Annotated in this window: 43 protein-coding genes, 2 tRNA genes and 2 riboswitches (1 of these 47 running past the window's edge); of the genes, 31 read left to right on the plus strand and 14 right to left on the minus strand. The window is 39.3% G+C overall.

Annotated elements, in window-relative coordinates:
* The 3 genes from AC1EKB_RS05315 to AC1EKB_RS05325 all read right to left on the minus strand — a co-directional run.
* On the minus strand, window positions 1–723 hold a 723-nt coding region (locus tag AC1EKB_RS05315), incomplete at its 3' end, for a leucine-rich repeat domain-containing protein (protein WP_481249029.1).
* 437 nt (window positions 724–1,160) lie between these two features.
* Window positions 1,161–1,886 (minus strand): response regulator, encoded by a 726-nt coding sequence (locus tag AC1EKB_RS05320; RefSeq protein ID WP_481249030.1) that lies wholly within the window; start codon window positions 1,884–1,886, stop codon window positions 1,161–1,163.
* Window positions 1,887–1,904: 18 nt separating this feature from the next.
* Window positions 1,905–4,439, minus strand: coding sequence for a sensor histidine kinase (locus tag AC1EKB_RS05325; RefSeq protein WP_481249031.1), 2,535 nt, complete (start codon window positions 4,437–4,439; stop codon window positions 1,905–1,907).
* Between the two features lie 129 nt (window positions 4,440–4,568).
* On the opposite strand from AC1EKB_RS05325, the gene AC1EKB_RS05330 reads away from it, so the two are divergent.
* From AC1EKB_RS05330 to AC1EKB_RS05345, 4 genes are all read left to right on the plus strand, one after another.
* Window positions 4,569–5,948: an alpha/beta fold hydrolase gene (locus tag AC1EKB_RS05330; protein ID WP_481249032.1), complete on the plus strand. Its 1,380-nt coding sequence runs from the start codon at window positions 4,569–4,571 to the stop codon at window positions 5,946–5,948.
* Window positions 5,949–6,139: 191 nt separating this feature from the next.
* A complete protein-coding gene (gene proC, locus AC1EKB_RS05335; RefSeq protein ID WP_481249033.1) occupies window positions 6,140–6,943 on the plus strand; it encodes a pyrroline-5-carboxylate reductase in 804 nt (267 codons plus the stop codon).
* 56 nt (window positions 6,944–6,999) lie between these two features.
* Window positions 7,000–8,088: a redox-regulated ATPase YchF gene (gene ychF, locus AC1EKB_RS05340; protein WP_415680649.1), complete on the plus strand. Its 1,089-nt coding sequence runs from the start codon at window positions 7,000–7,002 to the stop codon at window positions 8,086–8,088.
* A gap of 99 nt (window positions 8,089–8,187) precedes the next feature.
* Entirely contained in the window at window positions 8,188–9,012 is an 825-nt protein-coding gene (locus AC1EKB_RS05345; RefSeq protein ID WP_481249034.1) for a L,D-transpeptidase, read from the plus strand.
* A 115-nt stretch (window positions 9,013–9,127) separates the two neighbouring features.
* Here AC1EKB_RS05345 and AC1EKB_RS05350 read toward each other — a convergent pair whose 3' ends face one another.
* Complete coding sequence (locus AC1EKB_RS05350) at window positions 9,128–10,189, minus strand: YeiH family protein (RefSeq protein WP_481249035.1); 1,062 nt, start codon at window positions 10,187–10,189, stop codon at window positions 9,128–9,130.
* A gap of 239 nt (window positions 10,190–10,428) precedes the next feature.
* On the opposite strand from AC1EKB_RS05350, the gene AC1EKB_RS05355 reads away from it, so the two are divergent.
* The 3 genes from AC1EKB_RS05355 (at window position 10,429) to AC1EKB_RS05365 (ending at window position 16,166) form a co-directional block, all read left to right on the plus strand.
* Window positions 10,429–10,791: a DUF488 domain-containing protein gene (locus tag AC1EKB_RS05355; RefSeq protein ID WP_481249036.1), complete on the plus strand. Its 363-nt coding sequence runs from the start codon at window positions 10,429–10,431 to the stop codon at window positions 10,789–10,791.
* A gap of 343 nt (window positions 10,792–11,134) precedes the next feature.
* Complete coding sequence (locus AC1EKB_RS05360; protein ID WP_004117966.1) at window positions 11,135–12,424, plus strand: uracil-xanthine permease family protein; 1,290 nt, start codon at window positions 11,135–11,137, stop codon at window positions 12,422–12,424.
* A gap of 130 nt (window positions 12,425–12,554) precedes the next feature.
* Window positions 12,555–16,166, plus strand: a complete 3,612-nt coding sequence (locus AC1EKB_RS05365; RefSeq protein ID WP_481249037.1) for a UPF0182 family membrane protein — start codon at window positions 12,555–12,557, stop codon at window positions 16,164–16,166.
* Window positions 16,167–16,289: 123 nt separating this feature from the next.
* Here the strand turns inward: AC1EKB_RS05365 and AC1EKB_RS05370 are convergent, their stop codons facing one another.
* Complete coding sequence (locus AC1EKB_RS05370; protein WP_481249038.1) at window positions 16,290–17,081, minus strand: ABC transporter permease; 792 nt, start codon at window positions 17,079–17,081, stop codon at window positions 16,290–16,292.
* Between the two features lie 298 nt (window positions 17,082–17,379).
* Here AC1EKB_RS05370 and AC1EKB_RS05375 point away from each other — a divergent pair, with 298 nt between their 5' ends.
* From AC1EKB_RS05375 to mfd, 3 genes are all read left to right on the plus strand, one after another.
* On the plus strand, window positions 17,380–18,432 hold the full coding sequence (locus tag AC1EKB_RS05375) for an ABC transporter substrate-binding protein (protein WP_481249039.1): 1,053 nt from the start codon (window positions 17,380–17,382) through the stop codon (window positions 18,430–18,432).
* A gap of 172 nt (window positions 18,433–18,604) precedes the next feature.
* Window positions 18,605–19,204: an aminoacyl-tRNA hydrolase gene (pth, locus tag AC1EKB_RS05380; RefSeq protein WP_481249040.1), complete on the plus strand. Its 600-nt coding sequence runs from the start codon at window positions 18,605–18,607 to the stop codon at window positions 19,202–19,204.
* The gene (gene mfd / locus AC1EKB_RS05385; RefSeq protein WP_481249041.1) at window positions 19,194–22,829 is read left to right on the plus strand and encodes a transcription-repair coupling factor; all 3,636 of its coding nucleotides are present in this window, start codon (window positions 19,194–19,196) and stop codon (window positions 22,827–22,829) included. Before pth ends, mfd begins: the two co-directional genes overlap by 11 nt.
* A 77-nt stretch (window positions 22,830–22,906) precedes the next feature.
* Here the strand turns inward: mfd and AC1EKB_RS05390 are convergent, their stop codons facing one another.
* The 3 genes from AC1EKB_RS05390 to AC1EKB_RS05400 are packed head-to-tail and all read right to left on the minus strand — an operon-like array spanning window position 22,907 to window position 25,621.
* On the minus strand, window positions 22,907–23,722 hold the full coding sequence (locus AC1EKB_RS05390; RefSeq protein ID WP_481249042.1) for an ABC transporter ATP-binding protein: 816 nt from the start codon (window positions 23,720–23,722) through the stop codon (window positions 22,907–22,909).
* Window positions 23,723–23,770: 48 nt separating this feature from the next.
* The gene (locus AC1EKB_RS05395; RefSeq protein WP_481249043.1) at window positions 23,771–24,802 is read right to left on the minus strand and encodes an ABC transporter substrate-binding protein; all 1,032 of its coding nucleotides are present in this window, start codon (window positions 24,800–24,802) and stop codon (window positions 23,771–23,773) included.
* A 30-nt stretch (window positions 24,803–24,832) separates the two neighbouring features.
* Window positions 24,833–25,621, minus strand: coding sequence for an ABC transporter permease (locus AC1EKB_RS05400; RefSeq protein ID WP_481249079.1), 789 nt, complete (start codon window positions 25,619–25,621; stop codon window positions 24,833–24,835).
* Window positions 25,622–25,631: 10 nt separating this feature from the next.
* A riboswitch (TPP riboswitch) is annotated at window positions 25,632–25,738 on the minus strand.
* A 147-nt stretch (window positions 25,739–25,885) separates the two neighbouring features.
* Between AC1EKB_RS05400 and eno the strand changes: the two genes are divergently transcribed.
* The 8 genes from eno (at window position 25,886) to AC1EKB_RS05440 (ending at window position 35,044) form a co-directional block, all read left to right on the plus strand.
* On the plus strand, window positions 25,886–27,181 hold the full coding sequence (gene eno / locus AC1EKB_RS05405) for a phosphopyruvate hydratase (protein WP_004111823.1): 1,296 nt from the start codon (window positions 25,886–25,888) through the stop codon (window positions 27,179–27,181).
* Window positions 27,182–27,391: 210 nt separating this feature from the next.
* On the plus strand, window positions 27,392–28,306 hold the full coding sequence (locus AC1EKB_RS05410; RefSeq protein WP_353938578.1) for an L-lactate dehydrogenase: 915 nt from the start codon (window positions 27,392–27,394) through the stop codon (window positions 28,304–28,306).
* A 161-nt stretch (window positions 28,307–28,467) separates the two neighbouring features.
* Complete coding sequence (locus AC1EKB_RS05415) at window positions 28,468–29,106, plus strand: FtsB family cell division protein (protein ID WP_415694365.1); 639 nt, start codon at window positions 28,468–28,470, stop codon at window positions 29,104–29,106.
* 74 nt (window positions 29,107–29,180) lie between these two features.
* Window positions 29,181–30,812, plus strand: a complete 1,632-nt coding sequence (locus AC1EKB_RS05420) for a DUF501 domain-containing protein (RefSeq protein WP_481249044.1) — start codon at window positions 29,181–29,183, stop codon at window positions 30,810–30,812.
* Window positions 30,813–30,853: 41 nt separating this feature from the next.
* Window positions 30,854–30,937, plus strand: a tRNA-Leu gene (locus AC1EKB_RS05425).
* Between the two features lie 230 nt (window positions 30,938–31,167).
* Window positions 31,168–32,337, plus strand: a complete 1,170-nt coding sequence (locus AC1EKB_RS05430; protein ID WP_481249045.1) for a branched-chain amino acid aminotransferase — start codon at window positions 31,168–31,170, stop codon at window positions 32,335–32,337.
* Window positions 32,338–32,525: 188 nt separating this feature from the next.
* The gene (locus tag AC1EKB_RS05435; RefSeq protein WP_481249046.1) at window positions 32,526–33,281 is read left to right on the plus strand and encodes a trimeric intracellular cation channel family protein; all 756 of its coding nucleotides are present in this window, start codon (window positions 32,526–32,528) and stop codon (window positions 33,279–33,281) included.
* Window positions 33,282–33,352: 71 nt separating this feature from the next.
* A riboswitch (Lysine riboswitch) is annotated at window positions 33,353–33,544 on the plus strand.
* A gap of 51 nt (window positions 33,545–33,595) precedes the next feature.
* On the plus strand, window positions 33,596–35,044 hold the full coding sequence (locus AC1EKB_RS05440) for an amino acid permease (protein ID WP_481249047.1): 1,449 nt from the start codon (window positions 33,596–33,598) through the stop codon (window positions 35,042–35,044).
* A 64-nt stretch (window positions 35,045–35,108) separates the two neighbouring features.
* On the opposite strand, the gene AC1EKB_RS05445 is transcribed toward AC1EKB_RS05440, so the two are convergent.
* Together AC1EKB_RS05445 and AC1EKB_RS05450 are read right to left on the minus strand one after the other, a co-directional pair.
* Complete coding sequence (locus AC1EKB_RS05445) at window positions 35,109–36,131, minus strand: hypothetical protein (protein ID WP_481249048.1); 1,023 nt, start codon at window positions 36,129–36,131, stop codon at window positions 35,109–35,111.
* A gap of 183 nt (window positions 36,132–36,314) precedes the next feature.
* Window positions 36,315–36,387 (minus strand) — tRNA-Asn (locus AC1EKB_RS05450).
* A 260-nt stretch (window positions 36,388–36,647) separates the two neighbouring features.
* Here AC1EKB_RS05450 and AC1EKB_RS05455 point away from each other — a divergent pair.
* Entirely contained in the window at window positions 36,648–37,388 is a 741-nt protein-coding gene (locus tag AC1EKB_RS05455) for a M23 family metallopeptidase (RefSeq protein WP_481249049.1), read from the plus strand.
* A gap of 89 nt (window positions 37,389–37,477) precedes the next feature.
* A complete protein-coding gene (locus tag AC1EKB_RS05460; RefSeq protein WP_481249050.1) occupies window positions 37,478–39,301 on the plus strand; it encodes an AMP-dependent synthetase/ligase in 1,824 nt (607 codons plus the stop codon).
* Between the two features lie 104 nt (window positions 39,302–39,405).
* On the opposite strand, the gene AC1EKB_RS05465 is transcribed toward AC1EKB_RS05460, so the two are convergent.
* The 4 genes from AC1EKB_RS05465 to AC1EKB_RS05480 form a co-directional block, all read right to left on the minus strand.
* The gene (locus AC1EKB_RS05465) at window positions 39,406–41,124 is read right to left on the minus strand and encodes a type 1 periplasmic-binding domain-containing protein (RefSeq protein ID WP_481249051.1); all 1,719 of its coding nucleotides are present in this window, start codon (window positions 41,122–41,124) and stop codon (window positions 39,406–39,408) included.
* A gap of 73 nt (window positions 41,125–41,197) precedes the next feature.
* Window positions 41,198–42,004, minus strand: a complete 807-nt coding sequence (locus tag AC1EKB_RS05470) for a fructosamine kinase family protein (protein ID WP_481249052.1) — start codon at window positions 42,002–42,004, stop codon at window positions 41,198–41,200.
* An 89-nt stretch (window positions 42,005–42,093) separates the two neighbouring features.
* A complete protein-coding gene (locus tag AC1EKB_RS05475; protein WP_481249053.1) occupies window positions 42,094–42,537 on the minus strand; it encodes a DUF2871 domain-containing protein in 444 nt (147 codons plus the stop codon).
* A gap of 74 nt (window positions 42,538–42,611) precedes the next feature.
* Window positions 42,612–43,052, minus strand: coding sequence for a hypothetical protein (locus AC1EKB_RS05480; RefSeq protein ID WP_020758613.1), 441 nt, complete (start codon window positions 43,050–43,052; stop codon window positions 42,612–42,614).
* Between the two features lie 223 nt (window positions 43,053–43,275).
* On the opposite strand from AC1EKB_RS05480, the gene leuS reads away from it, so the two are divergent.
* The 11 genes from leuS to metE all read left to right on the plus strand — a co-directional run.
* Window positions 43,276–46,260 carry a leucine--tRNA ligase gene (gene leuS, locus AC1EKB_RS05485; RefSeq protein ID WP_481249054.1) on the plus strand — a complete coding sequence of 995 codons (2,985 nt, stop codon included), beginning with the start codon at window positions 43,276–43,278 and terminating at the stop codon, window positions 46,258–46,260.
* Between the two features lie 152 nt (window positions 46,261–46,412).
* On the plus strand, window positions 46,413–47,273 hold the full coding sequence (locus tag AC1EKB_RS05490; RefSeq protein ID WP_481249055.1) for a ComEA family DNA-binding protein: 861 nt from the start codon (window positions 46,413–46,415) through the stop codon (window positions 47,271–47,273).
* A 51-nt stretch (window positions 47,274–47,324) separates the two neighbouring features.
* Window positions 47,325–49,124, plus strand: a complete 1,800-nt coding sequence (locus AC1EKB_RS05495; protein WP_481249056.1) for a ComEC/Rec2 family competence protein — start codon at window positions 47,325–47,327, stop codon at window positions 49,122–49,124.
* A 178-nt stretch (window positions 49,125–49,302) separates the two neighbouring features.
* Complete coding sequence (gene holA, locus AC1EKB_RS05500) at window positions 49,303–50,286, plus strand: DNA polymerase III subunit delta (protein ID WP_415694066.1); 984 nt, start codon at window positions 49,303–49,305, stop codon at window positions 50,284–50,286.
* Between the two features lie 52 nt (window positions 50,287–50,338).
* Window positions 50,339–50,902, plus strand: coding sequence for a tRNA (adenosine(37)-N6)-threonylcarbamoyltransferase complex ATPase subunit type 1 TsaE (gene tsaE, locus AC1EKB_RS05505; RefSeq protein ID WP_032839262.1), 564 nt, complete (start codon window positions 50,339–50,341; stop codon window positions 50,900–50,902).
* Between the two features lie 38 nt (window positions 50,903–50,940).
* Complete coding sequence (tsaB, locus tag AC1EKB_RS05510; protein WP_415694068.1) at window positions 50,941–51,735, plus strand: tRNA (adenosine(37)-N6)-threonylcarbamoyltransferase complex dimerization subunit type 1 TsaB; 795 nt, start codon at window positions 50,941–50,943, stop codon at window positions 51,733–51,735.
* A 20-nt stretch (window positions 51,736–51,755) separates the two neighbouring features.
* Complete coding sequence (gene rimI, locus AC1EKB_RS05515; RefSeq protein ID WP_481249057.1) at window positions 51,756–52,373, plus strand: ribosomal protein S18-alanine N-acetyltransferase; 618 nt, start codon at window positions 51,756–51,758, stop codon at window positions 52,371–52,373.
* Entirely contained in the window at window positions 52,366–53,430 is a 1,065-nt protein-coding gene (tsaD, locus tag AC1EKB_RS05520; protein ID WP_481249058.1) for a tRNA (adenosine(37)-N6)-threonylcarbamoyltransferase complex transferase subunit TsaD, read from the plus strand. The genes rimI and tsaD overlap by 8 nt, the downstream gene beginning before the upstream one ends.
* A gap of 37 nt (window positions 53,431–53,467) precedes the next feature.
* Window positions 53,468–54,568: a tRNA (adenine-N1)-methyltransferase gene (locus tag AC1EKB_RS05525; protein WP_415694071.1), complete on the plus strand. Its 1,101-nt coding sequence runs from the start codon at window positions 53,468–53,470 to the stop codon at window positions 54,566–54,568.
* A gap of 21 nt (window positions 54,569–54,589) precedes the next feature.
* Entirely contained in the window at window positions 54,590–55,147 is a 558-nt protein-coding gene (locus tag AC1EKB_RS05530; RefSeq protein ID WP_481249059.1) for a SixA phosphatase family protein, read from the plus strand.
* A 198-nt stretch (window positions 55,148–55,345) separates the two neighbouring features.
* On the plus strand, window positions 55,346–57,671 hold the 5' portion of the coding sequence (gene metE / locus AC1EKB_RS05535; protein ID WP_415694073.1) for a 5-methyltetrahydropteroyltriglutamate--homocysteine S-methyltransferase. The gene runs 11 nt beyond the window's last position; 2,326 of the gene's 2,337 nt are visible here — the first part of the coding sequence; its start codon is at window positions 55,346–55,348; its stop codon lies off the right edge, out of view.

A 57,671-nucleotide genomic window follows, 5' to 3' on the forward strand; every position in this document is an offset into this window, starting at 1 on the left:
GCTCGTCAAACCACGCAACGAACCCAAATCAGAAACCTCATTAACAGCGAAATCAAGGATTTCTAGGCTCGTCAAATCCTTCAACGTATCCAACTTAGAAACCTGATTACTATCAAAATGAAGTTCTTTTAGGCTCGTCAAATTCTTCAACGGACTTAAATCACGAACCTGATTATCATCAAAATGAAGTTCTTTTAGGTTCGTCAAACCACTCAACAGACTTAAATCACGAACCTTATTATCAGAGAACTGAAGTTCGTTTAGGCTCGTCAAATCCTTCAACGGACTCAAATCAGAAACATTATTATAATCAAGTCTAAGTATTGTTAGGTTCTTAAAGCATTCAAGCCCTGTCAAATCACTAATAGTATTACTCTCGTCCATACTATCAGTATTTTCGTTGTATAAGTCTGCCTGATGCAACTTCCCAGCATCAGCAATTGTAATATCTGTCGCATAATCAGAAATAATATGATCTTCTTTCATAGCAGCAAGCAGTTTCTTTTTTAAAACTGGATCTTTGAATGTAATAACTTGATTCTCGTCATAACCGGAACCGCTTCGATCTGCGTACATAGTAGTAGAAGGAGAAGGAGTAGTAGCATTGCTGCTCGCGTACGCTACCTCAGGCGTACTACCTGCAACAACACCCATTGAAGTTGCAATACCAACGCTAACAATAATCGGCAAAACCGAATTACGCTTCTTCTTACTACTCTCCATAATCAACCTCTAATCATCAATCTCTACAATTAGTAAAATCACTGTCAAAAAAAGTAGACTTTAATCTACAGACTTATGAGCAGAATTTCCACCCATTTTTTACTTATTATATTACATATTTCAGCAAAAGTCATCAAGTAAATTAAAGTCTACTTTTATTTACAAAATTTTTCGATATTTCTTACCCGCAGCCACGCATTAAACCTTTTAACAATAACCCTCGCTAATCTCTGCTACACAAAGTCTAAAGTACGTTAGTCTAATCAGCCTTTTACCTTAAGACAACACTTTCCACGTTATTAGTTGAATAGTAAAAGTCCAAACATGCAAAAGCTGTTGGATTTCTCGTATAACAATGTAAAACTTGCTATGATAGGAACTCTGATAATTCACCTCGCGTTCAACAAGAAAATCTTGTAAAACAAGTGTGTAAATGCTTACGGCTTAACTAAGCCATTTTCGTAAGCAAACACAACAGCTTGAACTCTGTCTCTTGCTTTGATTTTTCCCAAAATATGAGCAACATGCGTTTTAACTGTTGGCAAGCTAATAAACAGTTTATTAGCAATTTCTTGGTTAGACAGTCCGTGAGCAATTTCTACAAGAACTTCGCGCTCGCGATCTGTTAAATCATTTAAGCAAGAATCGTACGTGTTTGCGTTTTGCTCGTTTTTAGTCGCAATCTCTTCTTTTGCTTTTTCTTCATCGTTAGGCTTAGAGATCATTGACTCAATCAAACGCTTTGTAGCAGTCGGAGCAATAATTGCGTTTCCTTGATACACAGTTCGTATTGAATTAAGCAATGTTTCTGGCTCTGTATCTTTAAGCAAAAATCCTGATGCGCCCGTATGAATCGCAGCCATAACGTATTCGTCTAAATCAAAAGTTGTTAAAATAATAATGCGCGTATTGCTACTAGCATCTTCTTGCAAGATTTTGCGCGTAGCTTCCAAACCGTCCATTTTAGGCATGCGCACGTCCATCAAAATAACATCTGTATGTTCTTTTGACGCAACTTCTACAATCTCATTTCCATTTGAAGCTTGCGCAACAACTTGCATATCTTTTTGCGAGTTGATTACCATAGAAAATCCTGCGCGCACAAGCTCTTGATCGTCTGCGATTGCGACTCGAATTACTCCATTGTTTTCCATGTTTTCCATGTTTTCTATACTATCAATTTATTCGTGTTTGTTTGCAAGTCTGTGTTGAATTTGTTCATCAAGTGGGGCAGCAGGGCGAACCGCAAGCTTAGCTACATTTGCACTATTATTTGATGAATTAGCACTTGAACCCGTTTCTCGCAAAATTCCGAGTAGTTTTCGCATGTACCTAAGTGATGAGCGACCTTCATCTCCAATGTTCTTAAAAGCTTTACTAATTGCTTCAATTTGTTCTTGTTCTTGTTCTAGTTCTAGTTTTGTTGACTTTAGCTTTTCTGCATTGCTATTTGATTTTTCGTATTCATTTAGCATATCTATTCCACTATTTGCAGCATCAATTACTTTATGCAATGTAACTGCAACTTTTTGCTGAATATTTGCGCTAATACGCTGCCTTTCGGCATTTGCTGCAAGTACTTCTAGCTGTTTTTGCTCTTGCTCTAGTTCTGTTCTGCGCGCTTTTAGAATCAGCAAATTATTGTCATCATTTCTGCGGTAATAAGCAAATGCAATGGCAGCAAAACAAATTAATGCAACTATAAAACCAAAAATTAATCCTACGGATGCCATTTGCATAATGTCATAAAAATTAGTTGTGTACGCATTAGAAGTAAAAAATCGTATTGGAGTTTCATTTTGCGGAATATTTCTTGATGCAACACCAATTTTTACAGCAAAAATAGCAGATTCGGCGAGCACTACAGCACTAACCCACTGCCATGCGTGCTTTTTGCCATAGAGTACAGCAGCATAAACAATGGCTGGTATAAAGAAATTAGCGAATAAAATATTAGGTAAGCATATAAGTTGTATTGCAGAAAATGCTGCTGCAACAATTGCGCACGTAGTCGGAGCTTTTCTACGAAACATGAATGGCACCATGGTTGTAAGAGTAAATACTCTATAAAGTATTTGTACTAAAAGTGAGCTGGAATATTGTGAATGCATTCCATTTCCAACAAGAAAATCGCAAGTTGGCAGAAAAAGCATCATAACAACCCAAGGTGACGCATAAATAATGTCTCCAATAAGCCAATGTTTTTCAAACCATTGTGATACTTTCTCAATCCTATTTCGTGAAGTATTTGCTCCTTGCAACACTTCTGATGATGTTTGATTGCTTGCATTTTCAGGTTTTTCTTGCGCTGCTGATTGATTATTAACTTTTGCATTCTTATAAGTAACGTTAGAAATACTATTTAATAAAGAAGCAGTAGTGTTTGATTGATCCGTGTTGTAAGAATATGGAATAAAAGCAACAACACTAAATGTTCCATCGTTTTGTATTCCATAATCAAGCGTTCCGTGAAGATTTTCAATGCGCTCTTTCATGCCAATTAAGCCATAGCCGTTTTTATGTGGCGCATTGCTATTTTGTGCTTGATTAGCTTCAATCTTGTGTACTTCGTTTGTGATTTTTAGTGTTAAGCCTTTTTCATTCCACTGTTCGTGAATGTTTATTTTAATGCCGTTTCCTGCGTGCTTTCGAATATTAGTAAGAGATTCTTGAACAACGCGGTATGCAACGGTTTGTGCATCTTTGTTGAGTTTATTAGAAGAATTTATGCCATCAACAGTGTGCCAAAAAATGTTATTAGGAGATGCAATTTTTGCTTGCTCAATAAGCGAAGGTATGTGATTAAAATCCAATTGAGCGGATGGAGCGTCTGTTAAAGCTTCTAGCAGTCGACGCATGTCGTGAACGGCGCGCTCTGCTTCGTTTTTAATAATATGCATTGTTTTTTTAGCAAGCGAAATATCTTTGGTTGCTGCATAACGACCACCATCTGCTTGAACAATAATAATAGAAAGCGTGTGAGCAACAATATCGTGCATATCCCTAGCGATTCTTGCACGCTCTGCAGTAATAGCAATATGCTGAGCTTTCTTTCGGTACGCGCGAATAGCGTTATTGTTCTCTTGTAAAAGTTGAATAGTGTGTACGTGAGTGCGCTGCCAGTAGCCAATAATAACCGTAATTGTAGTAATAATAATCGCAAAAATTATATTAGGAATTGCAAAATCAAGTATAATTGAAACGCAGTTTTTAATGTTACTACTATTTATATTTTTTACGCTACAAGAATAACTAGCTTTTAAATGATTGATGCCATATATTGGCCCCATTACAATATTCCACGATATTACTGCGCAAGATAATACGGTTGTTACGTAAGATGCAATAACAAAAGCTTTTGAATGCTCTGGATTTCCGCGTGCAATAGCATTAACAAGTAGCACAAAACCAAAGAAATCAGCAAAAAGTTGGGCTGGACCAAATATTACTTGCACAATGCAAATAACAATAAAAATAACAGCTGTGTGTTCGGGCCATATTCTTCGTACTGAAAGTAATGATGCAACAACAATATTTATAAGCAAGGTTGTAATTAGCGAACTTTGCGTCAAGAATCCGTCAACATTGCTTATAGTATAACGATTGCTTGAAAGCATAAAAAGAATAAGCGGAATAATGCCCCACAATATATCGTTTAGCGTAAGCTCAGTGCGTAAGCGTTGTATAGCTTTGTTAAACGTGTGAGATATTTTCATAACTACTAGGCTAGTACACGGCACTTTATAGAACAATCGAACTTTAGTATGATTTATATAAGAGTGTGTATTTTTGTATGTGATTTGTTATTGCAACGTTGCATGCGAGTGCAGAAAGGAATGTTTACAATGGCACTGCTAGCAAAGTATTACGTACCAGGATTGTATGTAGAAGAGCGCGCAATCGATGTTCCTTTAGATTGGGAGCAAAACACTCCAGGCGATTCTATTAAAGGGGAGACGATTCGCCTATTTTGCAGAGTTATTTGCTCTCCAGAACATGTGCATGACGATTTGCCTTTGCTTGTATTTTTGCAAGGAGGTCCAGGCGGCCAGTGCCCTCGTCCGCTTTCGCCGTCTAGCGATGGTTGGATTCAAGAGGCAATTAAGCATTTTCGTGTTGTTCTTCCAGACCAGCGTGGTGTTGGGCGCTCTTCTAGGGTAGATGCTTCTACGATTAAGCGTATGGCAGACGACGGCGTGAGTGTAGAGCGGCAAGCATGGTACTTAAAGCGATTCTTAGCAGATTCCATTATTCGCGATTTTGAGCATTTGCGCTTAACTGAGTTTAACGCAAAGCCGTGGGTTTCTTTGGGTCAAAGTTATGGTGGATTCTTAACGCTTACGTATTTGTCTCTTTTCCCGCAGGGCTTACTTGCAAGCTTTACAACTGGCGGTATTCCTCATGTTCCTGCTAGTGCGCGTGAAGTTTACGAGCACACGTTCCCGCGTATGGCTAGAAAAACTGAGCAATTCTATGAGCGTTATCCGCAAGATGTTGCGCGCGCTGCAGCTATTGCAGATAGGATTTCTCAAGGAGACGTTTTCTTACCTAATGGCGAAAAGCTAACGGTTGAGCGATTCCAGACTCTTGGTTCGTCTTTTGGCATGAAGCCAAGCTTTGAAAGAGTTCATTGGCTGATTGACTCTGCTTTTTCGGATGGAGATGGCTCTCTTAAAGCGTTTAAGCATGGTGGCGGAACGGCAGATGGCTATTTAAGCGACGAGTTTCTTTATGGTGTTATGGACGCAACGTCTTCTAGTCCGCTATATTGGCCATTACAAGAGTTCATTTATGCAGATGGTGAATTAGATCATCCGATTCGTTGGGCAGCTCAGCAAGTTCGAGAAACAATGCCAGAGTTTGCTGGTAGCGCGCGTCCACTTTTGTTTACTGGAGAAGCTGTGTTCCCGTGGATGTTTGATCAGCAAAAAGCTTTGCAGCCGTTCTTGCCAGCAGTTGATTGCATGATGAACGATATGCAATTTGGCAAGATTTACGACTTAGATCAGCTTGCAAATAACGAAGTGCCTTTGCAAGCAGCGGTTTACTTCGACGACTTGTATGTTGATTCTGGTCTTCAGCTAGACACTTTGTCTCATATTTCTAACTCTCATTATTGGACAACTAACGAGTTTGAGCACGATGGTGTTCATGGCGACTTTGTGTTCCGTCATTTGTTGGAAGAAGCAAGGAATCGTGGAGATTTAGAGTCTATATATAAGTGATATAAGTAATCTAAGTTATATAAGTGATAAGTAACTTTTGATTAAAGTACCTAACAAATGATTAGATATACAAGTTATATATACAAATGATTAGATATACAAGTTATATATACAAATGATTAGATGCTTAATAAAAAGTTAGTGTTTATTTAGTGTTTGTTTTAGTGTTTAGATATTAAGGGGATTGGTTAATGAGTTCTAACTCAATTGGAACCGTTGGATTTATTGGCTTTGGAAACATGGCTCAAGCGATTGCGCAAGGCTTGATTCGCGCTAATGTTTTGCAAGGCAAAGATATGGTTGCAAGCGCGGCACACTTTGAAAAACTTGTTAATAATGCAAGCAAATTTGGAGTAAAAGCGTTAAAAAGCGTGCAGGAAGTTTGCGATTCTAGCAATGTTTTAATTTTGGCTGTAAAACCAAATCAGATTGAAGAAGTTTTGCATCCTATTGCAAAAACTATTGTGGATAGAAAAATAGCAATTATTTCCGTTGCAGCAGGCTGGACTCTTAAGCGTTACCAGAATCTACTTGGAAAAGATGCTAATGTGCAATGCATTATTCCAAACACGCCAATCGCAGTTTGCCAAGGAGTCACTTTAGCAGAAAATGAAAATACGCTAACAGATAGTCAACTAGAATCTTTTAACGCGATTTTTGAGCCTATATCTTTAGTTGAACGAGTAGATAGCGAGCACATGAATATTGCAATGTGTATTTCTAGCTGCGCTCCAGCTTTTACAGCTATGTACATGGAAGCTTTAGCAGATGCTGGCGTAAAGTATGGTCTAAAGCGAGATTGCGCATATCGTTTGGCTGCAAAGATGATTGAAGGAGTAGGCGCGTTGTATATGGATACGCGTGTTCACCCAGGTGCTATGAAAGACGCAGTATGTTCTCCTGGTGGCACTACGATTCGAGGTGTTGCAAAGCTAGAATCATGTGGTTTTAGGGGAGATGTTATTAGCGCGGTTGACGCAATTCAACAAAAATAAAACAGTACGAGTATAGTAGTGTAGTCACTTCCGCTAGCTGGTCTAAAGTAGGTAATATGTCTTTAACAATTGGAATCGTAGGTTTGCCTAACGTTGGTAAATCAACTATGTTTAATGCGCTAACACGAAACAACGTTTTAGCGGAAAATTATCCGTTTGCAACAATCGAGCCAAATACTGGTATTGTTCCTTTGCCAGACAAACGTTTGCCTGTTTTAGCAAAGCTTGTTAAAACCGAGAAAATCGTTCCAGCAACCGTTACATTTGTTGATATTGCAGGAATCGTTAAGGGTGCAAGCGAAGGCGAAGGCTTGGGAAACAAGTTCCTTGCTAATATTCGTGAAGCAGATGCTATTTGCGAAGTTGTTCGCGCGTTTAACGATGATGACATTGTGCACGTTAATGGCAAGGTAGATCCTGCAGATGATATTGACACAATCAACACGGAGCTTATTCTTGCGGATTTGCAAACAATCGAGAATGCTTTGCCAAAGTTAGAAAAAGATTTACGCGGCAAAAAAGTTACTCAAGAATACGTAAATGCTGTAAATAAAGCTAAGGAGATTCTTGAATCTGGTAAGACGATTGATCAGGCTCATAATGAGAAGTTGATTAATAAAGACGACGTTTACGATTTGCACTTGCTTACTGCTAAGCCTTTTATTTACGTGTTTAACGTTGACGATTCAGAGCTTTCGGATGACTCTTTGAAGTCTAAGCTAGCAGAGTCTGTAGCTCCTGCAAAGGCGATTTTTCTTAACGCGCAATTTGAGTCGGAGCTTACTGAGCTTGATGAGGCGGATGCTAGAGAAATGCTTGCAGATGCAGGCTTGCAAGAATCTGGATTGGATCAGCTTGCACGCGTTGGTTTTGACATTCTAGGGCTTCAAACCTATTTGACGGCTGGCGTTAAAGAAGTTCACGCATGGCAGATTCATAAAGGTTGGACAGCTCCTCAAGCTGCAGGCGTTATTCACACTGATTTTGAGCGTGGCTTTATTAAAGCAGAAGTTGTTTCTTACAATGATTTTGTTGAGGCTCAAGGCTCCATGGCAAAAATCAAAGAAGAAGGAAAGCTTCGTCTGGAAGGCCGCGATTACGTTATGCAAGACGGAGATATTGTTGAATTTAAGTTTAATGTGTGATTAGTTAAACAATAATCATATTAATGTGTAACGGCGCTGCTTAGGCACTATAGTATAGTATCGAAGTAGCGCCTTTATTTTGTTTATTATGGAGATTTTATGAAAATATTTTATGCTTTCAAAAGCGTTCTAAAGTCGCTTATTGCGCGATTAGTGAAATATGTTATTAGCTTAAAATCTCCAAAAAATCGCAAAATTTTCTACAAGCGCGTTATTGCTTTTCTAATTGTTTTGGTCTTCTTTAGTTTTGTTGGATTCCAAGTATCGCATGTTGTTCAAGAAGCTAATAAGCGTATTTTAGTAAATCTAAAAGCGCAATATTTTAAGTCAAACAAGCTTGATTCCGCTTTAAGTAATGTAAAAAGTAAAAAAGGCGATAATTTTGACGCAAAGTCGAAAGCAAAAAAGACGCCATTAGAGCGTAAGTCCAAAGATAAGTCCAAAGATAGTTCTAATGCGCAAAATCAAAATGCGAATGCAATTGATTTTTCTAACTTATGGAAAATATCCACAGGCGGTCAATATCCAAATCTTTTTGGGATAGATGCAAATCATTTGCAAATAAATGTAGACCTTAAAAAACAACGTGTTTATATTTATGCGAATAATAATCTTGTTTATACAATGATTGTTAGCTCTGGAATGAATAACTCCACACCTAAGGGCGATTTTAGAATAGGACGTAGGGGATACCACTTTTACAATAGAATCGAAGGAATGGGTGGAGACTATTGGGTTGGTTTTATAGGAGCAAAGTATTTGTTCCACTCTGTTCCAACTCGTACTAATTTTGGCGATTATATTGTAGAAGAAGCGCAAAAACTTGGGTCTCCTGCATCGCACGGATGTGTGCGATTAAGTGTTCCAGATGCTAATTGGTTTTATACGAATATTCCAGACGGAACAGCAGTGCATATAGAATAATCTGTTTTGGAGTTATCTAGAAGCATTTGTGTAAGCAATAGATATAAAAAATCAGGAGATTTCAAAATGGAATCCCCTGATTTTTGTTTGTGTTTGTTTTATCTTCTCTTGTTTATTAGAAGAACAAAATACTTGCACCACAAGCTAACGCAACTAAAACAATAGAAGCTAAGAAGCTTGCTAAGAATGCTGCTTTTCCTTGCTTGAATATAACTCTAAAGTTTACGTTGATTCCAAGAGCAGCCATTGCCATTCCAAGGAAAACGTATCCTGCGTCAACAAGTAGGGATGCGTAAGATGAAACAAAAGGCACATAGGTACCAATAACGGATGCTGCAATAAATCCGAGCATAAACCATGGGAAGTTGATTTTGCGCTTTCCATTATCTTCCACTTGGCTGTGACGAGCGTTCCACCAAATTGCAATAAAGATTGATGTAGGAACAAGCATAAGAACTCGTGTAAGCTTCATGATTGTTGCAACGTCAATGCTTCCAAAAGCTCCGCCTGCTGCAACGGCGTGTGCGATTTCGTGAAGGGACGCTCCAGCAGCAATTCCGAGTTGCTGCTTAGTCATTCCAAAATGAGGAAGAATAAAGATTTCGGCTAAAGCATAGATTGTGCCCATGATTGCAACTGTTGCAACAGCCATAACTTCGTTTTGTTCTTTTTCGTCCTCTTCTTGTGGAAGTACTGGCATAGATCCCGAAAGACCCATAACTGCTGCAGCTCCGCAAATGCTTGTGCCTCCTGCAGTTAGCATTGCAAGTTGAGGGCTAACTTTAAGAAGTTTTGCAATGTTATAAGTAACGCAAACCATAACAGCAACGAGTACAGCTGCGATTGGCAAGCATTTTAAACCTTGAGTAAATAGAACGTGCAAATTTAGCTTAAAGCCTAGCAAAATAATGCCTAGTCTAAGTAGCTTATTTGCGATTAAGCCAGCAGATGTTTTAACGCCTGCTCGTCTAGAATCATTGTTCAACTTGTATACGTGCAAAGGCAGCTGCAGAGCCATGCCAATAAGCAACGCAATAATAAGAGCTCCCAAAAGGCTTAGGACTGGGAATTGCTTGAGCCAGCTGCCAATTAAGGAAGCTAAAAGTGTAAGCACAGCTATAAGAGCCATGTTTGTTGTGCAGATTTTCTTTTTCCATGTATCAAAGAAATTAACCATTTAGCCAATTATTCTCCCATAATCGGACAAAAATGAACAAAAAATCAAAAATATTTACACATTTTCTAGCATTTTGTTGTAATGGCAAGCGACACGCCTATATAAAAATCACATAATAAAACATATTCGATAAAAAACTATCGTAGTTTTGTATTAGTTCCATTTAGATTGCGCTTAATTAAATCTTGTTGAAAAAAATCATAATTGTGTAATCATTGTATGTAGTTAAAGAGGTAATTATGTGCAATATTCAAATTAAACGCATTTATGAATCATTTGATGAACATGATGGCTTGCGAGTATTAGTAGATAGATTGTGGCCTAGAGGCATAAGTAAAGAAAAAGCAAATCTTGATTTGTGGTGTAAAGATATTGCTCCATCAAGTGATTTGCGAAAATGGTTTAGCCATAAGCCTGAGCGCTTTAACGAATTTTCTAATCGTTATGTTGAAGAGCTAGACGAGAATAAAGATTGTGTAAACCAAATAGTAGATATATGTAGAAAAAATAAAAAAGTAACATTTTTATATGGAGCAAAAGATCCGCGTATAAATCATGCAATTGTGTTAAAAGATTACATTCAAAATGTTTTGCAAAATTAAGATTGTAATAAGCGAATCTAATACATAAGCAAAAGTTTATGTTTATAAACTTTTATGAGTAATAATTAGTGGTGTTTGATGCGTTTTCGACACACCGATTTTCCTTGATATTTCAACAAAACAAATTTATAAATTTATTATTTTTCAAATTGTCTCGACACTTTGTGATTAGTACATTAGAATGACCACTTGGCTAGGGGGCGGCGGTTGGTATAGCCTCTGCAAAATCTGCCAAACCTGCGCACAAGTAGTGCTTGTTTTTTTTTTAAGCTGGCGCTTGTTTTGGTGGTTGTTTTTCAATCACAAACGTATATATAAACTTGTTTTATGCAAGGAGAAAACGATGAAATCGTTGTTTACATGGCAGCTTCATGGAGACGGAAAAACTTTGAAGCCAGGAGAAGTAGTAGAGCCAGATGAGCGTTTAACGTGGACTCGTACTGCTGGTATTGGCGCTCAGCATGTTATTGCTATGTTTGGCGCAACATTCTTAGTGCCAATTCTTACAGGCTTTGATCCGTCTACTACTTTAATGTTCACGGCTCTTTCCACGGCACTGTTCTTACTTATTAACGCAAATAAGCTTCCTAGTTATTTAGGAAGCTCTTTTGGTCTTATAGCACCTGTTATGGCTGTAACTGCTGCGCATAAGGGCATTGCTGTAGCAAGCTTTGGCATTATGTGCACTGGTTTGCTTCTTGCGCTAATCGGTGTGCTTGTGCATTTTGCAGGAGCAAAGTGGATTGACATTATTATGCCTCCTGTTGTTAACGGTGCAATTGTTGCAATCATTGGCTTTAACTTGGGACCAGCTGTTTGGGGCAACTTCCAAAAGGCTCCAGACACTGCTTTGGTAACTTTGGTTGCAGTTATGCTTATTGCAGTGATTTTCCGCGGTCTTCTTGGGCGATTGAACATCTTGCTTGGTGTTCTTGTTGGCTACGCGTATGCATGCTTCCAGGGTCAAGTTGACTTTAGCAAGATTGAGCAAGCAGCTTGGATTGGCTTCCCTAAGTTCCACACTCCGCAAGTTGACTTCTCTGTTTTGCTTATGTTCTTGCCAGTTGTGCTCGTTCTTATTGCAGAAAACGTTGGTCACGTTAAGTCTGTAGCTCAAATGACTGGCCGCGACTACGATTCCAAGATTGGTACAGCTTTGTTTGCAGACGGCTTAGGCACTGCAATTGCTGGTTGCTTTGGTGGTTGCGGTACTACAACTTATGGCGAAAACATTGGCGTTATGGCTGCAACAAAAGTGTATTCTACTGCCGCTTATTGGTGCGCTGCATTCTTTGCATTCGTATTAAGCCTTTGCCCAAAGTTTGGTGCAATTGTAAACTCCATTCCAGCAGGCGTTTTGGGCGGTGTAACCACTTTGCTTTACGGCATGATTGGCATGATTGGCGTGCGCATTTGGGTAGAGAACAAAGTGAACTTCGATAAGCCAGTTAACATTATGATTGCTGCAATCGTTATGATTATTGGCATTGCTAACTTCCAATTTGCTGTTTCTGGAATTCAGTTCAACGGTATTGCAATCGGCACTGTTGTGGTGTTGGTTGTGTACCACATTATGAAAGCAATTGGAAAGCTCACTGGAACAATCGCTAAAGACGATCCAGATGTTGCTTAGCTTAAATGCTTACATGATTTAATTTAATCAAATCAGGCGCGTTCGCTACTTTTGCGAGCGCGCTTTTTGTAATTACTTTTGACTACACAAAATGTAGATTGTAAATAATCAATATAGTAATATTAACTTTATGTTGAAAGTCATCATAGAAATAATCATTGGCGTTGCATGGGCTGCTTTTGGCGCGTATATGGCTAAAAAACCTAAAAACACTAAAGTGCATAAGCGTTCCGATTATTCAAGCGATGGAAAGAAAAAGAGCAATCAAAATAATGATTCTGCCTATACTTCTGCCGATACTTCTACGGATGATTCCAGCAATCAAGATGTAGTTATAGAAAGCATTGATGAAGATAATAACAGTGATGATGTTGTTTCTAAAGTTGTTTCTAAAGATGTTGCTAAAGATGAGTCTAATAGTGAAAACAAAGATAAGAATTTTTCAAAGTTTGCAAAAAAAATAAAAGATTTGGCAGACTATTATACTGACGATGATGGCATTGGTGACATCTTTAGTGATCTATTAGAAGCTAAGAAAAAACTAGAAAACGAAGGTGATTCGCCAAAAAATAGCGATACTAGCGAAGATAGCGAAAATAGTGAAAATCGCGAAAGCAATACTAGCAATATTAGCGATAATAGTGAAAGCAATAAAAGCGATAATAAAAGCTCAAATAGTAAGGAGAATAATCGCTATATGAGAATAGATTTTGATGTAAATAAGTTTGTTGGAAAATCAAGAAAATGGCGTTGGATTATTGTTGCAATAGTAGTCGCAATAGCGTTTATATGCTCAATTATTTTTGGTTTTTCTACTTTTATTACAGATTGCATGTGGTATGCGCAACTTGGATTCGAGAGCGTAATTTGGATTCAACTAGCCGCTAAAATCGGCGTTTGGGCTTTGTACGCTCTGCTTATGGCTGCATTTGGGTATTTATCTGCATATATTGCGATTAAAAAACGCCCTGGAAGCGAAGATGGCGTATATGTTAAAGAAAAAGGCAATATTTTAGACACTAAAAAGGGAATAAGCTCTAAGCTTGCAATGCATGTTGCAGGAGTTGTGTCTTTGATTGTAGGCGCTGTGTTTGGAATGCAATTCTACAATCATTGGGTGCAAATTTTGCTTATGTTTAACTACCAATCGTTTGGTATTAAAGATCCGCAATTTGGATTTGATAACGGTTTTTATGTGTTTGCTTTGCCAGGCTTGCGACTTTTTACAAGAGCGTTTATTGTTCTTCTTGCTGTTTCTTTGCTATTTAGCGTTATAACAAACGCTTTGATGGGAGCTGTAAGAATTACGCTTCCTGTAGGCGGCAAAGGCATTTTTAACATAACTAAAAGCGCAAGGCGTCAAATTTCTGCATGGTTTATGCTAGTTGTTATTTTCTGGTCCGTTTTGCAAATATTAGATGTGTTTGCGATTGTAAATTTGGATGGTTCTAAGATTACTGGCGGATCTTACACAGATATGAATGCTGGTGTTCCTTCCAGCATTGCAATGGCTGTAATAACACTAATTGTTGGAATTGTTATAACAGCGTGGTTGCTAAAATCTCATGCTCTTAATGGGAATGTAAAAATCGGCACGCGTTTTGTTGTAGCTGTTAAAGCTTGGCGCACGCCTGCTATAGCTGTTGCATCTTTAGTTGTATGCGCTATGGTGTTGTCTTTCGCTTGGCCTGCTCTTTTGCAACGTTTTAAGGTAGCGCCGAATGCTCAAGAATTAGAAGCCACTTATATTCAGCGAAATATTGATGCAACTAAGTTTGCGTATGGCTTAAATAATGTTAAAAAAGAATCGTATAACGCTACTTCGGAAGGAAAGTCGGGAGCGCTTGCAAAAGAAGCGGAGTCTACTGCACAAATCAGGCTTTTAGACCCTCAAGTCACTTCTCCAACATTCCGCCAATTGCAGCAATCTAAGCAATACTATACTTTTGCAGATACTCTTTCTGTAGATAAGTACGACATTGATGGCGTGAGCCAAGACACGGTTATTGCTGCAAGAGAGCTTGATTTAGCTGGAAACGATAATCGAAATTGGGTTAATGACCACACAGTTTATACACACGGATATGGCGTTGTTGCAGCTTACGGAAATAAGGTTACTTCAGACGGTCAGCCGCAATTTATGGAGTATGGAATTCCAACTCAAGGAAAGCTTACAAAGTTAAAGAAGTATGAGCCGCGTATCTACTTCTCGCCAAATGCTCCAAAGTATTCGATTGTTGGTTCTCCAAAAGGCTCTGCTCCTTGGGAATTTGATTATCCAACTGGTTCAAATGGCGCTTTAACAACGTTTAAGGGGAATGGTGGACCAAGTGTAGGAAACTTCTTCTCTAAGTTGTTACACGCTATTCGTTTTGAGTCAGATCAAATCTTATTCTCGGATAGAGTCACTTCTAATTCGCAAATCTTGTATGATCGCGACCCTAAGACTCGTGTTTCTAAAGTCGCTCCGTACTTGACTTTGGATGGGCGCGTTTATCCAGCGGTTGTTGATGGACGAGTTAAGTGGATTGTTGACGGATACACAACGTCCGACTCCTATCCATATTCGCAAATGACTGATTTTGGGCAGGTGACTCAAGATTCTACAACAACAACATCTCGTTCGATTAAAGGCTTAACTAATCAGCGAGCAAACTATATTCGCAATTCAGTTAAAGCTACTGTTGATGCGTACGATGGTTCTGTTGACTTGTATGTGTGGGATAAAAATGACCCTGTGATTAAAGCTTGGAGATCAATATTCCCAGGGCATTATCACGATATTTCTAAGATTTCTGGCGATTTGATGAGTCATATTAGATACCCAGAAAGCTTATTCAAAGTGCAAAGACATTTGCTTGCAAAGTATCATGTTGATAGTGCAAGCCAGTTCTTCTCGGGAGAAGACTTCTGGCAGACTCCAGTAGATCCTACAGAATCTCAAAGTCTTCAGCGAGAAGATATTTTGCAACCTCCATACTATTTGACTTTGCAAACTAGAGGAGCAAACAAGCCAGTGTTCTCGCTTGTTTCTACATACATTCCTGCTGGAAGATCTACTCGAGAAATCCTAACTGGATTCTTATCGGTAAATTCCGATGCTGGAAGTGTTGCTGGAAAAGTAAGCGAAAATTATGGCAAACTAAGACTTCAAGAGTTGCCTAAGGTTTCCAATGTTCCAGGCCCTGGTCAAGCTCAAAACAACTTTAACGCTAATGCAAATGTTTCTAAAGAGTTGAATTTGCTTGAATCTGGATCAACTAAAGTTAAGCGTGGAAACTTGCTTACATTGCCACTTGGTGGAGGATTGGTTTACGTAGAGCCTGTTTACGTACAATCTAGCGGATCTACTAGCTACCCATTGCTTAAGAAAGTATTGGTTGCGTTTGGAGATCAAGTTGGATTTGCGGATACTTTGGATGAAGCATTAAACCAAGTGTTTGGAGGAAACTCTGGCGCAAACGCTGGCGATGCTTCCAATAATTCTGGCGTAAACAATATTGCTTCTAATCCTAAGCAAAAAGATTCGACTAAGAATAGCGAAAATGGCAATAAAAATGCTAATGCTAAGGCAGGCGCTGATTTTAGTGCAAAAGCAAAAATGGATCTTAAGCGAGCAGCTCAAGCGCTAAAGGATTCGGATGCTGCAATGAAATCTGGAGATTGGCAAGCGTATGGCAAAGCTCAAAAAGAGCTAAGCGATGCGATTAGCGATGCTATTAAAGAAGACTCTGGAAAGTAAAAGCAAAAGTCAAATCTTTCGAGTAAAAGCAGCGCAAAAGCAGCTTTAGATTAATAAAAAATAATGCCGAACATAGTCTTAGATTATGCTCGGCATTATTTTATGTGTTGGCTTTATGCGTTTTTACATTTGATTATCTGGGTCTTCATCGTCTTCTACAGGACCTATTAGGAGTTTTTCTATTGCATTAATCAAAAGCATAAGAGCACTAGTAAGTGCGATTATTACAATAGTCGCAGAAAAAATAAGAGGAGTTCTAAAAGAGTTATAAGCAAATTGAAGCCAAATTCCTAATCCGTTTCTAGCTCCTAAATATTCTGCTGTAGCAGCAGTTCCTAAAACATATGCTGCACTAATTTTAATGCCGCCAAAAATCTGCCTTGCAGCTACGCGCAACTTAACATGCCACAAAGTCCAAGTAGTGCTAGCTCCGCAAGTCAGAGCAACGTCTGTGTAAAAACTAGGAACTGCATCTAATCCTCGAACAGTTTGAACAGCAATAGGAAACATGCTAAAAATCATGACTATTACTACTTTTCCAGAAATCTCAAATCCAAACCAAATCAAAAAAATTGGTGCAATAGAAATAAGTGGCATTGTTTGAGCAGCGCATAAAAGTGGGAATAGTGCGGATTTTATAAGCTTAGAAATGTGAAAAAATACGCCCAGAAGAATTCCGCATATTATTGCAAGAGCAAATCCAATAACTGTTTCTTGAGTTGTAACAAGTGCTGCAGGAAGCAATGTTGGTAAAGCGTCTATTGTGCTTTGAGCAATAGCGATTGGAGTTGGAATCAAATTTTGAGATATTCCAGAATATTGACAAGCAAATTGCCATATAAGCAAGATAATTACTACAGATATTAAAGTTGGCAGATATGTTAAAAGCGTATGCTTTGAACGCGATTGCGTCATAAGTTTTCAATTCCTTTCTTAAAACAGAAAAGTAGCGAATGCTGCCCCAAACGCTTAAACAAATAAGATTAATAAACACATTCTATTATTACCGCACAACTATAAGTCGTAAGTTTCTAGCATTTGTCGATTATTGCGTGCATAATCAAAATGTTTCGTGAGTCAATGTGTGGCAAACCGCAGCAATCTTATTGCTCGGGGGCATTGAACGGCGCGGGTTTGGACCTTTGATACCGTTTTCTGCCATACTCGTGTCACTTTCCCAGAAGAACGGTACTAGAACAAAAGTAGGGAACTCATGAATATGCGTGTTTTGAAGCGTACTCTTGCGTTTATTCTTTCCGCGTGCTGTGCATTTTCTTTATGCGCGTGCGGATCTAATGGTGCTAGCCAAAATGCAAATCTTAGAAAAGTGTCTTTTATGCTATTTTGGGCGCCAGATACAAATCACATTGGTATTTATGTTGCAAAAAATAAAGGCTGGTTTAAGGATGCTGGATTAGACGTTAATATTCTAGCTGTTGCTCAAACAGGATCCGAACATGCTGTAGATAGCGGTGCTGCTGATTTTGCACTTAGCACATTAACAAACATTGCCGATTTTTCCACTAAGGGCGCGAATCTTGAGCAGGTTATGCAAGTGCAACAAAAGCCAAGCTCAATATGGTGTTCGCTAGCTAAGAACAATAAGATTCATTCTCCAAAAGACTTTGACGGTCGCACGTTTGCAACATTTGGATCTGCAGAAGGCGATGCTGTTATTCGTAGAATGATTCAACACGATGGTGGCGAAGGCAAATTCGATAAGGTTACTGTTGGAACTTCTACATTCCGCACTCTTGAATCGGGTAAAGCTGATTTTGGCGGATTCTATGGCACTTGGGAAGGTGTTCAATCCGAGATGTTTGGCCCTAAGCTTCGTTGTTTTAAGTCTGTAGATTATGGAGTTCCTGGTCAGCCAGATACGATTGGTGTTATTACTAATAAGCGAACAGTTAAACGCGATCCAAAGCTTGTTCGCGCATTTGTTAAAGCTGTAAAGCGTGGTTATGAATACGCATATGCGCATCCAGATGAAGCGTCAAACATTTTGGTTAAAGAAGCAAAAGACGCAAATCTTGATCCAAAATTTGTTAAGCGCAGCATGAAGATGATTGTTGACGGCGAATATTGGGGAAGTAAAGCAGATATTAAGAGCGGAAAGTTTGTTTTTGGAACAAGCGATGTTAAAGGCGCTCAAGACTACTTTAACTTCTTGAGTCAAGGAGGAGCTTACATGGATGCAAAAGGTAAGGTAACTCATAAAACTCCTCAAGCTAAAGAATTATCTACAGACGAATTCTTAAAGTAGTTTTTGCGAAAGTTTTTGCAAAAGAATTTGTTTTAAGAATTTTTAAGCAAATGACTGCCTTATTGCTAGAATAGTGCGCAGTATATAAGGGCGTATCGAGAATCTACGTTTTTACGTGTATTCAATCGGTACGCCCGTTTTGTTGTTGAGTTTATAAGATTGGGTGTGAATTATGGCTTCGGATTTTTGGCTTATTGCTGGCCTTGGCAATCCTGGATCTAAGTACGAAGGTACTCGTCATAATATGGGATTTATGGTTGCGGATTGTCTTGCTGAGCGGTGGTCAATATCTTTTTCTGACCATAAAGGCTTGTCTAAACTTGGCAAGGGAGTTATGAATTTAGACGGTAGGCTCGCAAAGTTCTTCCTTGCTAAACCGCTTACTTTTATGAACGATTCTGGAGCTGCAATATCTTCTATAAGTTCTTATTATCAAATTGAGACGGATCATATTGTGATTGTTCACGACGATATGGATTTGGATTTTGGGCGCATTAAAGTAAAAGCTGGAGGCTCTGCTGGAGGCCATAACGGTATTCGTTCTATTGATCGCAGCCTTGGAACTCCTCAATATGCGCGCGTAAGAATGGGTGTTGGGCATGCTCAGCGTGGTGCTCATGCTCACGATAATACTGTTAATTGGGTTTTGGGCGGATTTGCTGGTGCGCAAAAATCTGAGCTTCCTAATTTTTTGGCAGATGGCGCAGATGCTGTAGAAAGTGTGATTTTCCGCGGGCTTGCAGCTACTCAGGAGCATTTTAATGGCAGATAAGTATGATTCTTTTGCTAACAAAATGCTAGATTCTAAAGATTCTAAAGATTCTAATATTTCTGATGCTTCTTTTGAAAACATACTTCAAGATATTTGTAAGAAAAATGATTCGTTTAAGTCTTTAGCTTTGCTTGAAGAAGATTTTTCTAATCCTCTTAATGTGTATTGTCCAAGTGGAGCTAGAGCTGCTGTAGCTGCTGCAATGGCCACTAAAAAGCCTGTTGTTTTAGTAGTTCCATCTGGTAGAGATGCTTTAGAATCGCTTGAATCAATACGCGATTTTTATAATGGGGACCCTAAAGATATTGCTAATCTTGAAGCTTGGGAAACTCTTCCGCACGAGCGTCTTTCTCCTAGAGCAGATACTGTAGCAAGCAGAATGGCGGTTTTTAGGCGATTAAAGCATACGCAAAGTGGGGAAGATGGCAAAAGTGGCAAAAGTGGCATGTTTAGCCCAATTCGCGTTCTTGTTATGCCAGTTCGTTCCCTTATTCAGCCAGTTGTTAAGGATCTTTGCAACGTAGAGCCGCTTGTTTTTGAATGTGGCAATGAGATTTCTATCGAGCTTGCTGCAAAGCGACTTGTTGAAAACTCGTATAATCGCGTGGAACTTGTTATGAATCGCGCTGAATTTGCTGTTCGAGGCGGAATTATAGACGTTTTTCCTCCAACAATGGATCATCCTGTGCGTATTGAGTTTTTTGGAGATGAGATTGACTCAATTAAGCAATTCCACGCATCTGATCAGCGCACTTATGGGAAGAATATTAATAGCGTTTGGGCTACAGCTTGCCGAGAATTACAGCTTACAGAGAGTATTCAAAAACGAGCAAAGTCTTTGATTGGTAAGATTCCAAATGCTCAAGATATGCTTGAATCAATCGCAAATGCAATACCTGTAGAGGGTATGGAGTCTTTGATTCCAGCATTAGTTGACAACATGGAACCAGTGGAAAATTTGCTTGATAAAAACGCAATCATTTTGGTTTCTGACTTAGAAAAATGCAAGCGCGCAGCTAGCGATTTAGTTAAAACAGCAAACGAGTTTTTGGCTGCAAGTTGGCATGTTGCTGCGTCTGGTAAGGGTGCTGGCGCTCCAATAACATTCGATAAAGCTAGTTTTCTTGATTTTGGCAGCGTTTTAGAAAATCTTGAAAATAACAATCATCAAGTAATCAACTTAAACAGTTTTGCAATAGATTCAGCAGATAGATCGCCAGAAACCGTTGATTCTAAAGAAGAAAACGAAAATAAAGTCGTAAAAAATAACTATTTAGACTTGTGCATTAAATCTCCTCAAGAATTTAGGGGAGATAGTGAGAAGATTTCTAGCGGAATATCGGGTCTTATTTCTAACGGATACAAAGTTTATATTAGCGCTGTTGCAAGTGGAATTTTAGCAAGGCTTGCGCGAGCGGTACGTGCAAGTGGTGTATTTGATTTTTCGGCAGTTCAATCGAAAATAGTTGACGGCTTTATAGATACGCAAAGTAAAATCGCAATTCTTAGCGAAAGAGATTTAACAGGAAAGTCATCTTCTGTAAGTGGTTTTAAGTCGCCAAAGCGTAGAAAAAAAGAAATCGACCTTCTAGACCTTAAGCCAGGAGATTTTGTTGTTCACGAACAGCACGGAATTGGCAAATTTATAGGCATGAGGCAGAGGAATGTAAAAACTTCAAACGGAGAAGCTACGCGCGAATATTTGGAAATTGAGTACGCGCCAAGTAAACGCAATGCTCCTGCAGATAAGCTTTTTATTCCAACAGATCAACTTGATTTGGTTAGCAAATATGTTGGTGCCGAAATTCCAAAGCTAAATAAGCTTGGAGGTGCGGACTGGGCTGCTACAAAAGAAAAAGCGCGAAAAGCTGTTCAAGAAGTTGCGCAAGACTTGATTAAACTTTATTCTGAGCGAGCATCTAGCAGCGGATTTGCTTTTAGCGCAGACACTCCATGGCAAAAAGAGCTTGAGGACGATTTTCCATACCAAGAAACTCCAGATCAGCTTACGACTATTGACGAAGTTAAGCAAGATATGCAAAAGCCAATTCCAATGGATAGGCTGATTTGCGGAGACGTTGGTTTTGGTAAAACCGAGATTGCTGTGCGCGCTGCTTTTAAGGCTGTTCAAGACGGCAAACAAGTGGTTGTTCTAGCTCCAACAACTCTTTTAGTTCAGCAACATTACGAGACTTTTACTAATCGTTTTTCTGGATTCCCTGTAACTGTTGCTGCAATGAGTAGATTCCAAAGCGAAAAAGAGGTTAACAATACGATTCAAGGCCTTGAATCGGGCGAAGTTGATGTTGTTATTGGCACGCATAAGCTTTTGAATCCAAACATAAAATTCAAGGATTTAGGGTTGGTGATTATAGACGAAGAGCAGCGTTTTGGTGTTGAACACAAGGAGACTTTGAAAGCTTTGCGCACAAACGTAGACGTGCTTAGCCTTTCTGCAACGCCAATTCCTCGAACACTTGAAATGGCTGTTACTGGTATTCGCGAAATGTCTACTCTTGCTACGCCTCCAGAAGACCGTTTGCCAGTCTTGACTTATGTTGGAGCTTACGAAGACGCGCAAGTGGCGGCTTGTGTTAAGCGAGAGCTACTTAGAGGTGGTCAAGTATTTTACGTGCATAATCGAGTAGAAGATATTAGTAAAGTCGCGACTAATATTCAAAAACTTGTGCCAGATGCTAGAGTTGCGATTGCGCACGGAAAAATGGGTGAGAAGCAACTTGACACTATTATTCGCGATTTTTGGCATAGAGATATTGACGTTCTTGTTTGCACTACGATTATTGAAACGGGATTAGATATTTCTAACGCTAATACGCTTATTGTTGATCATGCAGATAGATTCGGCTTAAGTCAGCTTCACCAATTGCGCGGGCGCGTTGGCAGAGGTCGTGAGCGAGCTTACGCATACTTTTTGTATGATCCGTCTAAGTCTATGACTCAACAAGCGCATGATCGTCTTGCAACAATTGCTCAATATACTGCTCTTGGATCTGGATTCGATGTTGCTATGAAAGATTTGGAGCTTAGGGGCACTGGAAACTTGCTTGGAAATGCGCAAAGTGGCCACATTGAAGGCGTTGGATTTGATTTATACGTGCGAATGGTTTGTGAAGCTGTTGAAAAATACAAAGAGCCAGAGCATAAAGAAACTATTTCTACGTCTATTGATTTGCCTGTTGAAGCTTCGATTCCAGTTGATTATATTGATTCCGACAAATTGCGATTAGAAGAGTACCGTAAGCTTGCTTCCGCTAACAATAATAAGGATTTGCAAGAGTTGCGAGATGAGTTACTTGATCGTTTTGGCGAGCCGCCTGAAGCGTTTAGCATATTGTGCGATGTTGCTCGCTTGCGTTTTAAGGCTCGCGATCTTGGTATTACGCAAATTAGCTCTCAAGGTAAATCGGTTCGTGTTATTGGCTTAGATCCAAAAGAATCGTTGTGGATGCGTTTGCAAAGGATTTACCGCGGAGTTAAGTATCGTCCGCTTACGCATACGCTTATTATTCCATCGCCTTTTGAATCTTCACTTGGAACTAGCGCAATGAGTGAGCGCGAAATACTTGATTGGGTTCGCCAACTTCTTGAAGATTTAGCTTGGTAAGGTAAATCTTGCGCTGCTTATAAATAAAGGCGGCCGCTATTTTTGCAGTCGCCTTGATTCACATTATTTTGCGTTACTTATTGCAAAGCTTCTCTAAGCTCATCTTCGATTTCACTATGATTTATGGGACGATTTTGAGCATCAAGATCTTCGCGATTAATATGCCATTGCTTAGCAATTTTGCCATTTTTTATCATAAGAATGCGGTTAGAAAGTCTTACAGCTTCCGCAATGTCATGCGTAACCATAAGTGTAGTCCAGCCATATTTAGCTTGAAGATTATTGAGCAAATCTTGCATATCGAAACGCGTAAGAGCATCCAAAGCTCCAAAAGGCTCGTCAAGCAACAATAATTCAGGACTTCTAACTAAAGCTCTAGCTAAAGATACGCGTTGCGCCTGTCCTCCAGAAAGCTCAGAAGGCCACTTGTTATCGTAGCCAACAAGCTGCATTTGGCAAAGCGCTAAATGCGCAATATTCTTAAGATCTTCCTTGCTTCCTTCCATACCGAAAACAACATTTTTGTTTACAGAAAGCCACGGTATTAAGCGTGCGTCTTGAAAACCAATAGCCTGACGGCTTGTTGCGTGAATGCTGCCTTCGCTAGGAGTTAGGAGTCCTGAAATTATTTTCAAAAGCGTAGTTTTTCCGCATCCCGATCTACCAATGAGCGAAACAAATTCGCCCTTTTTAATTCTCATCGTAATGTTTTTCAATACAAAAGAAGAATTATTTGCAAAATCGTTTTCTGTATTTTTACTTTTTTCGCTTGCGAAAGAAATACCTAGATTCTCTATACTAACGCAGTAATCACTATCGTTAATATTTGATTTGCAAGTAGATTCTTTGGAAACTTCCACATTGCTACGCTTATGAAAAATGCTATTAAACATAGTCGTATTTTAATTACAATTAGTGTTTTAATTACGATTAGTAATCGTTTACTTGCTGCAATCGATTACGGCTTTAGAGAAATCAGGAACTTCTTTAATAAATCCGTATTTAACATATTCCTTAGCTTGTTGTTTAAGCATTTTCATTGTTTCTTCATTCATTGGTCGAATTTGTGGAATGTCAAACTTAGCTAATTCTTTCATTGTTTCATCGGATGCGCCAAACTTCTTATACATATCGAGAATAATCGAATGCTTCTTCTTAACTCTCTTACCTTCTTCTACTAAAGCACGATACATTTTCTTTAATAACTGTGGGTGCTTTTTAGCAAATTCAGCAGATGCAACTTGGATTCCGAAGTTAATATTTCCATAATCTTTTGCAGTGACTAGAAGTTTTGATCCTGGAGTTGCAAGAGCTGCAGCAAAGTTCTGATCGAAGGTTGCTAATGCATCAACTTGACCAGTTGTGAATGCTGCATGGAAGTTCTTTGGGCTCATCTCTACTTCTTGAACTTTGGATGGGTCAAGTCCTGCTTTTTCAAAGGCTTTGTGAATTATATAATCTCCGCTTCCACCTTTAGCAATAATTCCAATCTTCTTTCCGTACAAGTCTTTAAGCGATTTGATTCCGCTATTTGGTGCTGCTACGATTCCTTGAGCGTTTCCATTGTAATAGTTAATGGCATAAGCAACCCATGGCTGGCCTTTGGAGATAAAATGAATAAAATGGCCAGATCCTGTGGTTGTTACGTCTGCGTTTCCAGAAGTTACTGCAGTGTTTGCTTCTGGAGGAACATAAGGTCCACTAAAAGTAACCTTTGCTTTACCAAAGATCTTATCTGCCATCTTTGTGTTATTTGAAAGAGTTGTTAAATAATTTGCAGAAGTCAAGTATGCTACTCTTAAAGTTCCAGTATCTTCTTTTACTTGCTTAGTAGTATTTGTGGAAGATTTTGCGGATGATGCTTGTGTTTTGCTGTTGGAGCTTCCGCATGATGCTAAGGTGATTGCTGTGCAAAGCGCGCAGAAAGCTGCTAATGCTCGCTTACTTGTTTTAGATAATGCGAATTTAGCCATTTTATTCTCCTCATTATTTTGCTAATATTCTCAATTTTGTTTGATTTTAATGATGGATAAGTGTCGCTCAGGCATGCAAATTTTTTCTAAAAGCGTTGCAATTCCTTCAGAAAGTAGGCCTGCCATTGCGTATAAAACTATGCATAGCAGCATTTGATCTGGTCTGTAAAATTCTTGTGATCTTGCAAGAACATATCCAATTCCTTTTGAAGCGTTGACTGTTTCACACGTTACCAATGCCACCCAAGACACTGATATTGCAAAGCGCAAAGCAGTCATAAAGTTAGGTAGCGCTCCTCTAAGAAGAATTGTGAAAAATACTGTTTTGCTATTTACTTTATATGCGTGAGCTAATTCCAAAAGTTTGGGATCAATATTACGAACTCCATCCCTCATATTTACGTAGAACGTTCCAAATACGCCTATGGCAATAAGAGCTATTTTCATAGTCTCACCAATGCCTAATAAAATAATAAGTAAAGGTGCTAGTGCAGTAAAAGGAACCGACCGTAGCATGTGACCAGGCTTGTTAATAATAATGTCGCCCAGCTTTGTGCTACCCGAAATAACTCCTGCTGGTACTGCTATTATCATTCCTAAACATAATCCTGCAATAACTCTTGTAAAACTAATTCCCAACGAAGGCCAAATTAAACCTTCTGAGTTTAATTCTTGAAAAGCGTTAATTACTTCTGCAGGTGATGGAATGTGCCTAGTTTCTTTAGGCCCAAGTGTAGCTAAAAACCATCCAATAAGTATGACAAGTGTGGAAAGCCATGGCACACATAAACGTAGTGAAGAAGATGCATTTTTTAGCATGCTCTTACAATGGCTAACCATTCGACATTCCCTTCGATAGTACTAGCTATATCAGGTTCGACGGGTATAATCTCAGCAATTACAATCAAGCGAATAATTGCACCCCGTGTCAGTTTGTTATTATTGTACAAAGGTGTGGACAAATTAACAAAAGCTTAGATTATATAGTCTTGTATGCTTAACGACTTACGCTGCGAAATAACGTCCATAAAACGCATTAATCTTAAATATGTTACACAACCAACAGATAAATAAGGAGTAGTTGTGGCAGCTATTGAAAGCGTATATGCACGCGAAATTTTGGATTCTCGTGGAAATCCTACTGTTCAGGTTTATTTGGAGACCGAAGATGGCGCTCAAGGAATTGGTTTAGTTCCTTCTGGTGCTTCAACTGGTGAGGCAGAAGCTTGGGAGCGTCGCGATGGCGATAAGTCTCGCTACCAAGGCAAGGGTACTTTGGAAGCAGTTAAGGCTGTTAACGAAGTAATCGCTCCAAAGGTTATTGGCATGGATGCCTCTGATCAGCGCGCTCTTGATGAAACAATGATCGAGCTTGATGGCACTCCAAACAAGGGCAAGCTTGGCGCAAACGCTATTCTTGGCGTTTCTCTTGCTGCTCTTTATGCTGCTGCTGAGTCTGCTGAGCTTCCTTTGTATCGCTACATTGGCGGTACAAATGGCCACATTCTTCCAGTTCCAAACATGAACATTATGAACGGTGGTGCTCACGCTGATTTTGCAACCGATATTCAGGAATACATGATTTCTCCATACGGCTTTGCTACTTATAGCGACGCTTTGCGCGCTGGCGTTGAGGTTTATCACACCTTAAAGAACGTTTTGAAGAAGGAAGGCTTGGCTACTGGTCTTGGCGACGAAGGTGGCTTCGCTCCAAAGATGAAGTCCAACGAAGATTCTTTGAAGTACATTATGGATGCAATCGAAGCTGCTGGTTACGAGCCAGGCAAGCAGATTGGTATTTCCCTCGACGTTGCTTCTTCTGAGTTCTACAACAAGGAAACTGGCAAGTATCGTTTCGACGGCGAAGAGCGCGAATCTGCTTACATGCTTGATTACTACGAGAAGCTCATTAACGAGTATCCAATCGTTTCTATCGAAGATCCATTCCAGGAAGAAGGCTGGGATGATTGGGCAGCAATCACCAAGCGTCTTGGCGATCGTTTGCAGTTCGTTGGTGACGACTTGCTCGTTACTAATCCAAAGCGTTTGGCTAAGGGTATTGAGCTTGGAGCAGCTAACTCCTTGCTTGTAAAGTTGAACCAGATTGGTTCCGTTACCGAGACCCTCGACGCTATTGAGCTTGCAACCAAGAATGGCTTCACTTCTATGGTTTCTCACCGTTCTGGCGAAACCCCAGATACCACCATTTCTGATCTTGCTGTTGCTAAGAACACCGGCCAAATCAAGACTGGTGCTCCTGCTCGTGGCGAGCGTATTGCTAAGTACAACCGCTTGCTTGAGATTGAAGAAGAGCTTGGTTCTACTGCTCAGTATGCTGGTTACAGCGCATTCAAGGCTTGCAAGAAGTATATGAAGTAATATGCTAGAGCTTTTATAAGTTCTACGTGAGTCTTGTTTAAGATCTAGACTGTAGCATAATTCGGCCAGTCGCATTCGTGCGATTGGCCGTTTTTCGTATATTTTAGCGATTTTTTGAAAAAATATATAAATTTTTCTAAAATTACTTTCATTCTCATCAAAATAGTGCTATTTTTTATGGAAAACTAAAAACGGAAGGAGATGTTTCATATGAGAAAAGTCGCAGTTATAGGCATGGGAAACGTTGGTGCAGCAGTAGCGCATCAACTTGTTGTTGGCGGTCATGCTGATGATTTGTATCTTTATGATACAAACGAGGCAAAAGTGAATGCCGACGCATTGGATTTTGAAGATTCAATGGATAATGTGCCTTTTAACGTTAATATTACGGTTAATGATTATGAAGCATTAAAAGACGTAGAGGTAATCGTAAGCGCCTTGGGTCACATAAAGCTTTTGGATGTTCCTCATCCAGATCGTTTTGCAGAGCTTAAGTATAATCGTAAGGAAGTTGCAGAAGTTGGTGCAAAAATTAAGGCTTCTGGATTCCACGGTGTTTTGATTGACATAACTAATCCTTGCGATGCTATTTGTCAGCTTTACAAGGAAGCTACTGGTCTTCCTTACGAAAAGATTATTGGAACTGGCACTTTGCTTGATTCTGCTCGCTTGCATCGTGCAGTAGGCAAGTTCTTTGGCGTGCATCCAAAGGCTGTTAAGGGATATAGCTTGGGAGAGCACGGTGATTCGCAATTCGTTGCGTGGTCTACTGTTAAAGTCTTTGAGCAGCCTATAACAGAGCTTATTAAAGAAAAGAACATTGATTTGGATGCAATTGACGAGGAAACTCGCGAAGGCGGATTTACAGTGTTCTACGGAAAGAAGTACACAAACTACGGTATTGCTGCTGCTGCAGTTCGTTTAGTGGATGCAGTTCTTTCGGATTCTAAAGAGCAAATGCCTGTTTCTAACTATCGCGAAGAATACCATTCTTATCTTTCTTATCCAGCAATTGTTGGTAGAGAAGGAATTGTTAAGCAATGCCAGCTTGATTTGACTCAAGAAGAGTTGCAAAAATTGCAACATTCTGCAGATACGATTTTGAGCAAAGCTCAAATGGAGTAATCTAAAGTCAAAACTCTAAAGACTAAAGCTTAATAATAAAGTTTAATAATATAGCTTAATAATAAAGCTAAGAGTTTATTGCGGTCAGTGGCCTTGTGTTACTGGCCGCAATCTTATAAGCGCGTGTGCGTCACGTCGAATATTCAAAGTAATTTAGAAGTATGATTTTAAGAAATCGCCGCATGACTGCAAATACAGTTGACGAATCAAATCAGCCTCAAAAAAAGAAGCTGTTTTCTGGTTCAATCGTATTTGTTTCCATGATAGTTGTTGTATTTCTTTGCTGTATTGGTCTTATATCAACAATTCGTAACTATGCTTTAAGTTTGGCAGAATTGCACGCTTTGCAAAGGGATGAGTCTGCTTTGAAAGATAAAAAGCAAGCTCTTAATAACGATGTAGAACGTTGGAAAGACAGGGCATATGTTGCAGCTCAAGCAAGGGAAAGATTGGGGTTTATATTTCCAGGGGAGCAAGCTGTTAGAGTAGAGCATCCAGAGGCGATTACTGGTTCTGTTCCAGAATCGTTTAATAAGGATGATTCTTTGTACGAAGATAGAAAAGCATTGCCGTGGTATAGTGACTTGTTCTACGCTCTTCATAAAGCAGATAAGCCAGACGATATGAGCTTTAAGGCTAAAGAAAATGATGCAAATAGCAAGTCTTCTAAGATTAATACCACTAAGCAAAGTGGCAAGCAAAATAATCACTCCAATAGCACAAGCAAGTCTAATAAATCTAAAAGTAATAATGAAAAATCAACAAACAAAAAACATAATAATAGTAATAAAAGTAGATAGAATTAAAACTAGATAGAATTAAAAAATAAGAATTATATTCGATTTTAAGATGCTCAATGTATATGGAGTGGAACATGGGTCTAAACGCAAAGTTATTAGTGAGTAAGCTACTAGAGAATCCTGCAAATAAAGCAGACAAAAACATTGTAAAGCGTCAATTAGGAAGATTTCCAAGGGGCATGGTTGCAGTCGGCGCTAGATGTGTTTGCGGTAGGCCACTTGCTGTTATTACGCGTCCATGCTTAGAAGACGGAACGCCTTTTCCTACAACATGCTATTTAACGAGCCCAGAGGCAGTTAAAGCTACTTCACACCTAGAAGCACAAGGCTTTATGAAGGAATGCAACGATTTGTTAAATTCAAACGAAGAAGTTGCTAAAAAATACGAATATGCTCATAAAGCGTATTTAGAGTTTCGCAAAGAGTTAGCTAATCGATTAAACGATAGCGAAGAGCATATTAAAAACATGAGCGCAGGCGGAATGCCAGTTCGCGTTAAATGCTTGCATGCTTTGCTAGCTCAAAGTCTTGTTATGGGCAAGGGCGTAAATCCTATTGGAGATATTGTTCTAGAGAAAATCGCAAGTGAGTTTAGTCCAAAAGTTTGCAAATGCACTACTCCTTGGGGAGATAATGACTATGCACAGAATGAAGATGAAGAATCGCTCAATCTTGGTTGCAAAAAAGTTAATCGAGAAGGCGTACCTAACAAGTCTGTTTGCGTAGCTGCAATCGATTGTGGGACTAATTCGATTCGCCTAAAAATTGCTAGAGTTGATGAAAATGGCATGAAAGATGTTGTTCCTAGAATGCTTAGGGTTGTGCGATTGGGGCAGGGAATTGACGAAACGCATATGTTTGCGCCCGATGCATTAGAGCGTGTAAAAGAAGCTGCTAAAGAGTTTGCAAAGGTTCTTGGCGAGCATAAGGTGGATGCTATTCGTTTTGTTGCAACTTCTGCAACAAGGGATGCTCTAAACAGAGATGTGTTTGAACAAATGATGTTTGAAGAGCTGGGTGTGCATCCAGAGGTGATTAGTGGAACTGAAGAAGCTGCTTTGAGTTTTTTGGGAGCAACAAGCGTTGTTTCTAGAAAAGACTTGCAAGCGCCTTATCTTGTTATTGATTTAGGTGGCGGTTCCACAGAGCTTGTTTTAGGTGGAGATGGCGTAAATATTGCTGAAGATAAGGTTGATTCTGCGTATTCTATGAACATTGGTTCTGTGCGCATGACTGAGCGTCATTTGCATACGGACCCGCCTACTGAAGAAGAGATATCTTGCGCAATAAAAGATATTGACAAGAATATAGACGAAGCGTTAAAGCACGTTAAGGCTGGTAAAGCTCGCACGATTATTGGTGTTTCGGGTACTGTTACAACTATGGCGGCTCTTGCGATTGGCTTAAAGCATTATGATCATAAGGCTGTTGATGGAGTAAAAATCGCGTTAGATCAGGCATATACTGTTAACGATAGGTTCTTGCATATGTCTAGGGATAGGCGTCGCACATATGCCACGATTCATCCTGGAAGAGTTGATGTTGTTGGCGGAGGTGCAGTTGTGCTAAGTCGCGTTCTTGAGCGTCTTGCTAAAGAGGCTTATCAAGATCATGGCGGCGTTTTGGAAACTTTTGTTGCAAGTGAACACGGTTTGTTGGACGGAATCACTCTAGATTTGGGCCGTAGAACACTCGCCACACGCTGAGTTGTTTTTAATTGTTTTATATGGCATAATTAATGACTGTTGCCTCCGTGGCGGAATTGGCATACGCATCAGACTTAAAATCTGACGCCCTTACGGGCTTGTGGGTTCGAGTCCCACCAGAGGCACAAATCTTACGCTGCGAATTTAATTTTTTCGCGTATTATGTTAATTCTTTGTTGCAAATCGTAAATCTTTAGGCTAAATGCTTGCTTTTCTATAAAAAATATTTGTATTCGGGCTTGCGTTAATTGAGAATCGTACTAATCTATACCATTAATTGCATTAAAAGCAATTGCAATGCATTAATTATAAAGCAATCACAAATACAGTAATTGCAAATAGGAAAAGAGACATAATGGCCGATTTAGAAGTCGCTCCAGAGTTTAAGGATGCCTACGATTCTTATAATCATAGCGATCCTGCTCTGTTAAACAAATTAGCTGGCAACTTTACCGTTTTGCCTAACGACAATCCAGTTTCTAGTGCTAAGCGCAACGAACTTATTGATAAGCCAGCATTTGGTCAGATTTTCTCCGACAATATGGTTCATATGTCTTGGACCAAGGGAGAAGGCTGGTCCGATAGGCGTGTTGAGCCTTACGGTCCATTAAAAATGGATCCAGGCGCATCTGTGCTTCACTATGCTCAAGAATGCTTTGAAGGCTTAAAGGCTTATAAGCGTGCAGATGGTTCTATTTGGCTTTTCCGACCAGATATTAATGCTGCGCGATTCCAAAATTCTGCTAAGCGTTTGTATTTGCCAGATCTTTCCATTGACGATTTTATTGGTTCTGTTGCTGCTTTAGTTAAGCGAGATAAAGAGTGGGTTCCAAGCAGGCGCGAATACACGCTTTATATGCGACCATTTATGTTTGCTTCTGAGCCTTTCCTTGGTGTTCGCGAAGCTCACGAGGTTGAGTATTGCGTAATTGCTTCTCCTTCTGGTCCATACTTTAAGGGCGGCTTAAAGCCTGTTAGCATTTGGGTAGAAGATCAATGGTTCCGCACTGGTCCTGGTGGAACTGGTTTTGCTAAGTGTGGCGGAAATTATGCTGCTTCTTTGCTTGGCGAATATAAGGGCATTGAGCACGGATGTGAGCAGGTTTGCTTTGTGGACGCTGCAACTAAGACTTATTTGGAAGAGCTTGGTGGCATGAACATGTTTGCGCTCCATAAGGATGGTCATTTGGAAACTCCATCTTTGACTGGTAGCATTCTTCCAGGCGTTACTCGCCGTTCTATTATTCAACTTGCAAAAGAGAAGGGTCATGATGTTGTTGAAACCATGATTCCTCTGAAAGGCTTGCTTGACGACATTCGTTCTGGCGAAGTTACGGAAGTTCTTGCTTGCGGAACTGCTGCAATCATTACACCAATCGGCAGATTTAAGTCGGATGAATTCGATCTTAAGGTTGCAGACGGCGGTGTTGGTGCTCTTACGCAAGAGCTTCGCGATGAGCTTCTTGGCATTCAGCTTGGAGATGTTGAAGACACTCACAACTGGATGTGGAAGGTGTGCGACTAGTTAAGAATTGAAATCGTTCAAAAATTAGTCGTAAAAACGTTATTATATTTGCTATTTAGCGCGTCATCTTATGTTTATAACATTTTATGTTTATAACAAGTGGCGCGCTAATTGTATGCTTGATTATCTATAGGTTGATTGTTAGTTAGATTTTGTTTTTAGTGTTTAGCGCATAGAAAGGGAGTATTGTGGAAGGGGCATTAGGCGACAACGTTTTCTTCCTTGTTGTTGAATACATAGCTATGGGTTGTTGCGGTATGGTTGGTGGAATGTGGGCTATTCGCAAGAACTACGATATTTTTGCAATAATCGCAACGTCTTGGCTTACAGCATTGGGTGGCGGAATTGTTAGAGACGTTTTGCTTGGAGCTTTGCCTCCTGTAGGAATTGCGGATAGGGGATTTGTTTTTACTGGCCTTGCATCGGGTGTTATTGTTGCTTTTGCTCATCTAGAAATTGATGAGTGGAAGTGGCTTATGCTAACTTTAGATGCTTTAGCATTGGGGCTTTTTGCTGTAAATGGCACTGCTAAAGGCTTGGATTTTCACATGTCTGGAATGGCTTCCGTGTTTTTAGGCATGGCTACCGCTCTTGGTGGTGGTTTAATTCGAGATATGGTTTTGAATCAAGTTCCTGTAATTGTTCGAGATAAGCATTGGTATGCGTTTCCTGCTGCAGTTGGGTGTGTTTTAACGGTATTTGTTGTAAAAGCGCAACGTGCAGGGTGCTTTGATGTTATTACAGAGATGATTTTAGACACGCTTATTGTTGTGCTAGTAGTTGCTATGCGATTAATGTCTGTAAAGTTTGATTTAACACTTTTTGGTGCAATGAATCGCAAATCGCCAATAAAAATAAGTAAATATCGTAGGCATAACACATATAATCGTAAAATTTCCGATAAACCTATAAAAAATACAGAAAAAAATAATCAAAATAAGTAGAAAATCTAGTCTAATCTGAATAAATATCGATTAGTGTCTAGACTTTGTCTTTGCCTATCTTAATAATAAAACACATCGACCAGAGGTCGCGCTCAACAAGAGTAGCAATCATTAGCCAGAAAGAGGCGTTAAGTGATTTGCAAAAGGGGAGAGCGCCGAAGTTTGTAGGTTATTCTTTCTAGCTTACAAGCTGGGACTTGGCTTAATAGGCCAAGGACTGTCGCAGCAATTTTGGCAATTTGCTGCGGAGTGCTATCGACATGCATACTGTTGCTTGTTTGCCTCTGTTTGAATATTGTCAAAAGGAGGAAACAATGAGTAACAACAGTTCATCAAATACTGAATCTCAAACCGTTCATCGCGGTCTAAAAACACGCCACATTTCCATGATTGCTTTGGGTGGAAGCATTGGAACAGGCTTATTTGTAGCTAGTGGCGCAACAATCCACATGGCAGGCCCAGGGGGTGCGCTTTTAGCGTATGCTGCAATCGGCATTATGGTTTATTTTCTTATGACATCTCTTGGCGAGATGGCAACGTATATGCCAATTAGTGGATCTTTTGCATCTTATTCTGGAAAGTTTATTGATCCAGCTTTAGGATTTGCAATGGGTTGGAATTATTGGTTTAACTGGGCAATCACGGTTGCTGTAGATATAAGCACTGCAGCAATCGTTTTGCAATATTGGCTTCCAAAGGTGCCAATTTGGGTATTTTCTCTAACAGTTCTTGTTGTTATTCTTTTGATTAATATTCTTACTGTTAAGTGCTTTGGAGAAACCGAGTATTGGCTTTCGATTATTAAAGTTGTAACCGTTATTATATTCCTTGTTATTGGTTTGCTTACGATTGTTGGCATTTTAGGCGGAAAAGCACCATTGCTAAGCAACTTTACTCATAAGAATGCTCCATTTGCTGGCGGAATTCCAGCTGTTTTAGGTGCGTTTGCTATTGCTGGATTCTCGTTCCAAGGAACAGAGCTTATTGGCATTACAGCAGGCGAATCTGCAACACCAGATAAGAGTATTCCAAAGGCTGTAAAGCAAGTGTTCTGGCGTATTGTTTTGTTCTACATTCTTGCAATCTTTGTAATCGCATGCATTATTCCATACACAAGCCCAAGTTTGCTTGGATCGGAAGCTAGCGATATTTCTATAAGCCCATTCACGCTTGTGTTCCAGCGCGCTGGATTGGCGATTGCAGCAACAATCATGAATGCTGTTGTTCTTACATCTGTTATCTCGGCAGCAAATTCTGGAATGTACGCTTCTACTAGAATGCTTTACGCTCTTGCAAAAGATAATCACGCTCCAAAGATGTTTGGAAACGTAGATAGAAGAGGCGTTCCAATTCAATCTTTGGTTGCAACGTTTGTTGTAGCTCTTTTAACATTCTTGATGAGTATTTTTGGAACGCAAATTTACATGTTCTTAGTCGCTGCAAGTGGTTTGACTGGATTTATTGCGTGGGCAGGAATCGCAGCTGCACACTACAGGTTCCGCAAGGCGTATATTGCTCAAGGAAAGTCTTTGGACGACCTTGTTTATAAAGCTAAGTGGTATCCATTCGGCCCTATTGTGGCTCTTGTATTGTGCATTTTGGTTATTGTTGGCCAAGATCTTGAATCGTTCCACACGCTTAATTGGCAAGCGATTGGCATAACTTATATGTCTGTTCCGCTGTTCATTGTGCTTTATGTTGGATACAAGATTAAGTACCATACTAAGGTTATTCCGTTAGATCAAGTTGATTTAACAAAGTGATTAGAATATAAAAAATGCGCTCAGTGATTTGCTGAGCGCATTTTTTTATTGATTAACAGAGGTGTTAGTGGTTGCCGCCATTTGTGTTTCCTGTGCCGCTGCCGCTACCAGCTGGTGGGTTTGAGGCTGGAGTTTGTGGTGTTTGTGTTTGCGGAGTTGTAGTGCTACCGCCCGTAGTTCCACCAGTATTTCCTGTTCCAGGCGTTCCTGATCCTGATCCAGAACCAGCAGGTGGCGCAGGAGGAGTTGGAGGTGTAGAAGGAACAGGCGGAGGAGTCTGCTGCTCTTTCTTCTTTTTCTCTTCTTCTTCCTTCTTCTTTCTATCTTCTTCTGCCTTCTTTTCAGCTTCTCTAATCTCTTTTCTCATTTGCTCTAATTCTTCTGCTCTCTTTTCAGCTGCTCTCTTTTCTGCAGCATTCTTTTCAGCTGCCTTCTTCTTCTTTTCTGCCTCTCTATTGGCTTCTTTTGCAGCAGCTTCTTCTTGAGCTCTTCTCGTTGCTTTTTCTACAGGATCTGGAGGAATGTTAGGAATGTTAAGTCTTGGCCTACGGTTTACTTTAGGTGCTTTTCTAATAACAGGAGCAGTAAGCTCTTGCAATTGCTTTTGGCTTTCTTCTTCCTTCTTTTTGTCTTCTTGAGTAGACTCATCGCCTGCAGCTTTATCAATCATAATAGAAGTGATGCTGCGAATTCGTTGAGCGTTATCGGAATACCATTGCGCTGCTGCAATAGCTTGAGCATTTTGTGCTCCTAAAGCTTCTGGTGAATTTGCGTTGCACACAACTGTTTCTGGAATGCGCAACTTCATAAGCTTATTTAGTAGTTTGCCGTTTTCGGAATCTTCTTTAGCAAAAGATACAAGTAGAGAATTTTTAATAAGTTTGTTCCAAGATTTATTTGCTTTAGTTACTTGCGCAACTTGAACTTCGCAAGCTTTGCGAGCTTCTTTGACGCGAGCAGAATGCTGAACGTTCCAGCATATTGCGCCTATGCAAAGAACTAGCGCAAGTACTACAACGCCAGTTATAAGAACTATCATCTTCTTTTTATTGCCATTATTCATGACTTTGGAGATGTTTTCTAACATATTTATCCTCTGTTTATCAATATTTGCCAAGATTTGCTTTATGCAAACGACCTTTACAGTTTACGCCAAAGCAAGTACGTAATGCCTTGCAACTTATAGGTTTTTGAGAGTTTGACTTAGCTTTGATATAGCTAAAATTTTTATAAAACAAAAAACCACCAGACGAACTGGTGGTTTATTTTGCTCCTGCGGCTGGGCTTGAACCAGCGACCATTCGATTAACAGTCGAACGCTCTGCCAACTGAGCTACGCAGGAATATCTTCCATGCTTGGCTTTGTGCCGTGCACAAGACATTTATATTACACGGAATTTGGCAATATGCAAATATATGCTCGTTTGGGCGTGTCGAAAATTGCTAAACGTTGAAATATCAAGGTTTTATAGCCTTTAACCACATTGCTTAAAAAATCTTTACTAAAAAAGAATCGTATGAAAAACTTTTAAGAACGCAAAATAAATTAGCAAAAACCCTTAAAATACGCCATTTTTAGTGTGAAATTCAAAGGAAAGAAAATATGTGGAAAATATTTAATATAAAAGTCATTGATAAAAAAATGATGCAAAAAATCATCAAAAAAATTAATAGAATAAAAAAATATGTTTTGAAACATAAGATAATTTTTGTATACATAATAGTGTTTTTTGCTTTGATTGCATTTATTACACTAATTCGTGTTCTAGAAAATACGAGTATTAGCAAAAGTGTTGAATATGAATACGTTCAAGCGAATCAGCAAGATGCGTATAAGCAATACGCGAATACTTGTAAAAATAATTCTAAAAAGCATGTTTTAGCTACAAGTATAAGTGAGGATTCTAAGGACGAATATTGCAAGTCTAGGATGATATATCCAGTAAAAGAAGCAAATATTATTAAGGATTTTGATGCTCCAAGCAAGCCTTGGCTTGCAGGCCACAGAGGTGTTGATTTACAAGCTAAAGAAGGCGATGAGTTGCGCGCTCCACAAGACGGAATAATCGCCTTTGCGGGGCTAGTTGCTGGAAAGTCTGTTGTAACAATAAGTCATGGTGTTTTAACATCTACATTTGAGCCTGCATATACCGATTTGCCTGTTGGATCAATTGTTAAAAAAGGTCAGAATTTTGCATATGTAACAGTTGGATCGGATCATTGCGATAATCTTTGCGTTCAATGGGGATTAAAACGAAAAAACAGAACGTACGCAAATCCAAAAAAGATGGTTCAAAAACAAAAAATAGTGTTAAAGCCAAAAGAAGACTTAAAAGAAAAATAGTAAAATACGTATCGTATAGTGTGTATAGATTCTTGAGTAAAATGTTGAGAATCATTGCTTAAACAATATGCGCAATTTAAGGAGCGGTTATGCAAAAGTATTCTCGCAATCTTGATGAGAAGATTGATTACGACGCAAATGTTTTTTCGCTTCTTGAAGATCGCGTTAATCGCAAGCCAAACGACCCTTTGATTGAATACATTGCAAAAAGCGGAGAGTGGAATTCTTTTAGCGCTAAAGAGTTTAGAGATTTAGTTATAGCGGTTGCAAAAGGGTTTATAGCACATGGCGTTATGCCAGGGGATTCAATATCTATAATTGCTCATACTTCTTGGCAGTGGACTTTGCTAGATATGGCAATAATGTCTATTGGAGCTTTAACTGTTCCAATCTACGAAACAAGCTCGGTGAGTCAAATAGAAAACATTGTTAACGATTCCAATGTGAGCATGATTTTTGTTGAAGACGAAGCAATTAGAGAGAATGCATTGATTGCAAAAAAGTCGTGCAAATGCCTTGAAGAAATATTCGTATTGAGTTCAGATGCAATAGATGCGTTTATTGAATACGGAAAAACCGTTACGGATGCAGAATTTTACGAAAGAGAAAAATCTGTTAAAGGTAAAGATTTAGCAACAATTGTTTATACTTCTGGATCTACTGGAGAGCCAAAAGGCATTGAGCTTTCGCACGGAAACTTTGTTTTTATAGCAAAGTCTGGAATACTTTCTATGCCAGATATAGCGTTAAAAAGTAAGAATGGTAATCCACGACTTTTGCTGTTCCTTCCTCTAGCACACGTTTTTGCACGATATATGCAATTCTTTTGCTTTACTGGAAACGTTACGCTTGGATTATCTAGTAATCTAAAAACAATACTTAGTGACTTCAAAAGCTTTAGACCAACATTCGTGCTTGGTGTTCCTAGAATATTTGAAAAAATCTACAATGCGGCTTCTCAAAAAGCAGGCAGAGGGTTAAAAGGCGTTATATTTGCGTTAAGCGTAAAAGTTGCTAAACAATGGTCAAAGGCGCAGCAAAATGGTGCAATGGTTTCTCCATTGATTGCAATAAGTCACGAATTCTTTAAAAACACTGTATATAAGTCGATTTTGCAAGTTTTTGGAGGATGTGTTGAATACGGTGTTTCTGGTGGTGCTCCTTTAGACACATCTATATCTCACTTCTTTAATGGAATTGGGCTTCCAATCCTTGAAGGCTACGGAATGACAGAAACATGCGCTCCATCAATGGTAAACCCTACAAAGGGATACAGAATTGGAACAGTAGGCATTCCAGTTAAAGGCGTGTCTGTTGCAATAGATAATGAAGGTGAGCTTTGCATTAAAAGCCCTGCAGTATGCGTTGGATACCATAATCATCCAGAAATAACAGAAAAGCAAATAGTAAATGGTTGGCTGCATACGGGAGATTTTGGCCTGCTAGAACCAGATGGATTTGTTAGGATTACAGGTCGTAAAAAGGATTTAATAATAACAGCTGGCGGTAAAAACGTTTCTCCAAGCATTCTAGAAGCTTCTGTTATGACTTGCCCAATAGTTTCTCAATGCGTTATTGTAGGAGACAGAAAGCCGTTTATATCGGCAATTATTGCGCTTGATTTGGCAGAAGTAAACTCGTGGCTTATATCTAGAGGGGCAGGGCCTGTGCGCTCGCTGGATGAAGCTCGGAAAAATTCGATTGTAAGATCCGAAATCGAGCAAAGTGTTGTAAAAGCAAATTCTAAGGTTTCTAGAGCGCAGTCGATTAGAAAGTTTGAGATTGTTCCAGACGCATTTACGCAAGAAAATGGATTGGTTACTCCAAGCCTTAAAGCAAAAAGAAGCGTTGTTCTAGAGCGTTACAAAGATCTTATTGAAAATAAGATTTATGCTCCAAGACTTAAGAGATAATCGAATTAATCTCTGTTAATAGAGCACAAGCTAGGGCGTAAGCTTAAGTTGATTAGCGTAATCGTTTGAGCAATGCGCTAGCGTAATGCGTTAGCGCAAATCAATTAAAGACCTGCGTCTGCAAGAGTCACATAGCCTGGGTCTATTAAAAGCGCTTTAAGATTAGTTGCACTGATTGCAAGAATGTCTTCATTTGCAACTGGTACACCTTTTTGCGAATCACTATTGTTTACAAAAATGGTTACATCTTCTAGTTGCGTAATCTTTCCAGTAGTATTCAACGAATTACACTGTTTTGCAACATCGCTAGAAATCTTTTGGATGTTTTCTATAGAAGTCATCCATTGCTTTCCGTTTACAAGATTAGGCAAAGCGTCTTTGTATGCTCCGTAGCCTGTAATAATAGGCCATTTTGAATCGTTTACAATAGTGTTTGCATACTCACTTTGACTATCTTGGTTGGTATTTTGATTGTTATCTTGTGTGTTTTTATTTTTGTTACTTTTTTTGTTTGCTTTTTGTTTTTTAAGATTGCTATTATTTTTTACATTAGATGGCAAAGGTACTCGTTTTTTACTCAAGTTGCGCTTTCCAATAAAGTTTCCAATAATGTCTGGAAGAGTAAACGAAGGATTAATGTCTGCAGAGCTGCCCTTATATCCAAGCTCTTCTAAAGCGCTTTCTGTTTGCATAGCAACTTGATCTTCTAACGCAATAATTCCATCTACGTGTTTTGTTGGAGTTGCTTTAGAATTATTTTTTTCAATAAGTCTAAATTCAAGTTCTGCTTTAACAGAATCGGAATTATCTGCGTCTATAGCAACGTTTTTCCAGTCATTTTCAGTAGAATTTTTGTTAAGCTTTCCAGAAGGAGAAAACATTAGTCCAGACTCAAAATATGGCTTTAGAACTTTCCAAATTCCTTCAAACGCAAGTTTGGAAAATTCGTCATCAAAATCTGGAGTTTTATACAAAGAATCCTCGGAGTTTATTGTGCGTTTGTTTATTCCAACATGAAAATGAACATTTTGCTTTTGATTATGGCAAGGCAAAAGCACTTCCACGCTTTTTGGATTATCTTTAGATGCTTGATTTAGAGCCAATTTTTGTACAAGAGTGTAGGCTTGAATCTCTCCAATTCTTTGTGCGGAAGAAAGATTAAATAGAATATCTGGATTAAATCCCTTACTCAGTCTAGAAAGCATAACAACGTGCATTCCAGCTTTTTTAGCAAGCTCTAAAGCACTAGAAAGCCTATTCTCTGCTTCTTCTTGATTCTTTAAATCGTCTTCATCTAATTGATCACTATTTGAATCTGGTTGAGTTACATAATCTCCATAATTGTTGTGACCGTTTTTATTAGTCCAAGGAGCAACAACAATAGTCGTTTTTGAAAGCTGCTTTTTTGCGCTATCTTGAAGATTCTTAACATTTGCTTTTGAGCTTTTACTTTTAGATTTAGCGTTGCTTTTAGGATTTAGTGATGTAATAGTGTTTACAACATAATCTTGAATATCTTGACTTTGATTGTACAAGCTATTAGAAGACTTAGTTGTGATTGCGTTGCTAGAAAATCCTTGCTTTTTTAACGATTTTACTATTTCTGGAACAAGATTATCCCATGTGCTTAATGGAGTTTTTCTACTTAAATTTAGGCCATCAGAGGGTGTAAAAACTATAACGTTGCCGTGGTCCACTTGAGCTTTTGCGCTAGGAGACGCGTTTTGTGCACTAGATCCGCATGCGCAAATCGCAAGAAGCATTGTGCTAGCTGCTATAACAGCAATAGTTTTGCGCAAAATATGCTTATGCGTGCGAATCATAGTTAAAACCTTTCGTAAATTTTAGTTTTGTACTTACTTGTCTATTAGTTTCTATTAAATATCTAATGCAAATTTACCTATTAAGCAAATCCAAGCACATATCTCGATATTCGCTAACGTAGCCTCCACCGAAGAAAACACAATGACCAGCAATAGGGTAGAGTTGCCAAATTGTCATTCGATTTTCAAAACCAGATTTTAGTGGATGAACAGACTGGTAGCCGTCTAGAATCTGCTTAAAATAGCTGATTCCAAATAAGTGAAGCATTGATAAATCTTCTTCGCGGTGGCCGCCGTGAGCTGCAGGGTCAATTAAAACAGCTTCTGTGTGTTCTCCGTCTTCGCTTTTAGTCCAAAGAACGTTACCGCTCCACAAGTCTCCATGAACGCGCGCTGGCTTATCTTCAGCGGCTTTTCCAAGCAAATCTGGCAAAGCGTCAATAACTTTATTTGTAAGATCTAAATCGCTTTTTGTAAGACTTCCTCTAGAAATACCAAGATTTACCATTGGCAAAAGTCTGCCTTCTGCCAAATAGTCAATAACATTGTTCCAATTGCCGCAATCCATTTTTACAGGGTCGCTTAATGGCCCAAAATAGCATGTGCCATCGTAATCTGCAGGAGCTTCGCCAAAATATTTTGCACCAAAATCGTGCATGTGTGCCAAAGACGCTCCAAATTCAAACGATGCTAAAGGAGTAGGGCTTGTAGTTTCAATGCGTTCAATGTTTAAGTAGTCTTTTCCCCAATCAAAAACTTTAGCTACTTTAGGACCGCCATAGTCGTAAGCTTCTCGAAGCCAGTTAAGGCCACGACCTTCGCATTCAAAGAATCGTTCTGGTGCGTATGATCTACTCTTTTTATACACGTTATTACTCATAGCAACCTTCTTAATGTAGTAGCGTATGCGGCTTATAGTTACACACTTAATAAATATTTTATGAATAAACTAAATTATTCCTATCATCACTATTCTAATGAAGTATTAGCACAATGAGTGATGCTGCGTTTAATTTGCAATAAGATGAGTACAATACTTACACCAAGTAGGATGTGTCCGATTCCTGCTAAACCAGTTATGGCAAAATCTATAGATGTGCTGAGATGCAGACGTAGTACTTGTGCAATTCCGCGAGTAACCATCATTAGTGCTGTGAGGTTGAGTCCAATATGATAAGTTATTAAGATTCTCGTAGTTTTTTCGTTACTAAAACTGAAGTTTTTCTCAAATAGTATGAGTAACAGAAAAACAACCATGCCAAGCATAAAGTAGTGTGTGTGAACTACAGCAAGCATACTTTTTGCATGGAAAGCATTAAATTTTGTAAATTCGCGATAAAAGACGCCGCCAATCATGGCGAGGACAGCATACAACAAAGATGTATTAATATAACGTTTCATAATATGGTTCATAGTAACTTCCTTACGTAGGGTGATAGTCAAATATTCCTTAGTAATGTTGATGTTGTTACAAGTGTTTGTAAGCACTATTGCATAGTATGAGTGTTTTTGTAACGCGGACATACAGTTTTAACAAATTGATATCCAAAAAGCAATCCTGCTAAGGCTAATGCAGAGCCTAATCCCGTATAAAACACTGCAATAAAGCGCTCTGGGGCGATATTTGTTGCACGAAGAACAATTCCAAAAGTCATCATAAAAGCCATTATTATAAAAGATTTAACGTCAAAGAATTTAAGGAAAAATTGCTTGTTTTCTTTGTAAGCATTGATTCTAGTTGTGTGCTTTTTAACGAGTTTTCCAAAAATAAACACTTGGAATATTGCAAAAACAGCTAAAGATAAAGTGAAGTTAATAGGAGATAAAAAGCTTGAGTATGCACTAATGCCAATTTTAAGAATGTTGAATCCTGCAAATCCCCATACAAGGCATGCGATTAATAAAAGCGTGTTCTTTGATACCTTCATAACTAACCTCGTTAAATCATATTATTCTTATTATTCTTATTATTCTTAGTAAATTCTTATGTTAAACTCTTAAAACAATTGTAGTAATGATTTTTATAAAAAACGCTAAATAATGGTATTTTGTGAATTGTGCATTAAAACTTTCAAAAAACACAATAAAATATGCTTAAAAGTTGTAAAAAGTGTTGCAAATTGACGATATGAGTCGCTATAGTGCTTGTTTATGGAAGACAACGATCAACAATATGCAACAGCTGACAATAAAGCTACAATCGCTGAGCCAGCTTTTCGTTATAATGCGCAACTCGCACAAGATATTGAGCAGCGCTGGCAAAAAACCTGGGATGAGCAAGGCACATTCTGGGCTGCTAATGTTAAGGGCAATTTGAAGGATGGCGAAGGCAATCTTGCTAATGGTCGCCCTTCTTTCTTTGCAATGGACATGTTCCCGTATCCTTCTGGTAAAGGCTTGCATGTTGGACATCCTCTTGGATATTTAGCAACAGATGTTGTAAGCCGATATCATCGCATGAAGGGCGAGAACGTTTTGCATGCTATGGGCTACGACGCTTTTGGGCTTCCTGCAGAGCAGTATGCTGTACAAACTGGCCAGCATCCACGCATCACTACTGAGGCAAATATTGCAAATATGCGCAGGCAGTTGCATCGCATGGGATTAAGCTTTGATGATCGTAGGTCTTTTGCAACGATTGATACAAACTACGTTCGTTGGACACAATGGATTTTCTCGAAGCTTTACGATGCTTGGTATAACCCTGATTTTGTGCGCAAAGATGGCGGAAAGGGTTCTGCTCGTCCAATTGCTGAGTTAGTTGATGAGTTTAAGAGCGCAAAGCGCGAAATTCCTGGTTTTGCAGGCAAAAAGTGGGAAGAACTTAGCAAAGTAGAGCAAGCAGACGTATTAAACGATTTCCGTATTGCTTATATTTCTAAGTCTCCTGTAAATTGGTGCCCGGGATTGGGAACTGTGCTTGCAAACGAGGAAGTTACTGCAGAAGGAAAATCTGAGCGCGGAAACTTCCCAGTATTCCAGCGCAATCTTCGTCAGTGGTCAATGCGAATTACAGCTTACGCTCATCGCTTGGTTGAAGATTTGAATACGATTGATTGGCCAGAAAAAGTTAAGCTTATGCAGCGAAACTGGATTGGCGAATCTCACGGTGCTTCCGTTCACTTTGATGTGCCTTGTGCAGATGGTGAAACGCGCGATTTGGAAGTGTACACAACTCGTCCAGACACGCTTTTTGGTACAACTTTTGCTGTTGTTTCTGTAGATCATCCGATTCTTGAGCATATTCCAGAAGCCTGGAGTGCAAACGTTCCAGAAAGTTGGAAGGGTGGCTACGCAAATCTTAAAGAAGGATTGGCAGAGTACCAAGCTAAAGCTCGTGCAAAGACTGCTAAAGATCGCACGGAAGATGCTGGAGCAAAAACAGGCTTGTTTACTGGTCTTTATGCAATTAATCCCGTAACTGGTGCAAAGCTTCCGCTGTTTACTGCTGACTACGTGCTTATGGGTTACGGCACTGGCGCAATTATGGCAGTTCCAGGCGGCGATCAGCGCGATTATGATTTTGCAAAAGCTTTCGGCTTGCCTGTGATTTACACTGTTGAGCCTTTGCCTGATTCTGGTGAAAAGCTAGAAGATTATGATGGCAAAGCTCCATTTGTTTCTCACGATGGAATTGTTATTAACTCTTCTGTTGAGCATACTTATAAACTTGGCGACGCTTTGTCTATTAACGGTTTGCGCGTAGATGAAGCTATTAAAAAAGTTACGACTTGGCTTGAAGCAGCAGGCGTAGGCGTTGGCAAGGTTTCTTACAGACTTCGCGACTGGCTGTTCTCTAGGCAGCGTTACTGGGGTGAGCCTTTCCCAATCGTTTATGACGAGGATGGTGTTGCTCATTTAGTTCCAGATAGTGAGCTTCCGATTGCTTTGCCAGATGTTCCAGACTATCAGCCAAAGACTTATGCTCCAGACGATGCAAACTCGGAGCCAGAAGCGCCATTGAGTCGAAATGATGATTGGGTTAAAGTTCAGCTCGATCTTGGTGACGGCGTAAAAACCTACTATCGAGACACCAACACTATGCCAAATTGGGCTGGTTCATGCTGGTATTACATGCGTTATTTGGATCCAAACGACGCTGAGCATATGGTTGACAGCGACGAATACGACTATTGGATGGGTACGAATCGTCCTGGTAAAGAGCATGTTTCTGGCGGCGTTGACCTTTATGTTGGTGGCGTAGAGCACGCAGTTTTGCACTTGCTTTACTCGCGATTCTGGCATAAAGCGCTTTACGATTTGGGTTATGTGGATTCTGCTGAGCCATTCCATCGCTTGTTTAATCAGGGCATGATTCAAGCTTACGCTTACACGGATGAGCGCGGACAGTATGTGCCAGCTGATGAGGTTGAGGAAGTAGCTAATAACGGTGCTGGAGAGTCAACATTTACGTGGCACGGCGAGGCTGTGAATCGCGAGTTTGGAAAGATGGGCAAGAGCCTAAAGAATATTGTGACCCCAGACTACATGTACGAAAACTACGGTGCAGATACGTTCCGTTTGTACGAAATGAGTATGGGTCCACTTTCTGAGTCTCGCCCGTGGAATACGCGCAATGTTGTTGGCGGTATGAGATTCTTGCAACGCTTGTGGCGTAACGTTGTTAACGAAGAAACTGGCGCTTGCGTAGTAACAGAAGATGCGCTCGACGAAAAGACACTTAAGCTTCTTAACAACACGATTGCGCAAGTGACTGTAGAAATGGAAGCAATGCGTCCAAACACTGCAATCGCTAAGCTGATTGTGTTGAATAACCACTTAACGTCTTTGCCTAGCGTGCCTCGCGCAGCAGTTGAGCCGCTTGTTCTTATGCTTTCTCCAATTGCTCCGCATATTTGTGAAGAAATGTGGAGCAAGCTTGGGCATACTAAGTCGATTGCTCACGCAAATTGGCCTGTTGCAGATTCTCGCTATGTTGGTGAGGATACTGTTACAGCTGTTGTGCAAATCAAGGGCAAAGTTCGCGCAAAGCTTGAAGTTGACCCGAATATTGATGCTAGCGAGCTTGAAAAGCTTGCGTTGGAAGCTGTTGCTGATCGCTTGGGCGGTAAAGCTCCGCGCAAGGTAATTGTGAAGGCTCCAAAGATTGTGTCTATTGTGCCAGACGAAAGCTGAAAACTCAATGTTTTCTAGGCAAAATAGCCTTTAACCACATTGGTTAATTTTACTTGAAAGATGCTTATCTTCATTTAATAGTGGAGGTAAGCATCTTTTTTTTTTATGAATGATTATTAAATAGCAAAAGGAGGTGGTTAAAGGTGCATAAAATGAGTCGTAATGTTTTGGAAAGGCTTGATGCGATTAGTGGGTTGAACAATTATGTTAGTGCAGAAAGCAGTGATATTAGTGATTCTTATAGCGAGAATAGAGATTTACAGCATGAAAAAGATGATTTGAATGTTGATGATTTGAATGTTTTAGACTATAAAACTTGTGTTTTAGATAGTGAAACTAAAGAACGGGCGCTCACTTTTGAGGACATTGCTGCTAATGCTAATAGTTCTTCATTAAATGTTGATGATTTTAATAAGCGCAACGAAGCAAGAATGAAGAATCATGTTAGATTGGCTATAAAGCCTGCTCATATTTTAGCAATAATGCTGATTCTAGTTGTTTGTTTATCTTGTAGTTTAACAATGTTAATAAGTCAATATGCAACTTATAGCAAGGTTTATGCATATAACGCTAGTATAAAATCAAAAAATCATTCTAATAAGCAAGTTGATTTTTACAATAAGTCAGATGCTAAAGATGACGGTAAAAATGATAGTAAAGGCGAATCAAATAATAAATCAAAAGTGGGTACTAATCATAAAAGTGAGTTAAAAAAAGATGAAGAAAGCGTTGAAAGTGTTGGCAAAAATCAAGATTTGATTGAAAAAAATAAGAGTGAATATAGTCAAAATAGAAGCAAAAATATTCAAAATAAGAGTGAATGCATAAATATAAATAGTGCTGGGTCAGAAGAATTACAAGCAATAAAAGGCATAGGACCAAAAATGGCTCAAAGAATATTAGACATGCGTAAAAAAGTTCGCGTTTTTAATCGTGTTGAAGATTTGATGCAAGTAAATGGGATTGGTCCCAAAACTTTTGCAAAGATTAAATCGATGATTTGTGTTGGTTGAGAATCGCTTATATATAGGTTTGTTTTATAACTTTGTTGTTTAAGGCGTAAGATGGAAGAATTTTATTGGAATTTTGAAAATGGCAACAAGGATTTTAGACTTGTTCCAATTGCTTTTGTAATGTGGCTTGGATGCTTATGCGCAAGATTTATATGCAAAAGTAATCAAGTTTTAGCGTATACAATATTTGCCACTTTTGCGTTTGTTGTTATATGTTTTTATTGCGTATTTGCTAATGGCATGTTTAAAGTTACATTTTTGAGACGCTTAGAAATAATCAAATACAAGCAAACTTTTTATGCGATTATATGCGCATTTTTAGCTTCATTTATGATTTGTTCGATTACGCAATGTTTAGAAGAACTAGATCCTGTTTTTTCTGTTATTAGAAGCGAAAGTGCTAGAAGCGAAAGCTATGATGGTGGTAAAAATGGCGATTCTAAAAGCGCTAAAGTGGTTATGAAAATAACATCTCCTTTAAGAACATCCCCTTCTTTTAGAGGAGATTGTATAGCTAATGTAAGTGTTAAAAGTGTTGAAACAAAAGATAAAAATGACGTTGTGCAAAAACATGCGAGTTTTGCAAGTGCGAAGCTTTACGCTTTTAATCCAGATTGTAAAGCAATTAATTATGGCTATACGATTAGCAGTTTTGCAAAGATAGGTATTTCTAAATTTGGCGCAAATAACGTGGAAATTCAAATTCCTAAAGCTAGTAAAAAAGATAAATCTAAGTTTAGTAAGGAAAATAAATCGAGCAAGAGTCAAGTCAATTCCTTAAAAGTGATTGAAAAATCTGGGTTTTTAACAAGTGCTCTAAACAGTATTTACAAAGAATTTTACAAAGTTACAGGAAATTTAAGTGAGCAGGGTCAAATGCTCGTTCCTGGCCTTACTGTAGGGCTTTTAGGTCAAGAGCATTTAAGCGATGACGATGAAGATAAAAGTAGTCAAATTGACAGCGCATATGCGAATACAATGAAGCAAAGATTTAAGATTTCGGGAATAATGCACTTAATGGCAGTTTCTGGAGGCCACTTTTTGCTTATTGTTGCAATGATTCGTAAAATTTGCTTATATTTTCTTGCTCCAAAATGGCTGTGTGCGCTTTTTGAAATACTGGGAAATATTTCTCTAGCGTTTATTGTTTACCCATCTGCTTCGGTTTTACGCGCACTTATAATGGGTATTATTTGTTCAATCGCATTTTTACTTTCTAGAGCGTATCAATGTGCTAGCGCGTTAAGTTTAACTGTTATAGGGGTTTTATTGGTTTGCCCAAAATTTGCGTGGGATTACGCGTTTGCGCTTTCTGTTTGCGCTACTTTTGGAATAATTGTTTGTGGAATGCCTTTAAGAAGAATCTTTTTAAGATATATGCCGTCTAGTATTGCAAGCGCGTTAAGTATTACATTGTGTGCTCAATGTTTTACACTTCCTGTGCAAATATTAATGCAACCTCAAGTTTCTTTTATATCTATTATAGCGAACTTACTTGTTGCTCCTTTTGTTGATTTTGCAACGATTTTTGGGCTTTTGTCGCTTGTTTGCTCGTGCTGGAATTACTCGATTGCGCTATTTTTCGCTAATATTTCTTCTATTGGAACAAGCGTTATGGCAAATTGCGCTTGGAATCTTGGAGATTTACAAGTCGGAGTTATTCCATGGGTTTCAGGGCCATTAGGTGCGTGGCTTGCGTGGTCGGTTGAATTTAGCGTATTTTTGTGTGCATTTTTTATTAATAAGTATCTTAAAAATAAAGAATTTTATAATTCATTTAAGATTTACGCTCAAGCGAAGTCAAATCGCTTTAAGCATCTTGTAGATGATTCGATTAAGCTTTTTGAATGATTTTTGTGCAAGTTATGATTTTGAGCAATTTTTATAGTCAATCATCTTAAGTTTTGTATAGTTTGTACAATTATTAGATGTGTTAAATAGCTAAAATAATCGAATTAATAGTAGATTTGATTAGCTAGCTTGCAAATATTAGCATTGAGTTGCAAAACATTAGCATTAAGGGGTACGTATGCAAACGTTAAAGAACTTTGCGCCACTTACGATTGTAGTTGGTGGGGATGCGTATTTGAATGATTTGAACGCTCGTGACTTAAAAACGCGCATATTAGGCTCATGCCCAGATGCAGATGTTGTAAATTTAGACGCTTTGAATGCCGATAAATATGCTTTTATAACTGCTACAGGCCCATCACTTTTTTCTAGTGGAACAATTGTTGTTATTAATAATCTTGAACAAGCTAATGAAGATTTAGTCGAATCAATAATAGAGTTTTGCGCTAGTAAATCTAAATCTAATGTAAAATCTAATGAAAACGATTGCTGGGTTATTGCACGTCACGAAGGTGGTGTTAAAGGAAAGTCAATCGTTACAAAGCTAGAAAAAGCTGGAGCAAATAAAATAACTGTTCCAGATCTTAAAAAAGATGATGCAAGATTGAATTTTGTTCTAAGTCTTTTTGAAAGACAAAATCGCACAGTAGAGCCTGCAGCAGCTGCGCGAATTGTAGAAGTCTTAGGCGGAAAAACCGACCAGTTGGCGTCTCTTTGTTCTCAGCTTTGTTTTGATTTTGAAGATAACCCAATAACGCTAAAAATAGTTGACCAATACTTAATATCGGATCCGCAAGTAACTGGATTTTTTGTAGCAGATAAAGCTGCACAAGGAAACGCGGGTCAAGCTATTCTTGCTGCAAGAAGAGCGGTTTTGCAAGGCGTTGACCCTATAGCGTTGATTGGAGCTTTGGCTGTAAAAATGCGCATAATCGCAAAGGCTATAGCAGTTAAAAACGGAGAAATTTCTAACGCGCAAGCAAAAGTGAATCCGTGGGCGTTAAAAATGGCTATGAGAGATTTAGGTGGATGGAGTGAGAATGGGATTCGTAAGTGTTTTATGTGTTTAGCATGGGCCGATGAGCAATGCAAAGGTGGAGCAAGTGATGCTGATTACGCTTTAGAAAAATGCATTAGCATGATTGCTTTGCGCGGTCGTTAAATTAAATCAAATTAAATTGAATTAAATTAGATTAAATTGAAAGTGTGTGATTTTGGAAAATCATAATATTAAAAAGCTTGTGATTCCAAGTGATTCGTGTATGCAAGATCTTGGAGAATCAATCGCAAAAATAGTGCATGAAACAGACGTTATTTTGCTTTCTGGTCCTCTTGGTGCTGGAAAAACAACGTTTGCTAAAGGATTTGGTAAAGGCTTAGCAATAAAAGAGCCAATAGTTTCCCCAACTTTTACTATTGCTAGAGAGCTTAAAGGCACGTTTTCTAATGGAAAAGTTGCAAATCTTATTCATGTAGACGCGTACAGGCTTGGCGGAAAAGATTACGCTCCAGGGCAAGACACTGTTTCTAGGCTTTTAGATGAGCTTGAATCACTTGGATTAGACGAAGCTTTAGAAGAGCCAGGAGATGGAACTGTTGTGCTTATGGAATGGGGAGAGCAAATGGCAGGCGTTCTTGCAAATGTTCGTCTTGAAGTTCATATTGATAGGCCGATTGATAAAAGCGAATCAAATGAGTTTACGAGCGAAGGAAATCGCGTTGTAACGCTTGTTCCAGTTGGGGGAGACTGGTGTGATCGCTTAAAAATTCTTGATTAAGAGTAAGCTAAATTGGTTAGTCAATTTAAGGAATGAAAATGAGCAATACGCTGATTATAGACACGTCGTACGGTTCAACAGTTGGAGTTGTGGGGCATAATCCGATAATAGAAACGGATTCTCGCACTCATGTTGAAAGATTGCAAGTAAACATTGATTTTGCTGTAAAAAATGCTGGACTAGAGCTTAATCAAATAGACGAGATTGTAGTTGGAGTAGGCCCTGCTCCTTTTACTGGTTTACGAGCTGGACTAGTTGCTGCTAAGGCGATTGCTTTTGCTAATAACGCAAAGATTCTAGGATGCAACAGTTTGATTGCGCAAAGTTTAATGATTCGTTCTGGAGCTTTTGAAGAATCGCTTAAAAATGGCGTTATCTCTAATAGTGAAATAGTCGAAAATAATGAATCTTGCGTAGCTAAACACACGTATGTTCTTTCGCTAAATGACGCTAGAAGACGTCAAGTTTATATGAGTTTATACGACTATAGTGGTTGCGAAGTAATAGAAATGGATATTGATTATCCTGCAAATATTGTTGATAGAGTAAATCAATATTTTGAATCAAATAATATTTGCGATTATTGCGTTTGCGTTGCGGGTCATGGTGCTAAAAAATACGCTGAAGATTGGAAGAAAATCGAGAATATATGCTTAATTACCGAAGTGAGTGCTCTTGATTTAGGCGTAAAAGGATTAGAGATATTTAAGTTGTGCGCAAGTCAAAAAGACGTTATTGAACCACTTTATTTAAGAAGACCAGACGTATCTGTTCCAAACCCATTGAAGCACGTTTTGGGATCTGGCGCTGCTACAAAAGTGGCGGAAAAATAGGATTCAAGCGAAGTACGCATATGATTGTAGACATAACTTGCTCAAAATATCCAGCTTGTGTATCAAATAGTCAAAGCTGCGCAATAGAGAAAATTGATTGTGCAAAATATGAAGCAATAGTTTCTCAAATTGCAAAAATCGAAGCAGACTTGTTTGGACCAGGATGCTGGAACAAGAACATGATTTTGCAAGAGTTACAAGCACCGATGCGCGCGTATTATGCAGATGTTGATTTAAATACAGATACGGTAGCTGGGTATGCGGGATTTTGGTTTGATGGTGACGACGCTCAAATAATGACAATAGGAGTTGCAAAAGAGTATCAAAAGCGAGGAATTGCAAGCAATCTTCTAAAAACTATGATTGAAAATGCAAAATCAATAGGCGCAAAACGAATGCTTTTAGAAGTTAAAGTAAACAATAATCCAGCGCTAAAACTGTATGAAAAATTCGGTTTTACAAAAATGGGATTGCGAAAAAGATACTACATGCCAGAAGGAATAGATGCATATACAATGTGCGCGCAAATAGACTGCTTAGACAACTTAGATGACTTGGAAAATTTAGAAAACTCAAAAAACTTAGAAGAATCTAGCGAAGCTTATAACAGCGCTAAAAGTGAGGATAACAATGAGTGAAACAATGAATAAAACAAGCGAGCCAATAGTTTTAGGCATTGAATCAACTTGCGACGAAACAGCAGCCGCAATCGTTAAAGGAAGAACATTAGTTTCTAACGTTGTAGCATCCTCAATGCAAGAACACGCACGCTACGGCGGTGTTATACCAGAAATCGCATCGCGTGCGCACGCGGAAGCATTCGTGCCAGTAGTATCAAAAGCATTAGCAGATGCAAATATGGATTTAAGCGATATTGATGCTATAGCAGTAAGCGCGGGTCCAGGATTAGCAGGATGTTTAGCTGTTGGTGTTTCTGGCGCTAAAGCACTAGCAAGTGCCGCAAAAAAGCCGATTTATGGAATAAACCACGTTATTGGACACATTGCAGTAACGCAATTGCAGTTTGGAGACGTGCCTAAAGACGTTCTAGCGCTTATTGTTTCGGGAGGCCACACTTCTCTTTTGCATGTCAATAACATTGCGCGCAGCATAGACGTTGTTGGAACAACATTAGACGATGCAGCTGGCGAATGCTTTGATAAAGTAGCTAGATTGCTTGGGTTCCCTTACCCAGGAGGCCCGCATATTGATAGGCACGGTCGCCTTGGAAATCCAAATACGTTGAAAGTTCCACAGGGACTTACGCAAGGACGTTCTGGCAAAGAGCATCCTTACGACTTTAGTTTTTCGGGAGTAAAAACTGCTGTTGCGCGCTGGGTGGAAGCTCGCCAAGCACAAGGCTTAGAAATACCAGTAGACGACGTTTGTGCGTCTTTAGCAAACTCTGTTGCAGATGTTCTTTCGCGCAAAGCTATGATGGGCTGCGAACAATACGGTTCAAAAACTTTGTTGATTGGTGGCGGATTTTCCGCAAACTCGCAACTTAGAGAGCATCTTTTACAGCAAGGCAAAGAACACGGAATCGAAGTTCGCTTGCCGCAGCTTAAGCTTTGCACAGATAACGGAGCAATGGTGGCAATGCTTGGCGTGAATTTGGTAGAAGCAGGAGTTCGTCCTTCTGCTCCAGATTTTGCAATCGATTCAGCGATGCCACTTACAACCGTTAGCTTATAATAGTAAAAGTCGTTCTTAAAAATAAGCGAGGTGTTTTGTGTACGAAAGCTATGCACGTAGAGGAGTTTTGCAAGTTGGTGAAAAAATCCAATTCACCGATAGAAAAGGCAAGCGAATCACAGCACAGCTTGTTAAAGGCGGAGTTACACAAACCGAGCATGGCATTATTTTGCACGACGATGTTATTGGCAAAACTCAAGGCGTTGTAGTAACAACAGTTAGCACAAAACGTGATTTTGAGCGCAGTAATAAGCAACTTGATGCATCTAAAGAATCAAACAAGCCTTGGATGGCGGCGCGCGCAATAGGCGGATGGGATTATGTAGTTATGCGTCCGCGATTGGCTGATTATGTTTTATCTATGCCAAGAGGCGCTCAAATCATGTATCCAAAAGATATTGCGCAAGTGGTTTCTTTAGGAGATATTCGCTCTGGAATGCGCGTTTTAGAGTCTGGAGCAGGATCTGGCGCAATGAGCTTAAGTCTTTTAGACGCTGTTGGTCAAAGTGGCGAGCTTACAACAATAGAGCTTAGACCTGATTTTGCTAGAATCGCGCAACTAAACGCAACTATTTACTATGGCGAACAACCAAAATGGTGGAATCTTTTAACTGGAGATTTTGACACAGTAGCAAAGTCTCTTCCAGAAGGCTATTTTGATCGCATTATGCTAGACATGCTTGATCCTTGGAATAGGCTTGAACAAGCTTATAGAGTTATTGCTCCAGGTGGCGTATTAGTTGCGTACGTAACAACCACAACGCAAATGTCTAGAATGGCACAAAGTTTGCGTGCTTCGGGAGTTTGGACAGAACCAGAGATTCAAGAAACGTTAGAAAGAACTTGGAAAGCTCAAGATTTAGCAGTTAGACCAGATCACGCAATGATAGGTCATACTGGTTTTTTGGTTATTTCGCGTGCAATGGCGCAAGGATTTAATGCGCTAAAAAAGCGCGAGCGTGCTACAAAAGATACTGTTAGCGATATTGATGATTTAACTCCCGAAGAGCGCGCAGAACAGCTAGAAGACTTGTCTCTTAGAGATATATCTGATAGAAAACTTAGAAAAGTCCTTAGAGATTTAGATTTGCAAATCGCACAATTGCCTAACTCAAATCCAAAGCCTAATAAGGCTTAACTGAAGACTGAGGAGATTAAAATGGCGGCGTCAATTAAAAAAATTGTTAAAAAAGTAAAGCATGCAAAATATGTGTTGCTACTAATGCGCCACGCAAAAGCGGTGCCGCCAACAATGGGAGACGATTGGGGAAGAGACCTTAGCGATAAAGGTATAAAACAAGCAAAAATCATGGCAAAAGGCTTGAAATCTTTAAAGCTTGTTCCAAATTATATTGTTTGTTCAAGCGCAAATCGCACAGAGCAAACAATGCATAAAATGCTTAAAAAGTTTGGAGATTCGCCAATAGTTGCATCAAGAAAAAGCTTATATGATGGCGGAATGCAATCTGTAATGGATGAGCTTTGTGAGATTAGGAGTGAATCTAAAATAACAATGATTATAGGCCATGAGCCAACAATGTCGATGGCTGCGCAATGGCTTTCTTCCCCAGATTCCGACCCAGACGTTTTAGGAACGATGAGACTTGGGCTTTCTAATGCTTCGATTGTTGTGCTAGTTTCCGACTCTCCTTTTGCAACTTGCGGACTTCGTGGAGCAAAAGCCTTAGGTGTTATAAGTCCAAAGGATTTTGAGTAGTAAAATACGCATAATTTTGCATAAAATCCTTATAAAATTTGTATAAATCTACGCGAATCATTTGTATAAATCTGCATAAATCATATGTATAAATCTGCATATAAGTTTAGCTTATAACGACACCCCAAAATAGGTAATGACCTCATTAAGCCAAATGTTTGCTAGGCTGAATCAGGTTGTTAATTATTTGGAGGATATATGCATACTGTTCTTACATCCGTACAGGGATTCCCACGAATCGGCGCAAATCGCGAGCTTAAAAAAATTATTGAACGCTATTGGAAAAAAGACGCAACTCTAGAAGAAGTAAGACAAGTTGCAAAAGATTTGCGCAAAAAGCATTGGAAAATTCAAGCAGAATCTGGAATAGAACTCATACCAAGCAACGATTTTAGCTACTATGATCAAATGCTAGACACAGCAATCCTGCTTGGTGCAGTTCCAGAACGGTACAAGAATCTAGAGTTTGAAAATGCAGAAGATACGCTTTTTGCAATCGCGCGCGGATATCAAGGGGATAGAGGGGATGTAACAGCTCTTCCAATGAAGAAGTGGTTTACAACTAATTACCACTACATTGTTCCAGAAGTAGAAAATCCGCAAAATTTGCATTTAGATGGCACAAAACCATTCGATGAGTTTAATGAAGCAAAAGCGCTAGGAATTGAAACAAAGCCAGTGCTGATTGGCCCATACACCTTCTTAAAGCTTTCTCGCAATCCTCAAGCTCAAGAATTAGAAGCAAACAAAGAGACGATTGAAGCATTAGCAAACGCATATTGCGATATTGTAAAACGATTTGCAAGTTTTGGAGCAAAATGGTTGCAATTTGACGAACCATACTTGTGCTTAGATAAAGAAGATGGCGATTTAAGGATTTTTAGCGACTTATATAAGCCGATTCTTCAAAGCAGACTTGAAAGCACAGAGAATGCTGAAAACGTTAAGATTTTGCTTAACACGTATTTTGGCAATATTTTAGACTCGTACAAAACACTAAACGATTTAGCTTTCGATGCAATTGGCTTAGATTTTGTAGAAGGCAAAGAAGAGAACCTTGAAGCTTTGCAAAAATATGGAGTAAACGAGAAAACAACTATTTTTGCGGGAGTTGTAAATGGCAGAAACATTTGGAAAAATGACTACGCACAAAGCCTTGGCTTGCTAGATGCTTTGCAAAAAAACGTTACTAATCGCATAGCTGTTTCTACGGCATGCTCGCTTTTGCATGTTCCATTTAGCACGGATGGAGAAGAGCTTGGCGAAGACGTATTAAAGCATTTTGCGTTTGCTGTAGAAAAGTTGAAGGAAGTAAGCGAAATTGCTCAACTTTGCGTTTTGAATGATGATGAGCTTAAAAATAGCAAGGAATTAGCGCAAAACCAGGCATTATTTGATGGGTCTAGAGTAAAAGTAGACGAAAACGTTAAAGCGCGAATCGCAAGCCTTAAGGCAGAAGATTTTGAGCGAAAGCCATCTCGTGCGGAGCGTCAAAAATTACAAAAAGAAGCATTAGGATTGCCTGATTTGCCTACAACAACTATCGGATCCTTCCCTCAAACAAAAGAAATAAGATCGATTCGAGCGCTTTTTAGAAAAGGAGAAATTAGCAAAGAAGAATACAACGCGTTTATTGCCAAGCAAATAGACGAGTGCATAGAACACCAGGAGAGCATTGGATTAGACGTTCTTGTGCATGGCGAATTTGAACGAAACGATATGGTTGAATACTTTGGCCAGCATTTGCACGGATTCAAGTTTACAAAAAACGCTTGGGTGCAGTCTTATGGAACTCGATGCGTAAAGCCTCCAATCGTTTGGAGCGACGTTTCTAGAGCGCAGCCAATCACGGTAGAGTGGAGTGCGTATGCTCAAAGCCGCACAAATCATGTTATGAAAGGCATGCTAACGGGGCCTGTTACGATTCTTAACTGGTCTTGGCCTCGAGAAGATATTACGCACGAAGCGCAAACGCAGCAGCTTGCTCTTGCTATTCGAGATGAAGTTTTGGACTTAGAGCGTGCTGGAATTCGCGTAATTCAAATCGATGAGGCAGCTTTGCGTGAAAAGTTGCCGCTTAGGCGTTCGGATTGGCATAAGAAGTATTTGGATTGGGCGATTTCAGCTTTCCGTCTTGTGCACTCTGCTGTAGAAGCCACCACGCAAATCCACACGCATATGTGCTACTCGGAGTTTAACGACATTATTCGAGACATTGATGCAATGGATGCGGACGTAATATCGTTTGAAGCTTCGCGCGGAGATCTAGTTGTTTTGGACGCTATTCATAACGCGAACTTTGAAACAGAAGCAGGCCCTGGCGTTTACGACATTCACTCTCCTCGAGTTCCTAGCGAAGAAGAAATTGTTAACAGGATTCACGAGATTTTGCACAAAATGCCAGCAAGCAAACTTTGGATTAACCCAGATTGTGGATTGAAGACTCGTGGCAATGCAGAAACTTGGGTTAGCTTGCAAAATCTTGTTTCGGCAGCTAAAAAAGTTAGAAGCGAATTGGGTGGCG

The sequence above is a fragment of the Gardnerella sialicivorans subsp. sialicivorans genome (assembly GCF_056746795.1).

Excerpts from the sequence above, each read along its gene's own strand:
- AC1EKB_RS05320 (WP_481249030.1), bottom strand. The coding sequence starts at position 1,886 with ATGGAAAACATGGAAAACAATGGAGTAATTCGAGTCGCAATCGCAGAC.
- AC1EKB_RS05325 (WP_481249031.1), bottom strand. The coding sequence starts at position 4,439 with ATGAAAATATCTCACACGTTTAACAAAGCTATACAACGCTTACGCACT.
- AC1EKB_RS05330 (WP_481249032.1), top strand. The coding sequence starts at position 4,569 with ATGGCACTGCTAGCAAAGTATTACGTACCAGGATTGTATGTAGAAGAG.
- proC (WP_481249033.1), top strand. The coding sequence starts at position 6,140 with ATGAGTTCTAACTCAATTGGAACCGTTGGATTTATTGGCTTTGGAAAC.
- ychF (WP_415680649.1), top strand. The coding sequence starts at position 7,000 with ATGTCTTTAACAATTGGAATCGTAGGTTTGCCTAACGTTGGTAAATCA.
- AC1EKB_RS05345 (WP_481249034.1), top strand. The coding sequence starts at position 8,188 with ATGAAAATATTTTATGCTTTCAAAAGCGTTCTAAAGTCGCTTATTGCG.
- AC1EKB_RS05350 (WP_481249035.1), bottom strand. The coding sequence starts at position 10,189 with ATGGTTAATTTCTTTGATACATGGAAAAAGAAAATCTGCACAACAAAC.
- AC1EKB_RS05355 (WP_481249036.1), top strand. The coding sequence starts at position 10,429 with ATGTGCAATATTCAAATTAAACGCATTTATGAATCATTTGATGAACAT.
- AC1EKB_RS05360 (WP_004117966.1), top strand. The coding sequence starts at position 11,135 with ATGAAATCGTTGTTTACATGGCAGCTTCATGGAGACGGAAAAACTTTG.
- AC1EKB_RS05365 (WP_481249037.1), top strand. The coding sequence starts at position 12,555 with ATGTTGAAAGTCATCATAGAAATAATCATTGGCGTTGCATGGGCTGCT.
- AC1EKB_RS05370 (WP_481249038.1), bottom strand. The coding sequence starts at position 17,081 with ATGACGCAATCGCGTTCAAAGCATACGCTTTTAACATATCTGCCAACT.
- AC1EKB_RS05375 (WP_481249039.1), top strand. The coding sequence starts at position 17,380 with ATGAATATGCGTGTTTTGAAGCGTACTCTTGCGTTTATTCTTTCCGCG.
- pth (WP_481249040.1), top strand. The coding sequence starts at position 18,605 with ATGGCTTCGGATTTTTGGCTTATTGCTGGCCTTGGCAATCCTGGATCT.
- mfd (WP_481249041.1), top strand. The coding sequence starts at position 19,194 with ATGGCAGATAAGTATGATTCTTTTGCTAACAAAATGCTAGATTCTAAA.
- AC1EKB_RS05390 (WP_481249042.1), bottom strand. The coding sequence starts at position 23,722 with ATGTTTAATAGCATTTTTCATAAGCGTAGCAATGTGGAAGTTTCCAAA.
- AC1EKB_RS05395 (WP_481249043.1), bottom strand. The coding sequence starts at position 24,802 with ATGGCTAAATTCGCATTATCTAAAACAAGTAAGCGAGCATTAGCAGCT.
- AC1EKB_RS05400 (WP_481249079.1), bottom strand. The coding sequence starts at position 25,621 with ATGCTAAAAAATGCATCTTCTTCACTACGTTTATGTGTGCCATGGCTT.
- AC1EKB_RS05410 (WP_353938578.1), top strand. The coding sequence starts at position 27,392 with ATGAGAAAAGTCGCAGTTATAGGCATGGGAAACGTTGGTGCAGCAGTA.
- AC1EKB_RS05415 (WP_415694365.1), top strand. The coding sequence starts at position 28,468 with ATGATTTTAAGAAATCGCCGCATGACTGCAAATACAGTTGACGAATCA.
- AC1EKB_RS05420 (WP_481249044.1), top strand. The coding sequence starts at position 29,181 with ATGGGTCTAAACGCAAAGTTATTAGTGAGTAAGCTACTAGAGAATCCT.
- AC1EKB_RS05430 (WP_481249045.1), top strand. The coding sequence starts at position 31,168 with ATGGCCGATTTAGAAGTCGCTCCAGAGTTTAAGGATGCCTACGATTCT.
- AC1EKB_RS05440 (WP_481249047.1), top strand. The coding sequence starts at position 33,596 with ATGAGTAACAACAGTTCATCAAATACTGAATCTCAAACCGTTCATCGC.
- AC1EKB_RS05445 (WP_481249048.1), bottom strand. The coding sequence starts at position 36,131 with ATGTTAGAAAACATCTCCAAAGTCATGAATAATGGCAATAAAAAGAAG.
- AC1EKB_RS05455 (WP_481249049.1), top strand. The coding sequence starts at position 36,648 with ATGTGGAAAATATTTAATATAAAAGTCATTGATAAAAAAATGATGCAA.
- AC1EKB_RS05460 (WP_481249050.1), top strand. The coding sequence starts at position 37,478 with ATGCAAAAGTATTCTCGCAATCTTGATGAGAAGATTGATTACGACGCA.
- AC1EKB_RS05465 (WP_481249051.1), bottom strand. The coding sequence starts at position 41,124 with ATGATTCGCACGCATAAGCATATTTTGCGCAAAACTATTGCTGTTATA.
- AC1EKB_RS05470 (WP_481249052.1), bottom strand. The coding sequence starts at position 42,004 with ATGAGTAATAACGTGTATAAAAAGAGTAGATCATACGCACCAGAACGA.
- AC1EKB_RS05475 (WP_481249053.1), bottom strand. The coding sequence starts at position 42,537 with ATGAACCATATTATGAAACGTTATATTAATACATCTTTGTTGTATGCT.
- AC1EKB_RS05480 (WP_020758613.1), bottom strand. The coding sequence starts at position 43,052 with ATGAAGGTATCAAAGAACACGCTTTTATTAATCGCATGCCTTGTATGG.
- leuS (WP_481249054.1), top strand. The coding sequence starts at position 43,276 with ATGGAAGACAACGATCAACAATATGCAACAGCTGACAATAAAGCTACA.
- AC1EKB_RS05490 (WP_481249055.1), top strand. The coding sequence starts at position 46,413 with ATGAGTCGTAATGTTTTGGAAAGGCTTGATGCGATTAGTGGGTTGAAC.
- AC1EKB_RS05495 (WP_481249056.1), top strand. The coding sequence starts at position 47,325 with ATGGAAGAATTTTATTGGAATTTTGAAAATGGCAACAAGGATTTTAGA.
- holA (WP_415694066.1), top strand. The coding sequence starts at position 49,303 with ATGCAAACGTTAAAGAACTTTGCGCCACTTACGATTGTAGTTGGTGGG.
- tsaB (WP_415694068.1), top strand. The coding sequence starts at position 50,941 with ATGAGCAATACGCTGATTATAGACACGTCGTACGGTTCAACAGTTGGA.
- rimI (WP_481249057.1), top strand. The coding sequence starts at position 51,756 with ATGATTGTAGACATAACTTGCTCAAAATATCCAGCTTGTGTATCAAAT.
- tsaD (WP_481249058.1), top strand. The coding sequence starts at position 52,366 with ATGAGTGAAACAATGAATAAAACAAGCGAGCCAATAGTTTTAGGCATT.
- AC1EKB_RS05530 (WP_481249059.1), top strand. The coding sequence starts at position 54,590 with ATGGCGGCGTCAATTAAAAAAATTGTTAAAAAAGTAAAGCATGCAAAA.